The 57,671-nt window shown below is 36.9% G+C and carries 50 protein-coding genes, 3 pseudogenes and 1 riboswitch (1 of these 54 running past the window's edge); of the genes and pseudogenes, 4 read left to right on the forward strand and 49 right to left on the reverse strand.

Features of this window, described 5'->3' with window-relative positions:
* Positions 1-537: SDR family oxidoreductase (locus GSM_RS03365; RefSeq protein ID WP_010077811.1), on the forward strand; the 537-nt coding region annotated here is incomplete at its 5' end.
* A gap of 154 nt (positions 538-691) precedes the next feature.
* On the opposite strand, the gene GSM_RS03370 is transcribed toward GSM_RS03365, so the two are convergent.
* The 7 genes and pseudogenes from GSM_RS03370 to parE form a co-directional block, all read right to left on the reverse strand.
* Positions 692-1,411, reverse strand: coding sequence for an ABC transporter ATP-binding protein (locus GSM_RS03370; RefSeq protein WP_003690333.1), 720 nt, complete (start codon positions 1,409-1,411; stop codon positions 692-694).
* On the reverse strand, positions 1,383-2,213 hold the full coding sequence (locus tag GSM_RS03375) for an ABC transporter permease subunit (protein ID WP_003690332.1): 831 nt from the start codon (positions 2,211-2,213) through the stop codon (positions 1,383-1,385). Before GSM_RS03375 ends, GSM_RS03370 begins: the two co-directional genes overlap by 29 nt.
* An 18-nt stretch (positions 2,214-2,231) precedes the next feature.
* Positions 2,232-3,203, reverse strand: a complete 972-nt coding sequence (locus tag GSM_RS03380) for an aliphatic sulfonate ABC transporter substrate-binding protein (RefSeq protein WP_010077812.1) — start codon at positions 3,201-3,203, stop codon at positions 2,232-2,234.
* A 1-nt stretch (position 3,204) separates the two neighbouring features.
* On the reverse strand, positions 3,205-4,725 hold the full coding sequence (locus tag GSM_RS03385; protein ID WP_010077813.1) for an AMP-binding protein: 1,521 nt from the start codon (positions 4,723-4,725) through the stop codon (positions 3,205-3,207).
* Positions 4,725-5,870 (reverse strand): acyltransferase, encoded by a 1,146-nt coding sequence (locus tag GSM_RS03390; protein WP_003690302.1) that lies wholly within the window; start codon positions 5,868-5,870, stop codon positions 4,725-4,727. Before GSM_RS03390 ends, GSM_RS03385 begins: the two co-directional genes overlap by 1 nt.
* A gap of 246 nt (positions 5,871-6,116) precedes the next feature.
* Positions 6,117-8,573 (reverse strand): DNA topoisomerase IV subunit A, encoded by a 2,457-nt coding sequence (parC, locus tag GSM_RS03395; protein WP_003690300.1) that lies wholly within the window; start codon positions 8,571-8,573, stop codon positions 6,117-6,119.
* A pseudogene (gene parE, locus GSM_RS13945) lies at positions 8,573-10,557 on the reverse strand (DNA topoisomerase IV subunit B). The gene parC and the pseudogene parE overlap by 1 nt, the downstream one beginning before the upstream one ends.
* A 215-nt stretch (positions 10,558-10,772) precedes the next feature.
* Between parE and plsY the strand changes: the two are divergent.
* A complete protein-coding gene (plsY, locus tag GSM_RS03405) occupies positions 10,773-11,387 on the forward strand; it encodes a glycerol-3-phosphate 1-O-acyltransferase PlsY (RefSeq protein ID WP_003690296.1) in 615 nt (204 codons plus the stop codon).
* A 142-nt stretch (positions 11,388-11,529) separates the two neighbouring features.
* Here plsY and GSM_RS13950 read toward each other — a convergent pair whose 3' ends face one another.
* The 19 genes and pseudogenes from GSM_RS13950 to dapB all read right to left on the reverse strand — a co-directional run bounded on the left by GSM_RS13950 (position 11,530) and on the right by dapB (position 30,083).
* Positions 11,530-12,261, reverse strand: a complete 732-nt coding sequence (locus GSM_RS13950) for an aldose 1-epimerase family protein (RefSeq protein ID WP_235720338.1) — start codon at positions 12,259-12,261, stop codon at positions 11,530-11,532.
* Positions 12,237-12,404, reverse strand: a complete 168-nt coding sequence (locus tag GSM_RS15365) for a hypothetical protein (protein ID WP_235720337.1) — start codon at positions 12,402-12,404, stop codon at positions 12,237-12,239. Before GSM_RS15365 ends, GSM_RS13950 begins: the two co-directional genes overlap by 25 nt.
* 26 nt (positions 12,405-12,430) lie before the next feature.
* Positions 12,431-13,846 (reverse strand): ATP-dependent protease ATPase subunit HslU, encoded by a 1,416-nt coding sequence (hslU, locus tag GSM_RS03415; RefSeq protein WP_003690293.1) that lies wholly within the window; start codon positions 13,844-13,846, stop codon positions 12,431-12,433.
* Between the two features lie 20 nt (positions 13,847-13,866).
* Positions 13,867-14,412, reverse strand: coding sequence for an ATP-dependent protease subunit HslV (gene hslV, locus GSM_RS03420; protein WP_010077815.1), 546 nt, complete (start codon positions 14,410-14,412; stop codon positions 13,867-13,869).
* 22 nt (positions 14,413-14,434) lie between these two features.
* The gene (gene xerC, locus GSM_RS03425) at positions 14,435-15,334 is read right to left on the reverse strand and encodes a tyrosine recombinase XerC (RefSeq protein ID WP_003690281.1); all 900 of its coding nucleotides are present in this window, start codon (positions 15,332-15,334) and stop codon (positions 14,435-14,437) included.
* 90 nt (positions 15,335-15,424) lie between these two features.
* Positions 15,425-17,527 (reverse strand): type I DNA topoisomerase, encoded by a 2,103-nt coding sequence (topA, locus tag GSM_RS03430; RefSeq protein WP_003690280.1) that lies wholly within the window; start codon positions 17,525-17,527, stop codon positions 15,425-15,427.
* A 78-nt stretch (positions 17,528-17,605) separates the two neighbouring features.
* Positions 17,606-18,475 carry a DNA-processing protein DprA gene (gene dprA, locus GSM_RS03435; protein ID WP_003690278.1) on the reverse strand — a complete coding sequence of 290 codons (870 nt, stop codon included), beginning with the start codon at positions 18,473-18,475 and terminating at the stop codon, positions 17,606-17,608.
* A 43-nt stretch (positions 18,476-18,518) separates the two neighbouring features.
* Positions 18,519-19,286, reverse strand: a complete 768-nt coding sequence (rnhB, locus tag GSM_RS03440; RefSeq protein ID WP_003690276.1) for a ribonuclease HII — start codon at positions 19,284-19,286, stop codon at positions 18,519-18,521.
* On the reverse strand, positions 19,276-20,136 hold the full coding sequence (gene ylqF, locus GSM_RS03445) for a ribosome biogenesis GTPase YlqF (RefSeq protein ID WP_003690274.1): 861 nt from the start codon (positions 20,134-20,136) through the stop codon (positions 19,276-19,278). The genes rnhB and ylqF overlap by 11 nt, the downstream gene beginning before the upstream one ends.
* Before the next feature lie 26 nt (positions 20,137-20,162).
* Entirely contained in the window at positions 20,163-20,708 is a 546-nt protein-coding gene (gene lepB / locus GSM_RS03450; RefSeq protein WP_003690272.1) for a signal peptidase I, read from the reverse strand.
* Positions 20,709-21,006: 298 nt separating this feature from the next.
* Positions 21,007-22,501: pseudogene (locus GSM_RS13955) on the reverse strand (S41 family peptidase).
* Positions 22,502-22,527: 26 nt separating this feature from the next.
* Positions 22,528-22,752: a YozE family protein gene (locus GSM_RS03460; protein ID WP_003690268.1), complete on the reverse strand. Its 225-nt coding sequence runs from the start codon at positions 22,750-22,752 to the stop codon at positions 22,528-22,530.
* Positions 22,753-22,763: 11 nt separating this feature from the next.
* On the reverse strand, positions 22,764-23,390 hold the full coding sequence (locus GSM_RS03465) for a YpmS family protein (RefSeq protein WP_003690266.1): 627 nt from the start codon (positions 23,388-23,390) through the stop codon (positions 22,764-22,766).
* Positions 23,390-24,337 (reverse strand): SGNH/GDSL hydrolase family protein, encoded by a 948-nt coding sequence (locus tag GSM_RS03470; RefSeq protein ID WP_003690265.1) that lies wholly within the window; start codon positions 24,335-24,337, stop codon positions 23,390-23,392. The genes GSM_RS03465 and GSM_RS03470 overlap by 1 nt, the downstream gene beginning before the upstream one ends.
* Before the next feature lie 330 nt (positions 24,338-24,667).
* A complete protein-coding gene (locus GSM_RS03475; protein ID WP_003690263.1) occupies positions 24,668-25,171 on the reverse strand; it encodes a dihydrofolate reductase in 504 nt (167 codons plus the stop codon).
* A 22-nt stretch (positions 25,172-25,193) separates the two neighbouring features.
* Entirely contained in the window at positions 25,194-26,150 is a 957-nt protein-coding gene (locus GSM_RS03480; RefSeq protein WP_003690261.1) for a thymidylate synthase, read from the reverse strand.
* Positions 26,151-26,172: 22 nt separating this feature from the next.
* Complete coding sequence (locus GSM_RS03485; RefSeq protein ID WP_010077816.1) at positions 26,173-28,071, reverse strand: ABC-F family ATP-binding cassette domain-containing protein; 1,899 nt, start codon at positions 28,069-28,071, stop codon at positions 26,173-26,175.
* 15 nt (positions 28,072-28,086) lie between these two features.
* On the reverse strand, positions 28,087-29,298 hold the full coding sequence (locus GSM_RS03490; RefSeq protein WP_004563425.1) for a CCA tRNA nucleotidyltransferase: 1,212 nt from the start codon (positions 29,296-29,298) through the stop codon (positions 28,087-28,089).
* Positions 29,295-30,083 carry a 4-hydroxy-tetrahydrodipicolinate reductase gene (gene dapB / locus GSM_RS03495; protein ID WP_004563424.1) on the reverse strand — a complete coding sequence of 263 codons (789 nt, stop codon included), beginning with the start codon at positions 30,081-30,083 and terminating at the stop codon, positions 29,295-29,297. Before dapB ends, GSM_RS03490 begins: the two co-directional genes overlap by 4 nt.
* Before the next feature lie 170 nt (positions 30,084-30,253).
* Here dapB and GSM_RS03500 point away from each other — a divergent pair, with 170 nt between their 5' ends.
* Positions 30,254-31,141: a YitT family protein gene (locus tag GSM_RS03500; protein WP_004563423.1), complete on the forward strand. Its 888-nt coding sequence runs from the start codon at positions 30,254-30,256 to the stop codon at positions 31,139-31,141.
* A 482-nt stretch (positions 31,142-31,623) separates the two neighbouring features.
* On the opposite strand, the gene GSM_RS03505 is transcribed toward GSM_RS03500, so the two are convergent.
* The 20 genes from GSM_RS03505 to dnaE form a co-directional block, all read right to left on the reverse strand.
* The gene (locus GSM_RS03505; RefSeq protein WP_004563422.1) at positions 31,624-32,889 is read right to left on the reverse strand and encodes a tetratricopeptide repeat protein; all 1,266 of its coding nucleotides are present in this window, start codon (positions 32,887-32,889) and stop codon (positions 31,624-31,626) included.
* 197 nt (positions 32,890-33,086) lie between these two features.
* Positions 33,087-33,362, reverse strand: coding sequence for a non-specific DNA-binding protein Hbs (hbs, locus tag GSM_RS03510; protein ID WP_004563421.1), 276 nt, complete (start codon positions 33,360-33,362; stop codon positions 33,087-33,089).
* Between the two features lie 237 nt (positions 33,363-33,599).
* Positions 33,600-34,910, reverse strand: a complete 1,311-nt coding sequence (gene der / locus GSM_RS03515; protein WP_004563420.1) for a ribosome biogenesis GTPase Der — start codon at positions 34,908-34,910, stop codon at positions 33,600-33,602.
* 141 nt (positions 34,911-35,051) lie between these two features.
* The gene (gene rpsA, locus GSM_RS03520) at positions 35,052-36,260 is read right to left on the reverse strand and encodes a 30S ribosomal protein S1 (RefSeq protein WP_004563419.1); all 1,209 of its coding nucleotides are present in this window, start codon (positions 36,258-36,260) and stop codon (positions 35,052-35,054) included.
* A 91-nt stretch (positions 36,261-36,351) separates the two neighbouring features.
* Positions 36,352-37,023, reverse strand: coding sequence for a (d)CMP kinase (gene cmk, locus GSM_RS03525; protein WP_004563418.1), 672 nt, complete (start codon positions 37,021-37,023; stop codon positions 36,352-36,354).
* Between the two features lie 64 nt (positions 37,024-37,087).
* A complete protein-coding gene (locus GSM_RS03530) occupies positions 37,088-37,708 on the reverse strand; it encodes a LysM peptidoglycan-binding domain-containing protein (protein WP_004563417.1) in 621 nt (206 codons plus the stop codon).
* A 90-nt stretch (positions 37,709-37,798) separates the two neighbouring features.
* Positions 37,799-39,232, reverse strand: a complete 1,434-nt coding sequence (locus GSM_RS03535; RefSeq protein ID WP_004563416.1) for a RecQ family ATP-dependent DNA helicase — start codon at positions 39,230-39,232, stop codon at positions 37,799-37,801.
* Positions 39,225-40,250 (reverse strand): helix-turn-helix domain-containing protein, encoded by a 1,026-nt coding sequence (locus GSM_RS03540; RefSeq protein WP_010077817.1) that lies wholly within the window; start codon positions 40,248-40,250, stop codon positions 39,225-39,227. Before GSM_RS03540 ends, GSM_RS03535 begins: the two co-directional genes overlap by 8 nt.
* A 232-nt stretch (positions 40,251-40,482) precedes the next feature.
* Positions 40,483-41,061, reverse strand: a complete 579-nt coding sequence (locus GSM_RS03545) for an ECF transporter S component (protein WP_010077818.1) — start codon at positions 41,059-41,061, stop codon at positions 40,483-40,485.
* A gap of 107 nt (positions 41,062-41,168) precedes the next feature.
* Positions 41,169-41,289: riboswitch (FMN riboswitch) on the reverse strand.
* Positions 41,290-41,348: 59 nt separating this feature from the next.
* Complete coding sequence (locus tag GSM_RS03550; protein WP_003690251.1) at positions 41,349-42,098, reverse strand: pseudouridine synthase; 750 nt, start codon at positions 42,096-42,098, stop codon at positions 41,349-41,351.
* Positions 42,088-42,681 carry an SMC-Scp complex subunit ScpB gene (gene scpB, locus GSM_RS03555; RefSeq protein ID WP_003690250.1) on the reverse strand — a complete coding sequence of 198 codons (594 nt, stop codon included), beginning with the start codon at positions 42,679-42,681 and terminating at the stop codon, positions 42,088-42,090. Before scpB ends, GSM_RS03550 begins: the two co-directional genes overlap by 11 nt.
* A complete protein-coding gene (locus GSM_RS03560; RefSeq protein ID WP_003690249.1) occupies positions 42,653-43,423 on the reverse strand; it encodes a segregation and condensation protein A in 771 nt (256 codons plus the stop codon). Before GSM_RS03560 ends, scpB begins: the two co-directional genes overlap by 29 nt.
* Positions 43,413-43,775, reverse strand: coding sequence for an N-acetyltransferase (locus GSM_RS03565; protein ID WP_003690248.1), 363 nt, complete (start codon positions 43,773-43,775; stop codon positions 43,413-43,415). Before GSM_RS03565 ends, GSM_RS03560 begins: the two co-directional genes overlap by 11 nt.
* An 84-nt stretch (positions 43,776-43,859) precedes the next feature.
* Complete coding sequence (gene xerD / locus GSM_RS03570) at positions 43,860-44,747, reverse strand: site-specific tyrosine recombinase XerD (protein ID WP_029327357.1); 888 nt, start codon at positions 44,745-44,747, stop codon at positions 43,860-43,862.
* A 33-nt stretch (positions 44,748-44,780) separates the two neighbouring features.
* Entirely contained in the window at positions 44,781-45,236 is a 456-nt protein-coding gene (fur, locus tag GSM_RS03575; RefSeq protein ID WP_003690246.1) for a ferric iron uptake transcriptional regulator, read from the reverse strand.
* Between the two features lie 32 nt (positions 45,237-45,268).
* On the reverse strand, positions 45,269-46,135 hold the full coding sequence (locus tag GSM_RS03580) for a CvfB family protein (RefSeq protein ID WP_003690244.1): 867 nt from the start codon (positions 46,133-46,135) through the stop codon (positions 45,269-45,271).
* A gap of 12 nt (positions 46,136-46,147) precedes the next feature.
* Positions 46,148-46,606: a DUF441 domain-containing protein gene (locus tag GSM_RS03585; RefSeq protein ID WP_003690243.1), complete on the reverse strand. Its 459-nt coding sequence runs from the start codon at positions 46,604-46,606 to the stop codon at positions 46,148-46,150.
* A 293-nt stretch (positions 46,607-46,899) separates the two neighbouring features.
* Positions 46,900-48,660 carry a pyruvate kinase gene (gene pyk, locus GSM_RS03590; protein ID WP_003690242.1) on the reverse strand — a complete coding sequence of 587 codons (1,761 nt, stop codon included), beginning with the start codon at positions 48,658-48,660 and terminating at the stop codon, positions 46,900-46,902.
* A 72-nt stretch (positions 48,661-48,732) separates the two neighbouring features.
* Positions 48,733-49,695 carry a 6-phosphofructokinase gene (pfkA, locus tag GSM_RS03595; protein ID WP_010077819.1) on the reverse strand — a complete coding sequence of 321 codons (963 nt, stop codon included), beginning with the start codon at positions 49,693-49,695 and terminating at the stop codon, positions 48,733-48,735.
* Positions 49,696-49,813: 118 nt separating this feature from the next.
* Entirely contained in the window at positions 49,814-53,161 is a 3,348-nt protein-coding gene (gene dnaE / locus GSM_RS03600; RefSeq protein WP_003690239.1) for a DNA polymerase III subunit alpha, read from the reverse strand.
* A gap of 130 nt (positions 53,162-53,291) precedes the next feature.
* Between dnaE and GSM_RS03605 the strand changes: the two genes are divergently transcribed.
* Positions 53,292-53,471, forward strand: a complete 180-nt coding sequence (locus tag GSM_RS03605) for a YjzD family protein (protein ID WP_003690238.1) — start codon at positions 53,292-53,294, stop codon at positions 53,469-53,471.
* Between the two features lie 83 nt (positions 53,472-53,554).
* Here GSM_RS03605 and clpB read toward each other — a convergent pair.
* The 3 genes and pseudogenes from clpB to GSM_RS03620 all read right to left on the reverse strand — a co-directional run.
* Positions 53,555-56,151, reverse strand: a pseudogene (clpB, locus tag GSM_RS13960) (ATP-dependent chaperone ClpB).
* Positions 56,152-56,289: 138 nt separating this feature from the next.
* Positions 56,290-57,537 carry a peptidase T gene (pepT, locus tag GSM_RS03615; RefSeq protein ID WP_003690235.1) on the reverse strand — a complete coding sequence of 416 codons (1,248 nt, stop codon included), beginning with the start codon at positions 57,535-57,537 and terminating at the stop codon, positions 56,290-56,292.
* A gap of 15 nt (positions 57,538-57,552) precedes the next feature.
* On the reverse strand, positions 57,553-57,671 hold the end of the coding sequence (locus GSM_RS03620; protein ID WP_003690234.1) for a Nif3-like dinuclear metal center hexameric protein. It continues 997 nt past the right edge of the window; the window shows 119 of its 1,116 coding nt (coding positions 998-1,116); the start codon falls outside the window, past its right edge; it ends in the stop codon at positions 57,553-57,555.

Below are 57,671 nucleotides of genomic sequence, written 5' to 3' on the forward strand. Positions count from 1 at the left end.
ACTGATCAAAAACAATTAGCTGATTTTTTTGCAAATCACAAATCATTTGATCACATTGTTTCAACTCTCGGAGGTGCAATGGGTGGCGGTTTTTTAGACAACTCACTGACAAAAATTCGAAAAGTAATAGAAGGTAAGTTCTTTGACAATCTGCAACTTGCGCAATTGGCTGTGTCACACCTAAATAAAGGCGGATCGCTAACTTTCACTTCGGGAACGGGCGGTCACCCAAGTACAGCATCAGGTGCAATCGTTGGTAATCATGCTATTAATTTGTTGGTTAAAGGGTTATCTATTGAAGTAGCATCCCAACACAAGCGTGTTAATGCGGTTGCTCCGACCTGGACAGCAACTGGATTGTGGCGTGATCTCTCACCCACACAACTGCAACAACAAAAACAATCAATTGCAGCAGGCATCCCCTTGAAGCGCACTGCAAAAGTCACTGAAGTTGCTTCGGCATATCTTTATTTAATAACGAACGACTTTATGACTGGTCAAATAATTAATGTTGACGGTGGTGTTAGTGCTCTATAACAAGACAAATAAAAAAAGCTTGATTTCCGGTTAAATCCGTTGAAATCAAGCCTTTTTATAATTAATTACTAAAATCTCTATTCAAATCAAAACTGAGATACCTAATCACTTTGCCATAATTCAAAAAATAATTAGTTTAGACCATCTTGCTCACTTAATCTAAAATTTCGGCAAGAATCTCTTCAGAAATTTCAACTTCTTTCTCTTTGTCACCAAGGCTTTCTTTACCACGATATGGATTCTCAACAATTCGCCAAATTGTTCCATTCTTGATTACTGCAATGCGATCAGCCATTCTTACAGCCTCATTAATATCATGTGTTACCAGAAAAGTTGTAATTGCCTTATCCTGACAAACTTTTCTAATCAAGTCTTGCATCTTGGTTCTCGTTAATGCATCTAGTGCTCCCAATGGTTCATCCAAAAGAAGAAGACGCGGATGTGACATCAGGGCACGTGCTAAAGCAACACGCTGTCTCTGCCCACCTGATAATTGAGAAGGAAGCTGCTCAACATACTGTCCTAAGCCTACTTGTGTAAGTAGCTCAGTAGCCTCACTAACTGATTGTTTGCCCCTTTTATCCAGCAAAACATTATCCATAACATTCATCCATGGAAGCAAACGATCTTCTTGGAACATTACACGAGCTTCTTTATTTAACCCCTGAATCTTATTACCATCTTGAATAATGGATCCAGCGGAAGTCTCTTCTAGACCAGCCAGCATTCGTAATAGCGTACTTTTACCGCCACCACTCATACCGACTAATGCAATAAATTCACCTTCATTAATAACCAGATTAGCATCACTTAAAATAACACTTTTACCGTATGATTTACCAACTTTATTTATTTCTAGAAGTTTCTGAGGCATCTGTATTCCTCCTTTCAACTGCACGCCATTCTAGGAAAATATCCTCTAAATTTTTAGCAATAAAATCAGATAACTTTCCTAACAAAGCATAGATTAAAATACATAAAACAATCGTCTTCATATCCATGAACTGTTCAGCGTTAGTTGACATATAACCTATACCTGAACTTGCCGAAATTGTTTCAGCAACAATCAAAGTCGTCCACATTACGCCAAGTGCATACCTAACACCCATCAAAATAGTTGGAAGGGCTCCAGGAAAGATAACCTTGATAAACAAATCCTTTTTACTCAACTCATAAGACTTGCCCATTTCAATTAACTTAGGATCAACAGATGTAATTCCATGGTAAGTATTAATATACATCGGGAAGAGGCAACCTAACGCAACCAATGAGATTTTGGCAGATTCACCAATCCCAAGCCATAAAATAATCAGTGGAATCAATGCTAAATGTGGGATATTGCGCAACATTTGAATAGTACTGTCAAACAATAACCTTGCCTTACGTGAAACACCATTGATGAAACCTAAAACAAAACCCAGTCCGCCGCCAATTAGAAGGCCAGCAGTTGCACGGTAAAGACTGATACTCATATTTTCTTGAAGTTCACCGTTCTTAAAGAGCTTAATACCATTTGTTACAACATCAATTGGAGATGGTAACAAAGTTTCATTGACCCACGAGAGATTGCAAGCAACTTGCCAAAAAACTATCAAGAAAACAGGAATCAACCAAGGTAATGAATTTTTAAACTTAAACGAAAAATGATATTTTTCATTCGTTTCAATATTTTCCATAATCTTTCTCCTTATTAGTTATTTAAGATACTGAACATGCTTTGAAACATCAATTTTCTTTGTAAGAATGTTGTTGTCGTAAAATACATTAGCAATTTCTTGTTCCTCTTTTACGACACTCTTTGACATTGCATGCATTGAGAATGTTCTACGGATAACAGATCTACGAACAACCTTCTTGGAAAGTTTTAAGTCTGCACTCATTTTTTTAATCAGTTTAGAGTGATTTTTGTTAGCCCATTTCATATCCTGCTCAGTATATTTAATAATTAATTTGCTCAATGTTTTGTTTTTACTTGCATAAGTTGTTGGTGAAACAATGAAACTTCGGTTGAGTGCCTTTGTAGTTGTACCATCAACAAGTAACTTTGAATTCTCGGTTATCTCAACTTGTGCTACACTAGGATCCCAGTTAGCCCAAGCATCAACCTTACCTTTAGAATATGCAACACTCGCAGCATCCGAATCTAGATTGACCCAAGTTATGTCATCATTACTCAATCCAGCTACTTTAAGTGCCCTTAGCAACATGTATTGTGAACTTGTACCCTTAGTGTATGCAACTTTTTTACCTTTTAAATCTGCCAATGTTTTGATTGAAGAATTTTTGCGAATCAAAATTCCACTACCCTTTGCTTTTGTTCCACCAGCCGCCACATAAGTTAATTTAGTACCCGCTGCCAAGGCTGATACGGGTGGTGTATCACCTACACGCGCATAATCGACATTACCTGAAGCAAGTGCTTGCAGCATTGCCGCACCATTTTGGAATTCCTTGAACTTAACGTTGTATCCCTTCGCTTTCATCTTTTTAACGAACTGACCTCTGATTTTAGAGATATAGAATTCATCTCCAGCTTGATATCCCAGTACAACATTCTTCAAGCTGGAGCTTCCAGCATCTTCTCTTGTCAGATGCCAGCCATAAATAGCAACTCCACACCAAAATAATAAAAGAATTGCGATAAAACTTTTTTTAAGATTCTTCATACTATTTCACAGTCCTCTTTTCTTGTAGTATCTCTGCCAATTTTGGTCTTAATATCTTGCGAGTTGGATTTAATGGAAATTTATCTAAAAAGAAGATTTCAGTTGGTCTTCGATACTTAGCAAGATGTGTTGCTGCATAATCAATAATTCGTTGACGGTGTTTTGCCAGAGTCTCAGAATCTTTGGTATCATCAATTACGGCAGCCGCTACAATTTCGCCATATAGTTCATCAGGCAATCCCACGACCGCAACTTGTTTAATGAAGTCCAAGTTTCCAAGAACATCTTCGACAACTGATGGACTGACTTTTTCACCACCATGATTAATAACATCTTTACTACGACCTTCCAACCACAGATAACCCTCTTCATCAAAATATCCTAAATCACCTGTTAAGAACCAACCGTCTTTAAAGGAGTCGGGATGTGGATCAAGATAGCTCGTAATTACGTGATCACCGCGAATTGCAATCTCTCCATGAATTCCTGGTGCATCAGTAAAGTCATCCCCATCTATAATTGTTACATCAGTATGGTATGGTTTACCGACTGAACCAATTTTTATATTGTCTAATGGATTCAGAGTACATTGACTACAAGATTCTGTCATACCATATCCTTCAAGCAATGGAACACCAAATTTTTTTACAAATTTCTTATGACGGCTAACTGGAAGCATCGCAGAAGCACACCTAACAAAGCGAAGTTTGTGATTTGGGTCAAATTGGGCTAAGGCCTTCTCATTTTTCAATAAGATAGAAACAATTGTAGGAACCACTGAGGACCATGTAACATCATTCTTCATTACCTGCTGCCAGAAACGGCTTGCACTGAACTTAGGTGCGATCACTAATCTCCCATCCGATAGAAGTGTAGAAACAACGATTAATTCCTGTGCATTAATATGAAACATTGGCATTATAATCAAAACAGTATCAGCTGCACTTAAACGATGGCTCTCCAAGTCATAGTGTGCTGCTTTTAACATAATCTCATGAGTCAGGCCAACCTTCTTAGGCTTTCCAGTAGTTCCAGATGTATTCAGTATCCAACCATATGACTGCTCATTTGGCTTAGCTTCCTTGTCACCTATGTTCAAATCATTTCTTGTTAGGATGACCAAATCTTCAAATGTATGCAACTGAACTGTCTGTTTATCCAGTTCAGTGAAATTACTGAAAACTTCGGCACGGCTGGCATTAAAGATAATTGCTGCATAATGATTCTCGCGAAAGTCTTTGACAAGTTCTACATCAGAGGTACTTTCCGAGACTGGATGAGCAGTAACACCTAATCGCCACAAGGCTTGGTTGATTGGAACATATGCAGCCGAATTTTCAAGACACATAAATGCAATGTCTCCACTGCCCATGTGGGCGTTCAAAAAAATTTTTTGAAGTTTTGTTATATCTTCCTCCACGTCTTTTCCAGTAAACCATTTGTTCATTCGTTCATCTTTTAAAAATTCACGATTAACATTCTTTTTTAAATGCATTGCAAGTTCTGTAGTTAATTTTGTCATTATTTACTCCTCCTAATCTTTTGTGGGCGTCCAATCAATATTCCAAATGGAGGAACTTTGTAAAGAATGAATGATACTAGCCATGAGATTCCTAAAACAACTAAGTATCCTACTGGTAATAGCAGGAATAATACCCATTCATTCAAATAACCCTTAATATTCGATAAAATATACGCTAAAAATGTCAGCCCAATAGTTTGAGTCAGATAGACACCAAAGGATAACTTTGAAGATAAGGAAACAAATCTTGCAAATTTCTCCCATTTTGGTTGCGTTCTATGACTCGAATATGAAAGACTAAGACACCAAACAGTACAAATCATGAGTGAAGCATAAATCATCAAGTAAGGCTGATGTACTAACTCAGTGTAATGCTGACCTAACTTGAGGACATACCAGTTAATATAAAACAGACCAAACGTTCCTAATCCTAATAAAGCAGTGAGTGTATAGACAATTTTCCGATACTTTATGATGAATGCCTTGGCTTCATCATAGTGAATTGAAACAAATCCACCTGCAATAAAGTAGAACTGGTATGATAAAACAAAGTTACCGTAATACTTCAGTAAGTATGGCCAGTTATCATGATTCATCTCTGGATATATATATTTTGTCCAGATTAAGAAAAATAATTGGATTAACGCGCTGATTGAGAATATCAATAAATGATAACCATTCAACTTCTTAAACAATTTAAGTAATAATGGAAAAATCAGATAAAGCTGAAATGTCACCAGAATGTAGTACATATAGAATTGATCCCCATGAATCAAAGCTGAATACCAGTCTGTTAACCAACTACGAAAATTCAAATTATCACCCACTGCAATAGCAGCAAATATTAAGAAAAATCCATTCCAAAATAAGTAGGGAACTCCACCACCCTTGTAACGTTTGTACCAAAAGGCCAGATAATTTACCTGATCTTTTTTATAATATTGTAAAAACAGTACTAATCCCGTGACGAACATGAATCCCATTCTTGTGAAATGCAGCAATAAATGCGTCATTAACAATACTAACTGCGGAACTGAATCGGTTGATAAACTAGCAATAAATGATGATGTTACATGATTTGCTAGTACCCCAAAAATGAAAATACATCTCATTAAATCAACTTCATATAAATACTTTTTCTTCATCCAAAGACCCCTATACCATAATTTATAATAAAGTCGTTATTTTCCCCACTCCCAAAATAAGCAGAAATAAACTCTTTATTACCCATATAATAATTTAAAATATTGATTTGACTGCTGTATGTCTAATGTATGAATTATTTGTGAAAAAAAGATAGTAAAGTAAAATAAATAACATTAATTGTGAATTATTAAAAAAAGTCCTGCTAAAAATCAGCTTTTGCTAACTTCTAACAGGACCATTAATTATTATTCTTCTTTTTTCTCTCTTGTTACTATAAATCTTATTGGATTACCTTGAGTAGCCGTGTCAACTACAAACGAACCATTTGAATAACGGTCACCTGTGGGGTGTTCAAATGGATTGATAATTACTGTTTCTTGTTTGTCAGTGATTATCGCCAAATCCTGAGGTTCTTCTTTCGATAATAAGGAAACAAATTCAATACGATGAGGATTTCTTTTTAGTTCCCGTAAAACTTGGACACCACGTCTTGCCCTAGTTGTAGGGGACACCTCAGCTACTGACATTCGCTTGAATGCACCTCTTTGTGTAAGAATTCCAACCTGTTCAGAACCTGTTACCAACAAGACTGAAGCAATAAAGTCATCTCGCAAATCCATTGCCTTAACACCTGCAGCTTTAGCACCTGATACTGGGACCTCGGATAACAAGTATCTTAGCCCATATCCACCATGTGTGATTGCCAAAACATACATATCATCGATCTGCTCAGACTGTACGAAATTAACCAAGATCAACTTATCCGTATCAGATTTTAACTTCATACCTTGACTCGCTCTAGATTTATAAGTTCTACCCGGTTTTAAATCAACAAAAGCAGTTTGCTTAATATTACCTTCTTTTGTAGCAAGTACAAAATTACCAGCTTGTTCCAGATCTTTAAAGGCAAATGCAGCCAGAATCTTCTCATCTGGTTTGAGTCCTATTGATTGGGAAAGATGTAAACCCGTGTCTTTCCACTTATAATCGGGAATTTCGTGCACAGGACGATATATCACGTTTCCACTATCTGTGAAGATAAAGAAATGGTCAAGCGTATTTATGGTTTTCTGATACACAACCGAGTCCTCAGGCTTCAAACCATTTTCTGTAACATCAGATGCTTTGAATGAGCGCAGAGAACTCCTCTTAAGGTAACCATCCCTACTTACCATAACAACAACATCCTCGGGAGCAACAAGAACTTCTGTTTCAATCTTCAGCTGTTCAACTTTGTTTTGAATAACTGTTTTTCGCTCAGATGTATATTTCTTGTCAATTGCCAAGATTTCCTTCTTAATAACTTTATCCAATTCTTTTGGATTTGCCAGAATAAGTTCAAACTTCCTGATCTTATCAGTCAATTCTTTTGCTTCCGCCCGAAGAGCAGTTACATCAGTATTTGTTAAACGATAGAGTTGCAGTGACACAATAGCCTCAGCTTGCGCTTCAGTGAAGCTGTACTTAACAACCAAATTGTCTTTTGCGTCCTTTTTATTGTTGCTTGCCCGAATCGTTTTGATTACATCATCTAAAATTGATAATGCCTTGATTAACCCAGCAACAATGTGTTCACGTTCACGAGCCTTTTCAAGTTCAAATTGGGTTCTTCTTGTTGTTACAACTCTTTGATGTTCAAGGTAAGCAGTCAATATTTGTTTCAACCCTACATTTTCAGGCCGCATATTATTAATTGCAACCATGTTGAAATTATATGATATCTGCAAATCAGTATTCTTGAACAAATAATTTAAGATACCTTCTTGATTGGCATTTCGTTTTAGTTCGATCACGACACGTAAACCTTCACGGTCACTCTCATCACGAACTTCAGCAATACCTTCAACTTTCTTTAACAAGCGGATTTCATCTATTTTCTTCACAAGAATCGCTTTGTTCACTTCATAAGGTATCTCAGTTATGACAATTTGCTCTTTATTACCCTTTAAGGATTCGACTTTTGTTTTCGCACGTAGCATAACGCGTCCGCGCCCAGTAGTATAAGCCTTAGTAATACCATCTATTCCTTGCAGAATTCCTCCCGTTGGGAAATCCGGACCTTTCACAAATTCCATCAGATCATCAAGTGTAGCTTTAGGATGGCTCATCAAATAAAGTAGTGCCTGAATTGTTTCATGGAGGTTATGAGGCGGAATTTCAGTGGCATATCCTGCAGATATCCCAGTTGCACCATTTACAAGCAGATTGGGGAAACGCGCTGGTAAAACAGTTGGTTCCATATCTGTATCATCAAAATTGGGAACAAAGTCAACTGTGCTTTTATCAATATCGCGAAGCAGCTCACCTGATATTTGACTTAAACGTGCTTCTGTATAACGCATAGCCGCAGGTGGATCACCATCCATCGATCCATTATTTCCATGCATCTCAATAAGCGGCTCACGTAGCTTCCACGATTGGCTCAAACGAACCATTGCTTCATAAATCGAACTATCACCGTGAGGATGAAAATTACCCATCACATTACCTACAGATTTAGCAGATTTTCTAAATGCTTTCTCGTAAGTATTACCATCCTGATTCATCGCGTATAAGATACGGCGCTGAACAGGTTTTAAACCGTCTCTAATATCAGGTAGAGCACGTTCTTGAATAATATACTTCGAGTAACGTCCAAAACGTTCACCCATAACGGCCTCAAGTGAGAGTTCTTGAATTTTACTGCCTTGGTTTTCAACCATTATTCAACACCCCCTTCTGGCTTTCCGTCAATATGGTGTGCCCCTGCAACAACAGTGTTGTCCAATAAACTGCCATCTTCTTCCAGTGTAAACTGAACATTTTTCTCAATCCATTTGCGTCGTGGTTCTACCTTATCACCCATTAGAGTCGTAACACGTTTCTCGGCCAGAGTGTCATCTTCAATCTTAACCCGAACCAGTGTCCTTGTTTCTGGATTCATTGTTGTTTCCCAGAGTTGATCAGCATTCATTTCTCCCAGACCTTTGAACCTTTGCAGTGTGTAACCCTTTTTCATTTCTTTAGTTGCATAATGCAATTCATCATCAGTCCAAGCATACTTGATTACATTCTTATTTTTAACCTTCTTTTGGATCTTGTATAAAGGAGGTAGTGCTATATATATTCTTCCGGCATTTATCATTGGTCTCATATACTTATAAAAGAATGTTAACAGCAATGTTTGAATATGAGCACCATCTGTATCGGCATCAGTCATGATGATGATTTTGTCATAGTTGGCATCATCTACTGTAAAATCTGTACCGACACCAGCACCAATTGTATAAATCATCGTATTAATTTCTTCATTTTTGAGAATTTCAGATAACTTGGCTTTCTCGGTGTTCAACACTTTTCCACGTAATGGTAAGATTGCTTGAAATTTCCGATCTCGTCCTTGCTTAGCCGAACCACCAGCAGAATCACCTTCGACCAAGAATAACTCATTTCTTTTAGCATTTTTAGATTGGGCAGGTGTTAGCTTGCCAGATAACAATCGTTCTTTTTTCTTTTTCTTGCCTGTTCTGCTCTCATCTCTTGCTTTCCGTGCGGCTTCTCTTGCTTCTCTTGCTTTCAAAGATTTTCTAACCAGATCCTGCGCAAATTCACCATTTTCCATTAAGTAAAAGCCAAGCTGTTCAGAGATAACGCTATCAACTATTGAACGTGCCTCTGGTGTTCCAAGCTTTCCTTTTGTCTGTCCTTCGAACTGCAATAGTTCTTCTGGAACACGAATCGAAATAACCGCAGTAAGTCCTTCACGAACATCACTGCCTTCCAAGTTTTTATCTTTTTCTTTCAGCAAAGAAACCTGGCGAGCATAATCATTGAATGCTTTTGTCCAAGCTGATTTCATGCCAGCTTCGTGTGTACCACCATCCTTAGTCCTAACATTATTTACGAACGACAAGATACTCTCAGAATAACCATCATTGTATTGAGCAGCGACCTCAACTTCAATGCCGCCTTTAATGCCGTCAAAATACATTACATTGCCCAATGTATCCTTATCTTCATTGAGATAAGCAACAAATTCCTTAATTCCATCTTCAAAATAAAAAATATCTTCTTGTTCGGTTCGTTCATCAGTAATTGTAATTTTGACACCTTTTAATAAAAAGGCCGATTCACGTAGCCGCTCAGCTAGTGTGTCATAGTTATACTTAGTGGTTGTAAAGATGGTTTCATCAGGTTTGAAAGTTACTGTGGTACCATTTGTTTTTTAGTTTTTCCAATCTTACGCAGTGTGCCAATAGGATTCCCGCCATCTTTAAAGTCTTCTTCATACTCAATCCCATCTCTAATGGTATTAACAGTCAACTTTGAAGAAAGAGCATTGACAACACTGGCACCAACTCCGTGTAAACCACCAGAGGTCTTGTAGCCTCCTTGGCCGAATTTTCCACCAGCATGAAGAACTGTAAATATGACCTCAACAGTCGGAATTCCTAAGGAATGCATTCCAACGGGCAAGCCACGTCCATGATCTACAACTGAAATACTATTATCTTTATGCAAAATCACATTTATTTCCTTACCATATCCAGATAGCGCTTCATCAACGGCGTTATCAACTATTTCATATACCAGATGATGCAATCCACGACTATCAGTTGACCCAATGTACATCCCTGGTCTTTTTCTGACAGCCTCTAATCCTTTTAACACTTGAATTGAATCATCATTATAATTTGTTTTTTCCATATATTATATTAAACCCCTTCTACTTCATGGAGTATTGAATTAATGCTCGTTCTTACGTTCCAACTTGAATATCATACCTTATGAAATTGCAAATTGTAAAGTAATCACTTATTTTAGCGGTTAGTAAATTCGTAATACAAATAAAATTAGATTTGTAGATAATGCCGAAAAAATGATAGAATAGGTCGTATTAAGCTAAAGGAGGTCAATCTGTAATGGATTCGACTATTGTATTAATGTTAATAATAGGGTACCTTCTTGGATCAATTCCATCAGGTATTTGGATTGGTAAAATATTCTATAATAAGGATATTCGCCAATTTGGCAGTGGCAACATGGGAACAACAAATACTTTCAGAGTACTTGGGAAAAAAGCAGGAGTAATTGTTTTATTAATTGATATGCTAAAAGGGACACTTGCTGCATGTCAACCTTATTTCTTCGATGTTCATATCAATGTTTTAATAATAGGATGCGCTGCGGTTATCGGTCATGTTTTTCCAATTTTTGCGAAATTTAAAGGCGGTAAAGCGGTTGCAACTAGTGCCGGTATTTTACTCGCATATAGTCCGTTATTCTTTGTTGTTGCATGGCTTATATTCCTGACCACCTTATATCTTTCAAGCATGGTCAGTATTGCAAGTATGGTGGGAATGACGTTGATTACAATCTTATCGTTATTCTTCCATGATCCGATTTTGACAGTTATTGCACTCATTCTAACAGTTTTCGTTTTCTATCGCCACAAGGGGAATTTATCACGAATCAAAAATGGTAATGAGAACTTAGTACCCTTTGGTTTGGTTTACAGGAAGAAAAACAAGAAGTAAAACACATAGTCTAAGTATATTACAACAATTTATATTCTGTTAAATAAAGGAGCGGGGTCCAAAAGTTGAATTTTGGCCTGGCTCCTTTATTATTCTGCATAAATAGTACTTCCCCTACCTTATAGCCACTTTTATAGCCTTTTTAAAAAACTTGAACCTTATAAAAACCGCTAAAACTTTCATTGGCCTTTAGTACATGCACACCAACCTTTTCAGTTAGCTCGCCACTGGCACTTACATCATCAGCCAAGCCCCACCACGGCTCAATACACACAAAAGGAGCTTCTTCTGGGTATTTCGACCAGACTCCAACATACTGAGCATTGCCTGTATTAAAACGAATACCATTTTTTCTTTGGGCCGTTGTTAGCGTTAACTCAGTACTCTTCTCCTCCAGCTTCAAAATAACTGCATCATTTTTAAATGTTTCCCTCGTAACATCAATGGTTCCAGCAGTAAAATCAAGCGGATGTCTAGAATCACTGTAATTTCCTTGGAGTTGAATTTGCTGATAAATTCTATTAGGAGCAACTGCTACATGATAGTCAGAAAATGTTTCTGTGGATGACAAAGGAACATTAAATGCTGGATGGCCACCAACAGAAAACAACAACTGGTTTTTACTTGGATTGTCAACTAAATAACTAACCTTTAATGTATCGCTCATAAGCTCGTACTTGATACATAATACAAATTCAAAGGGATATTTTTGCATAGTTTTCTCGTTCGATTTCAAACGGAAAACTACAAGTTTATCAGTTTTTGTTTCAATTTCAAAATCCATATCTCGGGCAAATCCATGTTGTGTCATCCGATATTTATGTTCTTCATAGCTATATTCATCATTTTTTAGTCTACCAACGATTGGAAACAGGACTGGTGCATGACGGCCCCAATACTTAGGATTAGCCTGCCAAAGATATTCAAGTTTATTTTTTTGTTAAATAAGCTCGTCAGTTCACCGCCATGTTCATCAAAAGAAACCTTCAAGAATGTATTTTCTAAGCTAATTGTCATCTTATTTTCCCTTCATTCAATGATTATTACAGAATATACTGACTTAAATCCTTGTCTGCCGCAATATTACCAATCTTATTTTGTACATATGCTTCAGTAATTGTGATGTCACCCATCTGCATATCTGGTCCCTCAAACAACAAATCTTCCAGTAGTTTTTCAAGAATCGTATGCAATCTACGTGCCCCTATATTTTCATTTTCATGATTAACACGATATGCTATCTCGGAAATTTTTTGGATTGCTTCAATTGTAAATGTAACTTTAACATTATCTGTACCGATCAGTGCAATATACTGTTTTACCAATGCATTGTTTGGCTCTGTCAATATTCTAACGAAGTCTTCAGCCTTCAATTCATCAAGTTCAACTCTGATAGGGAAGCGACCCTGCAATTCGGCAATTAAATCGCTAGGTTTGCTTTCGTGGAAAGCTCCTGAAGCAATAAATAAAATGTGATCTGTATTAATTAAACCGTACTTTGTTTGAATTTGCGAGCCTTCAACAATAGGCAAGATATCCCTTTGAACACCTTCACGTGATACCTCTCCACTATTTCTTTGTGATTTGGACGTAATCTTATCAATTTCATCGATAAAAATAATTCCCGTATTTTCTGCACGTTTAATCGAAAGGTCAGCAACATCTGCAGTATTAATAAGTTTTTTAGCTTCCTCATGAGTAAGATATTCACGTGCTTCTGCCACAGTCATGGTTCGCTTAACTCTTTTTGTTGGAGTCAAAGAACTTAAAGCATCTCCCAAATCAATTCCTACCTGGCTTAACAATCCTGAAGATTCCTTCGTTTTTCGCGAAGTATCATCAACTTCTATAGTAATCTCTTGCTTCTCAAGCAAACCCCTATTTAGCTTTTCTTTTACAGATAGACGCTCATTTTTAATCTTCTCTGTGACTACCTCTTTTTGAACAGGTTCAAGGCTAGGGGTCTGTCCTCTTTGGATTTCTTGAAACATTTGTGTGATATTTAGTTCCTCCACCCCTTCTTTCTTATTTTTTTTAATAGCTGGTACAAGTATTTTTACTAAACGTTTATTGGCATTTCCTCGAGCTTCTGAGCGTACCTTGTCAAACTGGAGCTCAGCTTCCATTTTGTATGAAACTTCTACCAAGTCACGAACCATTGACTCAACATCTCGACCAACATATCCGACTTCAGTAAACTTAGTTGCCTCAACTTTTATAAAAGGAGCTTGAACAATTTTAGCCAGCCTTCTTGCAATTTCAGTTTTACCAACACCAGTCGGACCAATCATCAAAACATTCTTAGGTGTGATCTCCTCTTGCATTTCTCCCGAAAGCTGCATCCTACGATAACGGTTACGTAATGCCACTGCAATTGCCTTTTTGGCTTTATCTTGGCCAATTACATAAGCATTGAGTTCCTTAACAATTTGTTTTGGGGTTTTTTCAATAGGGTTCATTTAAAAGATCCTCTCTCTTCTTAAAGTTCTTCTGCAATTACATTATGATTGGTAAAGATATCAATGTCACCAGCTATATTAATCGCTGCTTTAGCAATTTCGCCCGCAGACATCGTTGAAGCACGCTCCTTCATTGCCTTAGCAGCTGCTAAGGCAAAATTACCACCAGAGCCGATTGCTAAGATATCATCATCTGGTGCAATTACTTCACCACTCCCAGACACCATTAATAATTCTTCTTTATTCATAACAATTAACAGTGCTTCTAATTTTTGCAAAGCCTGGTCACTACGCCATTCTTGGGCTAATTCAACAGCTGCTCGCTGCAGATTACCACTATATTCATCTAATTTTCTTTCAAAACGTTCTTCTAAATTAAAAGCATCCGCAACACTTCCGGCAAAGCCAACAACGACTTGATTGTTGTAGATTCTTCTGACCTTGCGTGCAGTACCCTTCATTATAACTTTTTCACCCATTGTGACCTGTCCGTCACCAGCCATTGCAGTATGTCCATTATGGCGAACTGCACAAATTGTTGTTGCGTGAAATGATACACCAGTCATTTTATATTCCTCCTAAATTTTATCATGCTCGCGGAAAGAACTTGCGATAGTCCCGTTGCAAGTGTTCTTTTGTAACATGTGTGTAAATTTGCGTAGTGGATAAGCTGCTATGTCCTAGAAGCTCTTGGACTGCCCGCAAGTCAGCACCATTATTCATCATATGTGTTGCAAAAGTATGACGTAGCTCATGGGGATGTATCTGTGTGGTCAAACTGCTACGGCTAACAATCTTCTTTAGAATATACGTAACACCAGCAGCAGTTAATGGATCTCCATAATGATTTACAAATACAAAATTATGCTCTTTTTTATATTTCGCCATCAATGGTGTTCGAACCTTAACATAGTAATTTTCTAGAGCTTTTTGACAATATGTACCAAAGGGAACATAGCGGTCTTTATTACCTTTACCATGCAATAACATTGCCCGCATCTCCATATCAACCGCTTGCAAAGTTAGTCCTGTACACTCGCTGACACGCATTCCAGTCGCATAAAGAGCTTCTAGTAACGCCTTATCCCTGATTAAAATTGGCTCATCCCCATCAGTTGCTTCAAAAAGAGCCGTCATTTCTTTTTCATAGAAAAAGCGTGGCAAGGCACGCGGATGTCTCTTTAATTGAACATAGGCAAAGGGATTACTCTTAACATAGCTGTTTTTTTCCGCAAATCTGTAAAAAGAGCGCAAACTTGAAATAATTCTAGCAATTGATGATGGTTGATAATGCTTATCATACAAAAAACTCATAAAAACATGTACATCAAAGCGATTTACTTGTGAAAAAGATGAAGAACCACCATTCTTAATGAGAAAATCATTGAAGAGCTTTAAATCATCAGTATAAGCTTTGACAGTATCATCAGAATATCTTCTTTCTATTGCCAAATATTGTTTAAATTCTTTTACCCATTCCTGTTCCATAAAAAAACCTCCACCTTATGCTATAACTTTAGCATAAAAAATGGAGGTGTGCCCTATGAGTTATTCAAAAATTACGAATTACTAATATTATTATTTTTGAATTTCCTCTTGATAATCGCAATTGCTACATTTAACCTGCATTCCTTTTTTGGTCTTTTTCTCAACCAAGTAATGCTGGCATTTAGGGCAATCACGACCAACTGGCTTATCCCATGAAACAAACTCACAATCGGGATAACGGTCACATCCATAGAAAATACGATTCTTTTTTGATTTGCGCTCGATAATCTGCCCCTTATGACATTCTGGACAAACTACTCCGATTTCCTTTGTAATAGGTTTTGTGTTACGACAATCAGGGAAACGACTGCATGCATAAAATTTACCATAACGACCAAGTTTAATTACTAAGGGCGCACCACAAACATCACAGTTGATACCTGCAGGTTCATCTTTAATTTTAACTTTAGCCATTTTCTCTTCAGCAGCATCAACCTCTTTTGCAAAGGGGTGATAGAAACTATCGATGACTTTAACCCATTCCTGCTTTCCTTCTTCAATCTCATCCAACTGACCTTCTAATTGGGCAGTAAAATCAACATTCAAGATATCCGGGAAACACTTAACAATCATATTATTTACTATTTCGCCCAACTCAGTAGACTCAAATTTACGTGCAACGAGTTTTACATAATAGCGCTTTTGAATAGTATTTAGCGTAGGTGCATAGGTTGAAGGACGACCAACACCATTTTCTTCAAGTGTTTTAATCAATGTAGCTTCAGTATATCTTGCAGGCGGTAAAGTAAAATGCTGATTAGGTTGATTGGTTACTAGTTTAACTTCTTGACCAACTTCTAGATCTGGCAAAATGTTGTCTTTACGCTTGCTCTCACTATAAACCTTCGTAAAACCAAGGAACTTCATCTTTGATCCTTTTGCCCGATACATCACAGAATTCTGCTCAATATCAACACTCATTGTATCAACAATTGCCGGAGTCATCTGGCTTGCTACAAAGCGCGACCAAACCAATGAATACAGCTTCATTTGATCCTTGTTCAAATATGCTGAAAGTGACTCCGGTGTCCGTAAAACTGATGAAGGACGGATAGCCTCATGAGCGTCCTGTGCACCTTCAGCGAGTTTGCCTTTGCGTGGTTTAACTGCAGCATATTCTGCACCATAAGTTTCATGGATAAAAGCAGAAGCTTCGTGCTTGGCAATATCAGAAATTCTGGTTGAATCCGTACGCATATAGGTAATTAGTCCCACTGCGCCGCCTTTTCCAATATTAATTCCTTCATAAAGCTGTTGCGCAACCATCATCGTTTTTTGAGTTCTAAAGTTAAGCGTATTATTGGCTGTCTGCTGCATTGTACTTGTTGTAAAAGGAAGTGCTGGGAATCGCTTGCGCTCTTTAGGGACAACCCGTGTCACATTAAACGGGTTGTTCTTATCAATCTTTTGCATAATTTCTTGAACTTCATCGTTGTTATGCAATTCCTTTTTCTTACCGTTTACTCCGTAATAATCAGCATTGAACTTAGTCCTGCTAGCTTGAAATTGAGCATCAATCGACCAGTACTCTTCAGGTATAAACTCACGGATTTCTTGCTCTCTTTTAATAATCAGGTTCAAAGCAATTGACTGCACACGACCTGCACTCAATCCTTTTTTTATTTTTGCCCAAAGTATTGGGCTGATAGAATAACCTACTAGGCGGTCAAGAACACGTCTTGCTTGCTGCGCATCCACAAGATTCATATCAATTGCACGTGGATTTTTGAATGAATTCTTTACTGCATCTTTAGTGATTTCATTAAAAACAACTCGATTCTTATCTTCAGGATTTAGCCCTAATAGATAAGAAAGATGCCACGCAATTGCTTCTCCCTCTCGATCAGGATCGGCTGCAAGATAAACATGTGCAGCTTTCTTAGCCTCTTTGCGCAATTCTTTGATAACATCGCCTTTACCACGTATCGAAATATAATGGGGTTCATAATCGTGTTCAACATCGACCCCCATCGTACTTCTCGGTAAGTCTCTGATGTGGCCTAAACTGGCCATAACCTTGTATCGAGATCCTAAATACTTTTCAATCGTTTTAGCTTTTGATGGAGACTCAACAATTACAAGGTTTTTCTTTACTTTTCTTTTTGTTGTTGTTTTCTTCTGGGTCTTAGGCATCTACCAGACTCCTTTTTTAATATCTTTTTTTAATGTATAAAAATCGCTAATAATTTTAGGTCATAACCGTAGTCTTTGTCAAGTATTTCGAAATTCTTCAATAATATCTTGAGCATCTAACACAGGTTTAGCACCAGCCTTAATCAGCTCGTTTGTACCAACAGATAATAGCGAGTTGATTGGTCCAGGAACCGCAAGTACATTGCGATTTTCTTGCAAGGCAAGATTCGCAGAGATTAGACTGCCACTATGATGTCTTGCCTCGACAACTAATAGGGTTTGAACTAGTCCCGCAATAATTCGATTTCTTGCAGGAAAATGAAATTTTCTTGGACCAGTGCCAAGTCCATATTCACTAAGTAACAACCCTTCACATGCAATTTTTTGCTGAAGAACACGATTTTGGCTAGGATAAAAAATATCTAACCCAGTGCCGATAACCGCGACTGTTTTGCCGCAATCCGCAAATGTCTGCAGATGTACAAGGCTATCAACCCCTTGAGCTAAACCACTCACAGTTACAATCTTATCCGCAACAACAGCAGGCAACAGTTTTGCAAGAACGATCGATGAGTATGTACTATTCTGACGGGCACCCACAATTCCTAACAAATTCCGATCATTTGTAATCAAAGATAAATCTCCACGATAGAACAGTACATTTGGCGGATTGTAGCTTTCCAATAAGCATTGCGGATATACAGAATCAATTATTGTAATAGCCTTACTATGATATAAATTGCGATCAACTGCAAGTTCTAATTCAATCGAATTGAACTTTTTCCAAAAAAAACTACGCTCAGAATCTGTAATTTCAGCTAATTCTTCCAATTTCTTAATATCAGGAATAGCCTGATTTGCCTTCACCCAAGTACAAATTTTTCTTACTTTGGGTGCACTAATGAGATTACTCAAGTGCAATTTTATTATAAATTCTTTTATCTTCATAGAATCACCCTCTAAAGTGTTTTCTATAAAAATACGCAATTAATTAAAATTTGGACTTGATTGGTTCAAAACTTCTACGATGAAGCGGTGTTATACCATATACATTCAGCGCATCAAGGTGTTTTTTCGTCCCATAACCGTCATTTGACTTGAAATCATATTCTGGATACAAATTATCATAAAAACTCATTAAGTGATCACGCCAGACTTTTGCAACAATACTCGCAGCAGCGACACTAACACTTTTTGAATCTGCCTTAATCAGCTTTAATTGTTCAATTGAAGAATCAATGTTCATTGCATCAATAATTAGTTGTTGTGGTTTACGTGAAAGTCCATTAACTGCCTTTAGCATTGCAATCCGTGCAGCCTGATAAATGTTGACAGTATCTATCTCATAATTATCACAAAGTCCAATAGAAACGCCAAGCGCCTGCTCAATAATCTGACTATATAGTCTTTCTCTTGTTTTTTTCGTTAATTGCTTCGAATCATTAACCTCAACAAGCCCAAAATCATGTGGCAAAATAACAGCCGCTGCTACAACAGGCCCAGCTAGTGGTCCACGTCCAACTTCATCAATCCCACAAACTAACTGCTTTCCTTCTTGCCAAAAAGCTCGTTCATAGCTAAAACGTTTCTTGAATGCCTCTAGCGCTGCTTGTTTATTGAGTTCATGCTTCCTATATTGTGCTAATAAATTTTGCACACCTTTGCGATCATCACTGGCTAATTCTCGCAACAATTCTTGATTGGGATCAACAGTGATTAACCTCTTTATTTCATTAATTGATTTTCTCTTATCCATCATATCTTTGAGTACTTTCTGGTACTGTATCAAGTGTGTATCTACCCAACTTGCCCTTACGACACTCCAATATCATTCTTTCACTTGCCCTATCATAATCATCTTTAAAACCAATCTTTTTAGTTATCAATAGTAACAAATCTACTGTCGATAGTGATAGATCACTATCTGTCAATTTATAGTATTCTTTAAGATTTGCAGGGGCAAACTGACAAAAATGTTCAAGCAGATACAGTGCGATATCATCCTTAGCATACAAAGTTTCTTTGATTGCACCAGTTAATGCCAACTTTTTACCAATCATTGGATCCTCGAATTTTGGCCATAAAATTCCTGGAGTATCCAACAACAACATGTCTTTTCCAGCTTTGAGCCATTGCTGTGACTTTGTGACACCAGGGCGATTACCAACTTGAGCTACATTTTTCTTAACCAAATGATTAAGTAATGTTGATTTACCAACATTTGGAATACCAATACACATTACCTTAATACGCTTATGCAATATTCCTTTCTGTGCCTGCAACGCTATTTTATCAGCAAGAACTTGTTTTATTTTTTCTTCAATAATTTTTAAACTGCCTGTTGTGCTATTAACAGCAATTGCTGGTTGCTTTTGTGATTCATAATATCTAACCCAACCAGCAGTAGTCTGCGAATCTGCTAAATCTTTTTTTGTTAACACCAAAATACTTGGTTTATTTTGAAGAATCTGGGCTAATTGTGGATTGCGCGACGACTCTGGTAATCGTGCGTCAACAAGTTCAAGCACAATATCAACTTGTTTTATATTTTCTTTTACTTGACGCAAGGCCTTAGCCATGTGTCCTGGAAACCATTGTATTGTTGCCATAATTAATTTAGTCCTTTCAATATCAACTAATGTCCGATCCACTGAATCCTATTCAGCGGCCAATAAACGATGATTGCTCGCCCTTTGATCCAACTGTCTTTGACTGGACCAAAAGTACGTGAATCTTTGCTTATTCGCCGATTATCACCGAGTACAAAATATTCATTCTTAGGTATTTTCGATTCCCCAGTTAGTTCCTTCAAGGTAAAATCAGATGTATACGGTTGATGTTTGGTAGCGAGTATCTTCTTTAAGAAATTCTCTTTGACTGGTCTACCGTTTATACGCAGCACATCATTTTTATATGATAAACGATCCCCTGGCATTCCGATGACTCTTTTGATATATGTCTCACCGTTAGGCATTCTGATAATGACTACATCAAAGCGATGTATCTTCCCGAGGTTCATCACAAGAGCTTCTTCTTTTGATTGAAGTGTTGGTTCCATTGAGTTACCATCAATTTGAAGTGGCGTGATTAGGAATGATCTGATAAAAAGCGCAACAAGAACTGCAATTGATGTAAGTAAAATCCAATAGCTCCAATGAAATCTTTTTATAAAGCGTCTCAAAACTTTCCCTCCAACAATTTAGCTGTTCTTCTACTTGCATTTAGTTAACTACATTTCTATCGGGATCTTATCTTTCTTAACTTTAACAAAAAAAATGAGATTGCGCGAGTATTGTTTAGAAAACTATCTAAAAAATGTGGTTAAAATTAAAAGGTTCTTAGTAATAAATAATAGGGTCGTTACTACCTATTTATTACAAAACGAAAACAACGACCCATCCCAATGAGATAAGTCGCTGTCGTTTAAAACATTAATAGAATATCAAAATGCCAATTCGTCATAGTTATTAATCTTAAAATTAATTACCACTAAGTTGAGAAATAGCTGCTTTAAGCGCATTGTCACTATCAGAAACTTTTTCAGCCGCTAATTCTTCAAGTTTGTTGATAGTTTCTTTATCCATATTACCATTAACAGTCAGCTTGTTGTCTGTCTGAAATTTCTTCACAGCGGCAACTGTTGAATCGCCATAATAACCATTTGCTGAACCCACACTATAATTCAAAGCATTTAAAAGAACTTGTGCTTTCTTGATTTGACCAGAAACCTCGCCCTGCTTATATGTCTTCTTCGTATTAATAGCTGTTTGATAGGCATAACTTGGATAATCAGCCTTAATAGTAGGTTGCAATCCTTTGTGATTGATCCAAGAACCATTTGGTGTCAACCATTTTGCAATAGTCATCTTGAGCTCTGTTTTATCAGTAAAAGGCAGAGTTGTTTGAACAGTACCTTTACCATATGACTTAGTACCAATCAATTTAATATTAGCCGATTGATTCAAGGCAGCAGAGAAAATCTCAGCAGCACTAGCACTACCACTATTGATTAGGACAACTGTCTTTTCATTGACTTTGAAGCCTTTGTCATACTTCTTGCCAGCTTTATACACTTGTGCCTCTTGACCACGTTGTTGAACTTGTAGAATTGTCTTACCATTTTTTACAAACATCGAAGACATCTTAAGTGCTTGATCCATCAAACCACCAGGATTATCACGCATATCAATCACGAAGGATTTGGCCCCTTGCTTACGCAAACTCTTAATTTCAGCTTTGAATTCAGAAGCTGTTTTTTCAGAGAAAGTCGAAACCTGAATATATCCAATTGTCTTATTATTCTTAAGAAGGTGACCTGTCACCGTTTCAACCGGAATTGTCGCTCTAGTTAATTTCTTGGTAAAGGTTGAATCACCACGTTTGATAGTTAATGTGACACTTGTTCCTTTTTTACCTCTGATTAATGAAATTGCTTTACTCAATGAGTAGCCCTTAATTGACTTGCCGTCAATCTTCAAGATAATATCATCGGCTTGCAAACCAGCTTTTTTTAGCAGGAGTACCCTTGATTGGGGCGATTATCTGAACGTAATCCCCCTTCTTTTGGACCTCAGCACCAATTCCTGTAAAACTACTTGAAATGGTATTATTCAATGACTCAGTTTCATCTTTAGACATATAGTCTGTAAATGGGTCACCAAGTGCATTTACCATCCCCGTTAGTGCACCATTTTCAAGTTTTTGCTTACTAACAGACTTGTAGTAACCACTGTAAAGCGATGAAAAAACTGTTTCAATCTTACTCATTGCTTGACTGGTTTCAGTTGCAGCTACTAATTTTTGATTCATGTAATAAAAAACAACTCCGCCACCAATTAACAATGTTACCAAACTAGTTAGAATCAAAGTTAATAGGCTGTATTTGCGTCTGTTTTTCCTTGGTTTTTGCTGTTGTTTTTGCTGTTGTTTTTGCTGTTGTTTTTGCTGTTTTTTTGAATTTTCTTCCTTTTCCACTTCTATTACCTCAGCTTTACATTTATTTAGTTCATCTTATCAAGATACAATCCCCATGCTTCATCAAAAACAGTCATTGATGGCAGATAACTACCATTCAATTCAAGATACTGTGATAATTCATCATAAATCTGCGACTGCTTCGGAAAAGATTGATCGTAAAAAGCGTTATTTGCGAATTGTGCAACTTCCTTATGACTATTTGGATCTCTTTCAGTCATCAAATATTGGTAGAAACTCAAGCGATGCATAAAAGACCTCCTTATTTTAAAGGTATTGAGAGCGTAAAATGAAAATCGTTATTCTTCAGATTAATTGTTTTAGCTTTGATACTAATTCCCCTTGCTGTTGCAAACTTATTAAGATTAAGGCCAATCTTATCATGTTTAGCATCAATTGTAATTCCCTTGTTAAGCTTATAATGCTTTTTCACATAATTAAGTATAAATGAAGGAGGAGCATTTAAAGAACCGATCCCTACGCCCTTTGCAAGCAACACAATGTTACCGTCCTTTGTGACTTTTGGGGTCGTATAAAGTGAAAATGAAACATTTTGTCCTAATATTTGCGTTGTTCCTACCATGATAGCGGCCGAATCACTGACATAAAAACGATACTTAATATTATTTTTCTGTTGCTGTTTCTTCAAATAATAGTTAATCGTTCCATTCAGTTGCTTTCTATTCATTTCCACATTAATCGTGGTATATTTACCGGTCTTGGCAGTTTTTGCAGTAACCTCTTTTTGCTCTACAGATTGTGTAGTTACTTGTTTATAGACAAATAATGCAGTTCCCAGAACAAGCGCAGCTAGCACAACGAAAGCCCATTTCCAATAATTTATCTTGGCCTTCTTTTTTATTTTCTTTGGTCGCTTCAACTCACTCACTACTTATTCACCTCATTCAGCCAAGTTTTCTTATGCCTCATCATTACAGCATACAGTCGCCCTGTCATATAATTATACCCCTTTAAATTCGGATGAAAATGGTCATCAGACGATAAATAATTATTTTTCTCCTTTTTATTAGATGCAACTTGTGTAAGTTCATTTTCACTGAGTTTATCTAAATCAGTGACAGTAGTGGTCTTGAGTTGTGCCGTTTTGCCTAAATACTGCCCCTCTGACAGTTGTTTATTAATTTGAACCATATACATGTCATGCTTCTTGGCAACTACGCTGAGAGTCTCTGTATTCCACTCATTAGTATACTTTTGTAACTGTGACAGTCTTGGAAAATAAACATAGAAAGGATTATAGACACCATAAATAAATACCGGTGCTTCTGAATTGTATGTTCTTACCGACTTTAACAGTTTATTCAACTTATTAGTATAAACCTTTTCTGCACTTGCCATAACATTAGCAAAATTATCAGAGGACAGTGATGTAAAATTTTTCTGCAATGTCTGCATCAAATCATTTCCGCCGACTGTTAATACAATTACATCAGCACTCCTTAACTGCTTTTGCATGTCCTCATTCTTTTTAAGCCGTGCTAATATCTGGTCACTACGATCCCCAGCCTTACCAAAATTTTCAGTCGAGACATTTAATTTGTTTTTCTTCTTTAGTTTTTCTTGGATCAGGTGGACATAGCCGCCTTTATTAGTGGAATCTCCTACTCCTTGTGTTAATGAATCTCCCAATGCAACTAACTTGATATTCTTCTTTTGTTTAGTCTGCTTTCTTACTACTTGTTTCGAACTTGAGTCGGCAGTCTTATTAACTTTCATATTATTTGAGCCAAAAGAAAAGGAGAGTATTAAATAAAAAATAAGTCCTAAGATACAGCAAACAATAACGGGAACAAGATTTTTTATAATTTTATTCAAAAAAGCATCCTTTCTAACAATTAAAGAAATTTAAATGAGACAATTATAACAAAGTTCTTTCAATATTTCATAAAATCATTTTGTGTTTAATATATTTTTACTATTTTTTGCTAAAATTCATTATGGTTATTTCAGTTCAATAAAAGCAGCACATTATTCCCCTAATATTTGATTAAAAAATAAAGGAATTAGTCAAAAATTAAATTCTGGCCTAATCCCTTTATTTTACATGTTTTAAATGCTTGTCATAAGTCAAAAATTTCGTCTAAATTTGAGCTATCTATAGCGCATGACACCGTACTTCTCATGTCCCATTTTCGAGCCGCTTTTCTATGCTTTTCTTTGGTAAACTTCAAAAACATGAGGAAACTTATTCCGTTCATCAACCGTTCCAGACACTTTTTTGATTAATTCAAAATCATCCATCTGAAGTTCAGGCATAGTTGTATCTCCTGGAAACTTTCCTTTAATACGCGTCACATATAAGAGATCAACTGTATCCGCAAATTCAGCAAAAAGGGATGCACCCCCAATGATGAAAACATCACTATCTTCTTGTTTAAGTATCTTTTTTAAATTTTCGATATTGTTTACAACGGTTATTCGACTATCATCCTTGTATTTATCACCAAAAACAGCCGATCTGGTTAAAACATAATGATGTCTTTTTGGCAAGAATCCAGGAAAACTATCAAATGTTCTGCGTCCCATAACAATCGGATGATTTTTTGTTACAACCTTGAAATATGCTAAATCAGCAGGTAATGACCATGGTAAGTGACCATCTATCCCAATATGGTGCTGCTCATCTTCTGCCCAAATATATGCTAACATTTTATCCACCTCAGATAATTAATTACACTGCAACTGGTGCTTTGATTGCTGGTGCAGGATCGTAACCTTCCACCTTGATATCAGACATCTCAAAATCAAAGATGCTATTCTTATCAGGATTCAGCCAGAGAGTTGGTGAATCTTTGGGTGTACGTGCTAACTGCTCTTTAATCTGTCCAACATGATTATTGTAAATATGTGCATCTCCCAAAGTATGCACAAATTCACCAACCTCAAGCCCAGTCTCATGGGCAATCAAATACGTTAATAATGCATAACTTGCAATGTTGAATGGAACTCCTAAAAAGACATCCGCACTACGTTGATAAAGCTGACAACTCAATTTTCCATCAACAACGTAGAATTGGAACAGGGTATGACACGGTGGGAGTGCGCTATTCGGTACATCTTCTGGATTCCAAGCAGATACAATTAATCTTCGTGAATCTGGCGTGTTTCTAATGCCATCAATTACGTTCTGAATCTGATCAATAACTTGACCACCTCTTGTCTTCCAGTGACGCCACTGAGCTCCATAAACATCGCCTAAATTACCGTATTTTGCAGAAAATTCGTCATCGGCTAGAATACGATCACAGAAAATCTTTTTCTGTTCCTTGTAAGCTGCTGCAAAATCAGCATCAATAAGTGCTCTTCTACCAAAATCTGTCATGTCTGGTCCTGAATATTCATCACTTTCAATCCATTTCTTGAATGCCCATTCATCCCAGATATGATTCTTATGCTGCAATAAGAAACGTATATTGGTATCACCACGTAAAAACCATAATAATTCACTTTTTATGAGACCAAATGCCACCTTCTTAGTTGTTAAAAGAGGAAAGCCACGGCTTAGATCGAAGCGCATCTGATATCCGAAAAGACTCTTGGTACCTGTACCAGTCCGATCATCTTTTTGATGTCCCTTTTCTAGAATATCATTTATAAGTTGTAAGTATGGAGTTTCCAAGATTGCCATAAATATTCCTCCGTTATTCAAATTATTGCTCAAATTGACTTAGATATTCCCAACGTGCCATTTTTTCATCAATCAACTGATCATGTTCATCTATTTGCCGCTGTAAATCAGCTAATTCACCATAGTTGGTTCCATCCGTATTGTTCATTGTTTCAGTCAATTGTTCTTTTTCACTTTCTAAATTATCAATCAAATCTTCAATTTTTTCAAATTCAATTTTTTCAGCGTATGTTAATTTTTTCTTTTCTTTTTTAGCAGGGACAGCATTCTTTTCATCAAGTTGAACTTGTTCTTTGCGATTCGTGTTCTGCTGCTTCTCAAAGTCACTATGCTGACTTAGATAGTCTGTAAACTCACCCGTAAAACGCTCAATCACTCCGCTGCCTTTAAAAATTAATAGGTTTGTAGCAACTTTATCAAGGAAATACCGGTCATGAGAAACAGTAATCACAGTCCCATTAAAATTGCTTACATAGTCTTCCAAAACCGTCAATGTAGCGATATCCAAATCATTTGTTGGTTCATCTAATATCAAGACATTTGGTTCGCTCATCAATAGTTTCAGCAAATACAGTCTGCGTTTTTCACCGCCTGAAAGCTTTCGAATCAGTGTTCCGTGCATAAATCTTGGAAATAAAAACTGTTCTAGAAGCTGCGTTGTGCTTAATTGTACACCATGCTTATCAGTTACACTCTGGGCAACTTCGTTGAGATAACTAATCAACCGCTTATCCTCAGGAATCGGCTCAGTCTGCTGCCGATAATAAGCAATTCTAACTGTTTCCCCAATTTCTAGGAGACCTGCATCAAGTGGTAGATCTCCTGCTAATGCATTTAGAAAGCTTGATTTTCCTGCACCATTAGCCCCTGTAATTCCAATTCGATCTCCAGCTTGGACCAACAAACTAAAGTCTCGCATAATTACATGATTGGCAATCGACAATGATGCATTTTTCAATTCAATGACCTTCTTGCCAAGTCGCTGCTGTCCTAAGGAAATATCGACAGCGCCATCGTCTTTAGTTACTTTCAGATTTTCCTCAAGTTCATTGAAGCTATTAATTCGGGCTTGTTGCTTAGTTGTTCGGGCTCTTGCACCAGTTCTCATCCAAGCCAGTTCTTTTTTATATAATTGCTGCTGTTTATGTTCAGAGTCAGCTTCTCTTTGAACTCGCTGCGCTTTTTGTTCAACATAGTCTTGATAATTGCCCTTATATGGATAAAGACTTCCAAAGGACAATTCCAAAATCTGTGTGGCAATCTGATCCAAAAAATAACGATCATGCGTAACTACAAGTAGTGCTCCTTTGTAGCTCACTAGGTAATCTTGCAGCCAGTTAATCGAGTCAAAATCAAGGTGGTTGGTCGGTTCATCCAGCACGAGCAAATCAGGTGCTTGAATCAAAACCTGTGCTAGCCCAACACGTTTTTTCTGCCCGCCAGAAAGAGTTTTAATTGCAACGTCAAGTTGATTCAAATGAAGCTGACTAAGAATTGTTTTCACATCACTCTCAGCACTCCATGCATCTTCGCGATTCATAGCTGCCTCGGCATTATCATATCGCCGCTGGGCTTTAGAATCATTCGGATTCTGACCATAAACAGTCACAGCATCTTCATAGTCACGAATAGTTTTAAAAATCGGAGCAGCTCCTTCAAAGATCGCGTCCATCACCGTTGCATTTTCATCTAATTCGGGAATTTGTTTCAAATAACTAATTCGATAATTATTCGGTGCGATCAATTCTCCGCTGTCCGCACCGTCTTCTCCCGTTAAAACATTTAAAAGTGATGTTTTCCCAGAACCATTAGTCCCGATCAGCCCTATTCTGTCATGTTCATTGATTAAGAAATTAAGGTTTTCAAAAAGTGTTTTTTCACCGTAAGTTTTACTCAAATTTTCAACACGTAATGTCTGCATTTTCCCACTCTTTCGCTATTGATTATTCTTGATTTTTAGTGCTGCTTTTTCTAATGAAGCCAACTCATTTTTTAGTTTGCCACACACTACTTGTTTTTCAATCTCTGCTAAAACCTTGCCTAGCAACGGTCCCGGGGTAAACTGCAGATCCTTGATCAAGTTCCCACCGTTAACAGCTAATTCTTTTTTATTTTTAATTGGCAAAGATTCATAATTACTCTGAATAGCTGCAATATCTCTTGCAAATCCTAGCATATTTGCAACCAAATTAGCCGTCTCAAATGCTGGCAATCCAAGTGTATACAAATTCCATGCATTAAATTGGTTAGTTTTGAGTAGTTCAAGCGCTGAAAAACAGCTTTGAACATTTGCTATCAACTCATTAGAACATTTCCATGCTTTTAATAGCTTTCTTATCTGCTTATGGTCATTCAGTGCCAGATAACAGAAAAGCGTCCAGGCCGCAACATCATCACTAAAATGTAATTGCTCAAGTGAAAGCATAGTCTTGAGTACTTGTTCCATTGTATTAAATAGTGGACAGTAAACAAAAAGTTTTGTATCAAGGAATCCAACTATACCCTTTTTAGGATTCTTACCCAAAAGTAGCTTTATCCATTCAACGTTAATTCTCTCAACTGCAATTTTCTCAAGTAAGTGTGCATTATTGGTAACTGCTTCCAATGTAGTTGTTTCAATTTCAAAATCAAGCTGACTCGCAAAGCGAACGGTTCGCATCATTCGCAAAGCATCTTCATGATACCTTTCATTAGGATTTCCAACAGCCTTTATTAGGCCTTTCTTCAAGTCCTCAAGCCCACCAAATAAGTCAATAATCTCGCCATTAAGGCTGAGCGCCAAAGCATTGATAGTTAAATCCCTGCGCTTAAGATCATCCTTAAGTGAACGAACAAATTGAACACTATCAGGTCTTCTGTAATCTTGATAGGTCGACTCAGTTCTGAAAGTAGTCACTTCATAGTCATCGCCGTGGTCAAGGACTGTCACAGTTCCGTGTTCAATACCAGTATCCACCGTTTTTCTAAATATTTGCTTAATCTCAGCTGGATAGGCACTTGTAGCAATATCAACATCATGCAATGGCAAACCTAATAAAGTATCACGAACACTGCCCCCCACAAAATAAGCTTCAAATCCAGCATTGTGAATCTTTTCAAGAATAATTCGAGCCTTTTGAAATTCAAGGGGTAACTTAATTAATTTCATAGGAGATTCTCAAGTCCTACAAGCAATTCATCATAGTCTCCTATCTTCTTCGCAGCTACTGCAACACCCGACATGAATGAGATACGATCAAATGAATCTTGTCTTATTGTTAAGGCCTCACCTTGTCCGCCAAATAATACCTGTTCGTGTGCAACATAACCTGGCAAACGAACACTATGAATACGCATTCCTTCATAATCAGCTCCGCGTGCCCCAATCAGGCTCTCTTTTTCTTCAGGATTACCTTGGATTTTTTGCTTACGAACTTCAGAAATTAATTTCGCAGTATTTAATGCTGTACCACTTGGTGCGTCCAGCTTCTTGTCATGATGCATCTCAATTATTTCTACATCTGGAAAGTACTTAGCAGCTTGTTGTGCAAATTGCATCAAAAGAACGGCAGAGATTCCAAAATTTGGCGCAATCAATCCACCAACCTTATTTTTCTTTGCAATTTCTTTTAGTTCAGCAACTTGATCATCGGCCAGACCAGTTGTACCGATAACTGGCGAGATATCGTGTAAGAGAGCAAATTTAGCATTTTCATACACTGAAGCTGGAGATGTGAAATCTATCCAAACATCAATTGAGTTCACATCAATATCCGCTAATTTAGTATAAGCTGGTACATCTTCATTTTTAAAATCAGATAATTCATTGAGATTTTTTTCAGATGCGTTTGGATCATATACACCAGTCAATTCAAAATCTGCATTCTCTAAAACCATTTTTGTAGTTGTGTTGCCCATACGTCCTTTAAATCCAGCTACTAAAATCTTAACCATATTTATCATCCTCTTCAATTTTGTTTATTCCTATTTATTCTAACAGATTGTTGCTTTGCCTGCATCTGCAAGAATAATGAAATTCTGCTTAACAAGTGCTCAGTGAAGAGCTATTTTGACAAAAATTATGTTATGCTCTTAAAAGATACTAAGTTCTTGGAGGGAAAAAGATGTATTCAACTGATTCAAAAGTTCGCTTGGTTGACTTTATTATGATTGCTTTTGGCTGCGGGATGTATGCTTTTGGTTTCGTGATGATTAACATAAGTAATAACCTGGCCGAAGGCGGTGTAACAGGTATTTCACTCATTACCCGCTACTGGCTGCATATTGATCCTGCTTTTTCAACACTTGCAATTAATATACCTTTAGTAGTCATCGGCTACAAATACCTAGGGAAAAAAGCACTTATTTATACTGTTTATGGCACTCTTTCACTTTCAGTCTTTATCTGGCTATGGCAAAGACTACCATTTTCAATTAACATCCACCATGATTTGTTTATTGCCGGAATACTGGCCGGTGTGCTTGGAGGAATTGGCTCGGGAATTGTCTATCGATTTGGTGGCACAACGGGTGGTGCAGATATTGTTGCACGAATTTTGGAGAAAAAACAAGGTGTTGCGATGGGTCGAACTTTATTAATACTTGACTGCATTGTTCTGACCGCTTCGTTAAGTTACGTTGATATCAGGAGAATGATGTACACCCTGCTGGCATCTTATGTCTTCTCAAAGATTGTCAACTTCACTCTTGAGGGTGCATATACCGCACGCGGGGTCATTATAATGAGTAATCAATATGAAAAGATTACGAAAGATATTATGGATGTTTTGGAACGTGGTGTGAGCCACTTACAGGCAACAGGTGCATATTCAAATGAGACAAGACAGGCAATTTATTGTGTTGTCAGTCCAAGTGAATTGATGACTTTAAAACATATTGTCGCTAAATATGATGAAAAAGCATTTGTTTCTGTTCTAACAGTAAACGAAGTTTTCGGCGAAGGTTTCAGCTACTCTGTGCCGAAAAAAAGAATTTTTAAATTAAAAAAATAAGAACCTGATCATTATCAATTAGCTCTTGAAATTAATGACATAAGAAATATTTTAAGGCTGGATCAAAAGCAAAATTTTGATTTGGCTTTTGATTTACACAAACATGGTTTACAAGTCAAAGTTTTCGCCTGACTTGTAAACCATTCTTTTCTTAATTACAAATTATCTATATCTATTGCTCACAACAAAAAATGACATCTTAGCCAAGAATATAAAAGGATGTGATAGCTGTTGATACCGCAAAAAACTACATTCAAAGTAAATTTTTTTGAGAAACTACCAACTTTGAACAAACATATCACTTTTTTTATTAGATTTGCCGGTATTTGTGACAGTTAGACTTAAAGAATATGCGCTATTGGAAATTAAAATCAATATACTTTTGTATAAAAAAACATAATATTATTAGTTATCTTCTTGCTATATAAAAATAACTATGAATAATTTAGACTTTTTTGTAGTAATAATTAATACTTTTAATACTAAAAATCTTCAAGTAATTCATCTTCAAAATTCTGCATTTCCAAATCATCAGGTACAAGCTTAAGATAAAGAGCAACATTTTGACGAGCCTCTTCAAGATTTCCAACACGTCTATTTAAAATAGCAAATTCTCTGAGAAATGTTGGATTATCGTCATATACTCGACTTGCAGCTTGATAGTATTTGAGTGCTAATTCATCATTATCTAATGCACCGTATGACTTACCTAAATTCCAATAAATTTGAGGATCTATCTCGTCATTTTGAACAAATGAACTTAAAAAATCAATTGTTTCTTGATACTTTTGACGGCTAACTAGTAAATTGCTGAGTTCAATTACTAATGTCAAGCTGTCTGGTTCCAGCTCAAGAGCTTTTTCTAGATATTCTTGTGCTTCTTCAGGCTGCTGCAATTTCAAAGAAACCGAGCTGGCCTTCTCATATAATTTAACGTTATATTGATCCACCCGCAACCCCTCTTGAAGTGTCTCAAGTGCATCTTGCAAAAATCCCATTTGTTCATATGCAGTCGCTAAAAATGGATACAGTGTTGTGTAATCTTTATTATCCTTTTTTAGTTTTTTGAAATTCTCAATGGCATCTTCGTAATTTTTGACTTGAAGCTGCGTAAATGCGATCTGAAAACGTGTATCAGGACTAATCTGTTCGTCCTCTAATTGTTCGAAGTATCCTAGTGCCTGCTCAAACTTACCGACCTCTGCATATGCCTGCCCAAGTCGCTGGACCATTGAAACACCTGCCAACTGAGTAAATCCCAACCTGACCAATGTAAGATACAATTCAATCGCTTTGCCAAATTTCTTGGTATTAAAGTAAAACTCAGCTAGCCCAAAAATAACTGCCTCTTCATTCGGAGCAATCTTCAATGCCTCGAGAAGTTTATTTTCACTGACTTCTAGCAATCCTTGCGTCTGATACAAATCTGCTGCAACCAAAAGTGAATTTACATATGCATCAGAATCTGGCTTAACTGCGGATAAATATTCAAGTGCCTCATCATCATGACCATCACTGACTGCAAGGTCTGCCAGTTGTACACGCAAAATATCTTCATCTGGAAACTTGATCAAAAGAGACTTATAGGCCTTTTCTGCAAAATCAGAAAACCCCAGCATATATAATTCCTCTGCTAGGCTATAAATGTCGTCCGGATCTGCTTCTTTGAGGACCTGTCCAAAAACTTGGGTCGCTTTTTCAATATTTCCATCTTCAATTAAACTAATTACATCTTCATAACGATTCATAAATTCCCCTTTTTTTATCTATTCATTTAATAAATCCAGTGTAGAAAACTATAAAATAAGACTGTGAAGACACGGCAATTAAACAAAGCTTTATACTACATACACAAGATTGGTTGCTATATTTTAACAAAAAAAGAACTGTAACAAAACATTAGTTTTGATACAGCTCCTGACAAATAAGTATTAATGCTTAATGCTTATTTAACAGCATCTTTTAAAGCTTTACCTGGTTTAAATGCAGGTACTTTGCTTGCAGGAATTTGAATTTCCTTACCAGTTTGTGGGTTACGACCCTTACGAGCTGCACGTTCACGCACTTCGAAGTTACCAAATCCGATCAATTGAACCTTTTCGCCTTCTGCCAATGTAGCTTGAATTGTTTCAAAAACTGCGTCAACAGCAGTAGTTGCATCTTTTTTTGTTAAACCTGTCTTTGTTGCAACTGTTTCGATTAATTGTGCTTTGTTTGCCATGTGTTTCACCTCCTCATACGAAGAAATAGGCACAGATAATTAAATATCCGTTGGCGTAATTTCGCCCTTGTCGTAATGACGAAACAATGACTAACAAATCATTATCTCTTTAAATAAGATAGCATATAAAGCCTAATATAACAAGGTTTTTCACCTTTTTTTAAAAATTTAACCTTTCTGATACCTGCTAAATATTAATAAAATATTAAGTTTAACATATTGACCAATTAATTAAAACTATTTACGCTTGCGTTCAATTAAATGAACAGGTGTACCAGTAAAATCAAATGAATCACGTATCTGATTCTCTAGGAATCTTTGATACGAAAAATGCATTAGCTCAGGATCGTTAACAAAGACAACAAATGTAGGCGGTTTAACCGCAACTTGTGTCGTGTAAAAGACTCTAAGACGCTTGCCATGATCAGTTGGTGTAGGATTACGAGCAATTGCATCCATGATCACATCGTTCAGTACAGCAGAAGGAATCCTTCGTTGATGGTTCTCATTGATTTGCTTAATCAAAGCAGGTAACTTATCTAACCTTTGCTTCGTCACGGCTGAAACAAAAATTATTGGCGCGTAGCTAAGATACTGAAATTCCTGACGAATTTTTTCCTCAAACTCTATCATTGTACGATTATTCTTCTTTAGTGTATCCCATTTATTAACAAGAATAATAATACCACGCCCTGCTTCGTGAGCATAACCTGCAACTTTTTTATCTTGTTCTCGAATTCCTTCTTCAGCATTTAATACTACCAAAACGACATCTGAACGATCGATTGCCCTCATGGCTCTTAAAACAGAATACTTTTCAGTATTTTCGTAAACCTTCCCACGTTTTCTGATTCCCGCCGTATCAATAACTGTGAATTCATCACCTTGACTTGAAATAAAAGGTGTATCAATTGCATCCCTGGTTGTCCCTTCAATGTTTGAAACAATTACACGGTTTTCACCTAAAATAGCATTTACAAGTGATGACTTTCCCACATTAGGGCGACCAATCAAACTAAATCTAATTGTTTTATCTTCTTCTTCGACTTGATTCTCTGGAAAAGAATGGCAGATTTTGTCAAGTAAATCACCAACACCAATTCCGTGTGTACTGGAAACAGCTAGTGGTTCGCCAAAACCAAGTGAATAAAAATCAAAAATATCTCCCCTTAATTCAGGATTATCAACTTTATTAACCGCCAAAATAACTGGTTTATCAGATTTATAAAGAATTCGCGCGACTTTTTCATCAGCATCGGTTATTCCTTCACGAACACTGACAACAAAAACAATTACATCAGCCTCATCAATTGCAATTTCAGCTTGTTCTGTAATCTGGGTCAGAAATGGTTCGTCACCAATATCAATTCCCCCAGTATCAATTAAATTAAACTTCTGTCCGAGCCACTCACTATGGGCGTAAATTCTATCCCGCGTGACTCCAGGAACATCTTCAACAATAGAAATTCTTTCTCCCGCAATTCTATTAAAAACGGTTGATTTACCAACATTAGGTCGACCAACAATTGCTACAACTGGATTTGCCATTTTTGCATCCCTCTTTTCTATTTAAATTTAAAATACACTCATATCAGCAAAAAAACGATAGATTTGTTCAACAATCTACCGTTTCTGTGCTAAAGAATAACTACTAGATTTATCATACTAAAAAAACATACAATCAAGTGACTAATCTTGATGATCCTCATCCTTCAAATCACCAACAAGATCACCAAGTGTAAAGCCTGTACTTTCATCTGGAAGATCAACTTTTCCTTCTGGAGCTTTTTCTTTCTTAGCTTCACCAGCAGCACTTGGCTTTTCCTCAAGTGCTTTAACTGAAAGTGCCAGTCTATGCTCATCAGCATGCACATTTAAGACCTTCACTTTAATTGTTTCGCCAGAAGTCAAAACTTCATTTGGTGTAGCAATATGTTTGTGTGAAATTTGAGAAATATGCACAAGACCTTCAACACCAGGGAATACTTCTACAAATGCACCAAAGCTTGTAAGACGCTTAACTGTTCCTTCAAGTACATCACCTTCAGCAACTTTTTCTGTAATATTATCCCATGGTTGTGGTAATGTCTGTTTGATTGAAAGTGAAATACGATCTCTTTCAGTATCAATTGAAAGCACCTTAACCTTAACAGTTTCACCAACCTTAAGTACATCAGAAGGCTTGTTAACACGTTCGTATGAGATTTCTGAAACATGAACTAATCCATCCACGCCACCTAAATCAACAAATGCACCGAAGCTTGTTAGTCGTGCAACTTTCCCTTCGACAACATCACCCACAACTAAGTTTGCTAATGTCTCTGCTTTCTTAGCTTCACGGGCTGCCTTAACGATTTCCTTATGAGAAAGAATCAAACGATTCTCACTTGGTTCAATTTCAATAATCTTGAGCTCAAGTTCTTGATTCTTGTATTGATTCAAGTCTTCAACAAAACGATCATCAACCATTGACGCTGGAATAAATCCACGAACACCAGCATCAACTACTAGGCCTCCTTTAACCACTTGTGTTACAGGAGCTGTAATCGTCTCACCAGCTTCAAACTTCTTCTCAATATCATCCCAAATTTTACGTGCTTCAAGACGACGTTGTGATAATAAGTAGCTACCGCCTTCTTTGTCGGAACCAATACGAGAAATGACTACTAAGTCAATTACATCACCTATAGTCACGTCATCTGACACTTCTTGATCAGGCTTCAAGCTAAGTTCCTTAAATGGAACCACACCTTCAACACCTGCTCCTTCAATTCCAACAATCACTTGTTTAGCATCATCAATGGCTAAAACTTCACCCTTAACGACATCACCTATTTTTACTTCATTTACGCTATTTAAAGCTTCTAATAAATCCTTGTTTTCATCTGATTCACTCATGGACCATGTCCTCCTTAACGACTCAACTCTAATCTCTATTCTAGCTGAATTCAATCAAAAATTCCAGTTAAAATACACTTTTAGTGAGATTTCAAGCTTTTTTTTCAATTATTTTCATTATTTTGTCAACAACTTGCTCAATTGTTAGGCTTGTTGTGTCTAATTGAGCAGCATCATCAGCTTTTACAAGCGGCGAAATTATTCTGGTAGAATCCTTACGGTCGCGCTCTTCTATTTCTCGCTCCAGAACCCCAAGTGGTGTCTGTATGCCCTTTTCAATATTTTCCTTATATCTCCTCAACGCTCTTTCCTTCACACTTGCTACCATAAAAATTTTAACTTCAGCATTGGGCAAGACAGTTGTTCCGATATCTCTGCCATCCATTACGATTCCACCATCACGTGCGATCTTTTGCTGTAAATCTGTGAGATACTTGCGGACCGAAACCTGAGCAGCAACTGTAGAAACATTATTACTGATTTCAGGCATTCTAATTTCTTCTGTCACTTCTTTTTCATTCACAAAAACTCTTTGTCCATCAGCTGATGGCACAAACTTAATATCGATATTGTCCAAAATTGTCCCTAATGACTCTTCGTCATCAAGTTGAACCCTATCATGAATTGCCGCCCAAGTGACAGCACGATACATTGCACCGGTATCACAGTATATGTAATTTAATTTATGTGCGACAAGTTTTGCAACTGTACTTTTCCCAGCCGAAGCTGGTCCATCAATTGCAACTTGTAATAACTTCCCCATCTTGACTAAACCTCTCCATGAAAATATTATTTTCTATCTCTATTATGTGTTTATTAAGACCACACTATTTGATACGAACTGACTCACCAGGAGTAAGTGTTGAACCTGAACTCAGTGTTGGGTTCAGCTCAAGCAGCTCTTGAACGGTCAATCCATTATTGACAGCAACACGATAGATTCCCTGTCCAGCAACAACTGTTACATATTGAGCACTGGTTGACGAAGAGCTCGATATTGTACTGTATGAACTGGACGAATCTGCAGTCTCGCTCGAACTCGATGCAGTTGTCGCTACTTCACTCGAACTGCTTGAAGTTTCTGCTTCGGTATACTCTTTAGTAGACTCAGAAGATGATGATTCAGCGACTGAACTTGATGAGCTCTTTTTAGATGATGATTCTTTTTTTGAACTACTACTGCTCTTCTTGCTAGAGCTTGATTCAACTACACCTACATTGTCACTACCTCCAGAAGAAGACTGTGAAGTTTTCTGCGAAATAAAATAAAGCGCAACTGTTCCTAAAATAATTGCAATGAAAACAACTAATAATGATGTGGTTAACACGCTATTTGCTCGGTTACTCTTTCGACTAGCTGTTCGTGAATAGTTGCCACTATTGTCACGAGCATCATCAAAAGATTTATCCCAAGGTTGTTGTTTTTGGTCCGGAGTTTTACGACTCATAAAAATTTCCCCCTCAAATAATCATTTATTATTCTACCATACGTTACCACAGCAAGTCATAGTTCTTTACTCAAGAATTACATTTAATCACTAAGTCTTAAAAAAAGATTCAAGAATTACCTTGTAGTTCACAAGTGAATCCTCTTTATATTTCTTTTTTTCAAACTTAAACTCATTTAACTTCAATTCTTCTCCCCTTAATTGACAACATTTTTCGTTATGCTCAGGTATCACACTTTCCCTAAAATATTTTAGTAAATATTTTCTTCTGCATCCATCATTTGTAATATATCGCAACAGTACATTTAATTTCTCTAATTTTTCCTTACGTCTCTTAGAGAAAATTGCTTTAATTTTGTCAGTCTTTATATTTTGGTCAAAATAATACTGCAAGACTCTATCCGTACTGGATGGATCATCAAGTTCACTAGCAGTATTAAAATTATCAATATCAAAATCATCAGGCAAACTGTCTATGCTGAGCTGTTGCTGTAATCCAATATCTGTTTTTGAATACAATAAGACTGCAATACTTCTTTTTCCATCCCTACCCGCTCTCCCAATTTCTTGCACATAGCTACTCAAGTCACTCGGTAGATGGTAATGTATGACGTAGCGCACATCCTGCTTGTTTATCCCCATTCCAAAAGCGCTGGTAGCACAGACAATGTCTAACTGATTTTCCATAAACTGATGCTGTATCGTATATCGATTCATTACACTTAAATCTGCGTGATATGACGCCGCGCGCAAATTAGTTTTTATTCTGATCATCTCACTAATTCTATCAGCCTGTTTCTTACTCGAGAAATAAATTAAACCTGGCCCATTAAGCTGAGAAATTAATTCTATCAAGTACATATTTTTTTCTGTAGAAGATGGTGACTCGTGTACGGCCAAAAAAATATTAGGACGATCAACAGAATACCGGATTACATGCGAAGTCTCGCTGCTATCAAATAAATTAACCTGTATATCATGAGCAACTTCACTTGTTGCTGTCGCAGTCAGAGCCAGCGTAAGCGGGCAATGTAACAATTTACGGAAGTTTTTAATGCGCAAATAATCTGGTCTAAAATCGGGTCCCCATTGTGAAATGCAATGAGCCTCATCAACGACTAGGAGTCCAATATCTATTTTTGATAATTGAAGTGCAACTTTATCATTTTTTAACATTTCCGGTGATACATAAATGAATGAATAAGATGCTATGTTATTCAAAATAAAGTCTTTCTCGTTATATGATAATTCAGACGTCAATGCCACAACTTTTTTCTCACCGCTATATTTTAATTGTTCTACCTGATCATTCATCAAAGACAAAAGTGGAGATATTATCAATACTGGTTTCCTAATAATCTTGCCAGTTAACTGATAACACAAAGATTTACCTGTTCCCGTTGGTAGAATACCTAATGTTGAATTATTTGCAAGCAGGCTTTTGATGATCTCAATCTGTCCCTTTTTAAACTCAGAATATCCAAAATATTGCTTTAAAAGTTGCTTTAATTGCAAATTATTCAATCCTTTTGCTCCTTTCAATCTGGAATAATCTAAATTTGAAAAACTCAATGTGGTCGTCTAACTGCTTATAATCCCAGTCAATCGTCTCTCCTATGAAAGTACTCGTCATAATGCTGTAATCATCTGTAGTTATAAGCCTGTGGTATACAAAATCATCACGTAAAATTGCACTTTCCAACAAATGCTCCTTAATTGTACTCACCCTTAATCTACGCTTTTCTGCGATTTGTTCTATGCTAAGATTGTCATTGAACAGTTGATAAGTGATTAACGCACTTTTGGATAGTTTTTCCTTGGTACTTAGCGGAACGACTAACCGTCTAAAATTAGAGTCTCCCTCTAGAAGAAAAAATGCAAATTGCATGCTTAAATCCCTCCATAATGAGACAACATCTTCATGTGAGAACTTTGGAAGCATGGTTGCAACTTGTTCAGTTGTCTTTCCGATAGTTTCATGTCCACTGAAAAGTGCCATAAAAATATTGGATTGTTCTTGGGGAAGATGCTCCAAAAAAAGTTTAAGCAACTGTTTTAAACTACTAGCAAGATCATTCTTATTCGCAATATTTTGATACCAGTTTTTAAAGAAAAGCTGAGCTCTAATTGAGGAACCAACCACGTAATAACGGTGATTATGATACGATAGCTCAGATATTACTTGAATCAATAGCGGCAGGAGTTCAAGCCATTGTTTCTCATCTATATGCTGAAAAAGCGATGGTTCAGTTATTATATAGCTCTTTTTTTGATAATCCTTTTTCTGGATAATTCCAGCCGCTGATAATATAAGACCTTTCGAAGTTGCAGCAAGATACCCTTTTTCACACAGATTATCTATTTGTAAATCAAATTGCTTTTCATCTAATTCAGGTTCAACATTCAGCCAATCCAAAATGTGATACTGCATTCCCCAATACAGACTTGAAACAGTCCTTTTATTACTTAGCACTTGCCTGATCACTGCATGCCTTCTTGGTTGAGTATCTGAAAAGAAAAGTAGCCACTTATCATCGTTCAAGAATTAACCTCCCTTATACATCCTATAGTTATTCTACATTATTAATACATATTTAGTCAGTATCATTAATATTATCTGCAAAAAGATTAATAAAAAAAGCAAATAGAAGCCTGACTATTTATTTCAATGATTAACATTCGCATAATATTATACCTAATCTTTGCTCACAATTAAAAAGGCAGAACTAGAAGTTTTTTACTTCTAATCCTGCACAGAAATTTATCTAATAAGACTATTTCAGAACGATTGATTGCTTAACAAGCCATTCTTTCATCTTAGCAAACAAGATCCAAAATGCTGCTCCAACCAAAATTCCCTTAATTAAATTGAAAGGAACGATGCCAATTAAAACAAGTTTTGCTAGTGGCATGGATAACTTCATACCTAACACACTCATATATAAAGGCATAATTACAAAATAATTGGCTAACGATAAGATTACAGTTAGGCTTAGTGTTCCCAAGAAAATAGAACGGACAATGTTCCAGATACTTGCATCATAGCGTTTACGCAATGCGTAAAAAATTGGTAGTGCAAATGTCATCGAAGCAATAAAATTAGTTGCCACCCCAATCAGTCTATCGATTGATGGACCAGAAATTAGAAAATAGAGGATCGAACGAATCAAAGCAATTTCAATTCCTCCAAGCGGTCCAAGGATAAACATACCAAAAAGAATTGGTAAATCCGAAAAATCGACTTTCATGTAAGGGACCAGTGGAACTACCACAAAAGACAAGAACATCAATAAGTACGAAATACCCGCTAAACTAGCAGAAATAACATAACGACGTGTAGCTGTATAGACCATCAAAAAAACCTCCTGATGTTCATCTTCACGGGTCCTATTTGAAAATACAAAAAAACCTGCTGATCAGAGACCAACAGGGTTCAATTGACTTTTTATAATCAAACAAGCCCTATCTTCTTTATCCAGACTTTACTGTCGGTTTTGGACTTACACCAAATCAACTGCACGAATGCAGGTCGCGGACTATCACCGCCGGTCGGGAGTTTCACCCTGCCCCTGAAGATAAACCATATTATTTTATTACTCTTGAATTTTAGCATTATCTACACAATAATGCAACTATTTATTTACTTACTTTTAAGGCGTAAAACCTCATCGTGCGTTAATTCTCTATAATCTCCCGAGGTTAAACCATCCAATGTTAAGAAACCATATGTTTCACGCTTTAACTTCTCCACTGGGTGACCGATTGCATCAAACATTTTTTTCACTTGATGATAACGTCCTTCATGGATTACCAAAGAAACAAGAGCCTTTTTCTTTTTCTGATCTGCTGATAACAGTCTTGCTTTTGCAGGTGCAGTCTTTTTACCCTCAATCATCACACCTAAACGCAATTTTTTAAAATCTTCATTCTCTGGTATACCCGAAACTTTAGCAACATAGGTTTTATCAACCTTATTTTTTGGATGCATTAACTTGTTGGCCAAATCACCATCATTAGTCATCAAGAGCAATCCGGAAGTATCATAATCAAGTCTGCCCACCGGATAAATTCGTTGCTCAATGTTCTTAAAATAATCGGTTACGACTTTTCGTCCCTTATCGTCACTTACTGCGGTAATAACTCCGCGTGGTTTGTAGAAGAGAAAATATACCTTTTTTTCTGTATCTAGAGTTTTTCCAGCAACTACAACTATATCGTTACTTGATACCTTTGTGCCAAGTTCCTTAATTACCTTGCCATTCACAGATACTTTTCCATCCAAAATCATCTTCTCAGATGCTCTCCTGGAAGCTACGCCCGCATTTGCCATAACCTTTTGTAAACGTTCATTTGATTCCATATTTGTTTCTCCTATTTTTTCATTCGCCATCTTCGAGGGTCTCATTAAATAAGTCTAGTAAATTTTGTTCTCCATTATTCAGCATACCCTCTTCTTCAGATATCTCTGGTAAGGGTGGTAATTCAGCTAACGAATGCAGACCAAAATAATTCAAAAAGTTCTCTGTTGTTTTATACAAAATTGGACGGCCTGGTGCATCAAGCCTCCCTGCTTCTTCAATCAATTCAAACGCCAGTAACTTTTGAATTGATCCATTTGACTTAACACCACGAATTTCGTCAATACGTACACGTGTAACAGGCTGCTGATACGCAATAATTGCAAGTGCTTCTAATGCTGCACGCGAAAGAGCCGACATATTAGGAGCCTCAAAATAATCCCGTAAAAGATCTGCAAACTTGCTCTTAGTGGCTAAGCGATAAAACTCATTAGTTGTAATTATTTCAAGACAACAGCCTTGATCTTCCGCATATTTTTTATTTAAAAGGCCCATTTGCTCCATCACAGCCGGCTTCAGCAATCCAGTCAATTGCGAAAGCTGAGTCAAGGATATCCCCTCATTTCCCGCAACAAAAAGAAGAGCTTCAATCTCCGCTTGAATTGTTGATTGCATTAACTACACTCCTCAAAATAATGGTATCTAAACTTTGTTTTTGAATTATCTCAATTGTTCCTCTTTTTACTAGTTCTAGCATTGCTAGGAAACAAGTTACAATTTTCTCAACTTGTACTTCTTGTTCAATAATTAAAGAATCAAAGGAGATAGAACCGTTCTTCAATAAACGGTAAAGAATATTTGTCATTTCACCCTCTATTGTAAAGTGTTCTTTTCTAATGCTTCCCTTTTTTGCAATGACCGTTTTTTTGCTGGCCAGTAGTCGTACAAAAGTCTGTTTTAAGAGCACTGCAGGCTGACTGCCGCTCAGCAACACTTTACGCGTGTCACATGGCTCATCAGCTTGCTCTCTAGTGTAATGTAATGCCCTTGATTCAAAAAGCTCATCCAGGTTCTCAGCTGCCATTTGATAACACTGATGTTCCAAAAGTTGTTGCACAAGTTCAAGTCTTGGATCATCAATTGTCTCAGCATCTTCCAACTCATCGTGATTGGGCAAGAGCATCTTACTTTTTATATTTAATAATGTGGAAGCCATCACCAAATACTCCCCAGCTATATCAAGTTCCATCGTCTGCATTTGATGCAACTTTTCAATATACTGTGAAGTTATTTCTGTCATTGGAATATCATAAATGTCCATTTGATTCTGTTTTATAAGATGCAATAACAAGTCCAAAGGACCTTCAAAACTTTTTATTTTGAAAGTCAACTTCTGGTTCTCAAAACTAGTTACCATTATTACGGTGCTCCCACTTTGTAATTAGCCCAGCTGTTTCGAGGCTCCCCATCATCTTTCTTCCTGGATATAACTCGCATAATCCACTAAGCATATCAAAGCTGACACCCTCATTTCTCTCTGCAGGTGTTATTGCAATATGACGTACCATCAAGATATCATCCGAAATCTCAACACCAATAACCCCGATAAAGTCGCCATTATCATTTTTCCAAAGATAAAGGCAACGTTCATCAGCACCACTGTACCAATTCAATTCAGTTTTTAAATGCGAGTACTCTTTTAAATCTGGGATAAATGAAAGTAACCCCATCGTAATTTTCTCATAATCATTTTTATACTTATAAAGCATGATGACCTCCTGTGGTCTCAAAAAGGTATTAATAAGTAAAGTTGCACCAACTTTATCATAATTCTATTCTTTAAACAATTTATTCTAAGCACGTGGATGATATTTTCCGTAAATTTCCGCTAATCTTCTCTTTGACAAATGTGTATAGATCTGAGTCGTTGAGATATCTGAGTGTCCTAAAAGCTCCTGAACGATTCTTAAATCTGCACCATTTTCCAAGATATGAGTCGCAAATGAATGCCTAAGCGTATGCGGAGTAACATTTTTCTCAATCCCTGCCCTTAAAACATCTGCTTTCAAGTTTTTCCATATACCTTGTCTTGTCAACTTTCTCCCATGATGATTTAGAAACAAAAAATTACTTTGCTGTTTCTTCAATAACCTAGGACGAATGTTATTCAAGTATTTCTCAACCCACGAAATAGCTTTATCTCCAATTGGGACTATTCTTTCTTTTTGGCCCTTCCCAATCGTCTGAATCAATCCCAAACTCAGATGTAAATCTGCAAGCTGAATATTAATAACTTCACTGACACGCAATCCAGTAGCATACATCAACTCTAAAATGGCACGATTTCTGATGCCAAGAGGCTTTGAAGTATCAGGCGAATTCAAGAGTTTTTCAACTTCAGATGTTGAGAGTACCTCTGGAAGATGCTCACTCTTTTTGGGAGCATCAATTAATTCCATTGGATCATTTTGAATAATACCCTCTTCAACCAAATATTGAAAGAACTTTCTTAAACTAGTCACAGAGCGTACTATCGAACTTGTAGCTTTTTGCTGATTAGATTCTAATTCTAGAAAATCAACAATAATCTGTCTCGTAATAACTGTGAATTTATCAATTTTTCGTGTTTCAAGAAAGGCTATAAATTGCACCAAATCATTTTGATAGCTGCTAACCGTATTTTCAGAAAGTCCACGCTCTACTTTTAAATAATGTATATAATCTAAAATAGTATCTTTGATAAACTCACCCTCGTTACTGCTGCTCTACCGATCCTATTTCTTCTTTGCCAAGCAATCTGCACAGATACCGTGAAAAATCAAACGATGATCTGTTACCTCAAAACCAAATTTATTTTTAACTTCCTCTTCAACATCTAAAAGTAAATCCTCATGAACCTCTTGAACCTTACCACATACATTGCAAAGTAAATGGTGATGAAAATGCCCCTGATCAGATAATCTTAAATCGTAGCGCGACATGCCATCTTCAAAATTAATCTTGTTCACTATCCCAAGTTCAAACAAAATTTCAAGTGTTCGATAAACGGTAGCTAAGCCGATATCTGTCTCTTTTTTACGTATAAGAGTAAATAATTCTTCGGCGGAGAGATGCTTTTCACAATTATGTAAAAGAGTGCTGACAGTAGCACGTCTTTGCGGTGTTAACTTCAAACCAGCCTGATGAAGTTGGGATTCAATGTCAGTTATTTGTGTCTCCAAAAATTCCATTACATTAATTCCTTCTTTCTCACATCAAATGGTTATTTTTCGTTAAGATACATTTTCCCATCAGTTTGTTTTACCAATCCAGCTTTCATCAGATGCCCGACTGCACGCTTGAATTGACCCTTGCTGATTCCAAAATAATCTTTAATATCTGCTGGTGTAGATTTATCAGTGTAGCTTAGAACACCCTCAGAATGCTGTAATGCTGCTAAAATCATCTGTGCATCATCACTGATTGCTTCATACGCTCTTCTGCGCAATGAAAGATTCAGTGTTCCATCTGGTCTGATTCCAATCACTCGCGCATTGAGATGTTCTCCCAAACGTGGTTCACGGTCTCGTTCGCTTGGATGAATAAAACCTAATTCAAAATCTGAAGTTATGACATGAGTACCTGCCAACTTTAAGCGATAAGCAATCGCTTCAACATTTTTATTTTTCATACTATCATCCGCTTTGCCAGAAATTCCTTTAAAAATTTCTTCACTTGCAATTGTTCCCCAAAGGCGTCCTTTTGCGTCAACTCTAAGAGCAATCATTAAACTATCGCCCTTTTTGGGCCAAAGGTTTGTCAACTCAGGAAGTTCATCAAGTGAAACTGCAACATCCTTATTTGGTAACCCAATATCAACAAACACACCCAAGTCGCGCCGACTGGAAACAACTTCTCCAAATGCATAGCGGCCAATTTGACTAGTCGGAATTTTCTTTGTTATCTGCAGTTCATGATCCTCATTTTCATATGCAAATCCAGAAATCAAACTTCCGTTAACTAGTTCCGACTCAGACTCTTCTTTAGCCAATCTAAAAGTTGTTCCTTCACACTGTAAGAAATAAAAATCATCATTCTGATCAGTTACACGGGCTTCTATAATGTGGCCAATCATTTTATCTTTTTCCATTATTTTCCTCCATTAGTTAAGACTCACATGTAACAAACTCATTATACAATAAGCAATTCCTGAAGCAATTACAGGACCAGCAGCAACTCCTCGCAAGAAGACGACACCAATTATTGTACCAATCACCAAAGCAACTGTCACTTGAGGAGAACCTGCCAGCAAAGAAATCCCTTGACGAGACAAAACTGCTACCAAGATACCACAGGCAACTGAAATAAGTCCTACAGGTGTTTTGAAAATTTGTATCAAGTCATTAAAAGTTATTTGTCCAGTAGCGATTGGGATGAGAATAGCAACTGAAATAACTGTTACACCCCAATTGATACCCTTTGTTTGTATTACAGGCATCCAATTATTTGTAAGTGGGATTGCCTTCAATACCAAAACAACTGCCGCAGCAATTGTAAGTGAATTATTCTTTGCAAAAAAAGCCACTAAAAAAATAATTCCCAAAAAAATCCAACTTTCCATTCTTCCACCCCAATGTATATATTCGTTACCTATTTTACCCGAAACCAATATAAATTGCTAATTAATATCTGATCTTACTTAGTAAAAAAGGGAAAGCAACCAGTTATTTTCACAAAAAATATCATTTATGAAATATTCTATCTGATGTCTGTACATTTTTAATATTCCGACAAAACAAAAAAGTTGTACCATCAATTTCCTTGGTACAACTTTTCCATTGAGAAGTGCAACAAATTTAGAAAAACTAACTTTTATAGCACTTATTCTCTTTATTTAAAATTAATCTCAGAATCTTAAAGTGCGCTTGAAGCACCACGATAGACGATTCCACGACGTGAATCAACTGTTACAACTTCATCATTTGAAATCAATGATGTTGCACCTTCTGCACCAACAATCACAGGAATTCCCATAGAAATACCTACAACAGCAGCATGTGATGTCAATCCACCATTTTCAACGATTAAAGCACTCGACTTTTCAATAGCAGGCAAGTATTCCTTGTCAGTTGTTTTTGTAACCAAGATTCCGCCTTCAACAGCATTTTTATTAGCTTCTGCAGCTGAACCAGCTACAACGGCTTTTCCAATAACTGTTTCATCACCAACACCTTGACCAGAAACAAGCTTTGAACCGATTAATTGAATCTTCATAACATTTGTTGTTCCCTTTTCACCAACTGGGACACCAGCAGTAATTAAGATCAAATCGCCTTCCTTAGCAAATCCAGCTTCTTTAGCCTTTTCTGTTGCCAAAGCAAACATATCATCAGTTGAAGCAGGTGTTTCTGCAAGGACAGGATGAACACCCCAGTTGATTGATAAACCACGACGAGTACGTTCGTCGAATGTTACAGCTAAGATATCAGCATCTGGACGGTATTTTGAAATCATACGTGCTGTATGACCAGACTTTGTAGCAGCAACAATTGTTTTAATTCCAAGATTGTTAGCTGCTTCAGCAACGGCACGACCAACAGCTTCCGTTACATCTGTCTTATCAAAGTCATTGATTGAAAATGTATGATGTTCGCGTAATGTGTTTTCAGCCTTAATATCGATACGTGCCATTGTTGCAACTGCTTCAACTGGGTAATCACCATTAGCACTTTCACCAGAAAGCATTGTTGCATCTGTTCCATCAAATACAGCATTGGCAACATCTGAAGCTTCAGCACGTGTAGGACGTGGGTTTTCTTGCATTGAATCAAGCATTTGAGTTGCAGTAATAACTGGCTTGCCAAGAGCATTACATTTCTTAATCAATGTCTTTTGAACCAACGGAACATTTTCTACAGGAATCTCAACACCCATATCACCACGAGCAACCATCAAACCATCTGAAACTTTGATGATTTCGTCAAAGTTGTCGATACCTTCTTGTGATTCAATCTTAGGGAAGATTTGTACGTGTTCCATATGTTTTTCTTCAAGTAATTCACGAATATCTAAAACATCTGCTGGCTTACGAACGAAACTTGCTGCAATAAAGTTAATTTCGTTATCCAAACCAAAACGAATATCGTCTGAATCTTTTTCAGTAATACCTGGTAAGTTGATAGAAACACCAGGAGCATTAACACCCTTACGTGAGCCTAACACACCAGCATTCAAAACTTTACATACTAATTCTTTTTTGTCTTGATCGATTTCTTCGATCTGCATGTCAATCAAACCATCATCAAATAATACGTGACCACCTACGTGGACATCATCAATCAATCCAGGATAAGTAACTGCGATCTTCTCACGAGTTCCTTCGATAGAACTATCCATTGAAATACGAACTACATCGCCGATTTCGTAATGAATTTTGCCTTCTTTTTGAACAGTTGTCCGAATCTCGGCACCCTTGGTATCAAGCATGATACCAACCATTTTTCCTGTAATTTTCTCTGCTTCATGAACAAGCTTAATACGTCCTAAATGTTCTTCATGATCACCGTGAGAAAAGTTAAAGCGGAATACGTTGGCACCTGCTTCGATTAACTTAACGATTGTTTCCAAACTATTACTAGCTGGACCAAGTGTACTTACGATCTTGGTTTTCTTCATGAGTAAAATCTCCCCTTTGAATAATTTTTAAAGACGACTTTAATGTCAATTCTTTACAAAGTTATTGGTGCATTAGAAACGAAGACGATCATTCAAATCAAGCAATGATACATCTGTAATATGCTTATGGTTCTCTAAGGTATCGATGATATCAGTCGCAACTAACTTGTTGTCTCTGATACCAATTGCTAAACCGCCCTTGCCCTCAAGTAGGAGTCGGACAGCATAATCGCCAAACATGCTTGCAAGAACGCGATCTTTTGCAGTTGGGCGTCCACCACGTTGAACATGACCCAATGTGATCGCACGACTATCAAAATCACCATACTGATCAAGTTGCTCTTTAAAATCAGCTGCAGACATGACACCTTCAGCCAAAACAATCAGACCATGCTCCTTGCCGTTCTCATAGTTGCGTTTAAGATGTTCCGCAATTTCCTTAACATCATACTCACGCTCAGGAATAACAATTGCATCAGCATCAGCACCAATTCCTGCCCATAATGCAATATCACCGGCGCCACGGCCCATGACTTCGACAACGAAAGTTCTCTGATGAGAAGTAGCCGTATCATTAATTCTGTCAAGCGCATCAAGCGCAACATTAACAGCTGTATCGAAACCAACTGTAAAATCAGTACCAGGAATATCATTATCAATAGTCCCTGGCACACCAATTGAATTAAAACCATGCTGTGTAAGACGCTCGGCACCATGATAAGATCCATCTCCACCGATCACAACTAAAGCATCAATCCCAAATTTCTTAAGCTGTTCAATTCCCTTAAGCTGCGTTTTTTCTTCCGCAAATTCAGGGAAACGAGCTGAATATAAAATTGTACCACCACGATCAATGATACCATCCATATCCTTTGACTCTAACCTACGAATATTTCCAGCAACCAAACCTGCAAAACCATAATTAATGCCATAAGCTTCTAGACCCGCTGAAATAGCTGAACGAGCAATCGAACGGACTGCAGCATTCATCCCAGAAGCATCTCCACCACTTGTTAAAATACCTATGCGTTTCATTTTTTTCACCTCAAGTAAATATAATGGAACAACACATTCTCCAAGGGTTATAGTATCACTTTTAGGAGGAAATGTCTTGTAAAATTACAAATTAAATTCAATTTATCACATGATATTTTCATTTGTTTTCATTTTGAAAGACAACGTTGTTTTTACCAATCAACTTTATTAACTGTTCTTCTAATTCTGGCGACCTGTTTACCCAGTACTTTTCATCTAAAACCCATTTCACGGCTTTTTTCTCCTCATACAAGACAACTGGAACTTTTCCAGCATGTAACTGTAATGTTTTCAAAAGTTGTTTGTTTATACTGCTTGAATCATTTTCAGTTAGTCTTAAAAATAATCTTCCTTTCATTTCTGTTTTCAAACTTTCAGCTGAAACCATCGTTGAAACGATAATTTGTATCTTTTGATTGCGTTTTTCACTCTTTCCAGAAACAAGATAAACTTGATTTGTTTTCAAATCATCATCAACCTTTTCAAAAATACCTGGAAAAAGCGTCAATTCGATTTCGCCTGTTTGATCCTCTACCGTTAAAAAAGCCATTTGTTGACCAGTTTTTGTTCTAATTACTTTTATCTTCTTAACCAAACACAAAATTTGCTGCTTCTCATTTTCGTGAACATTTGCTATCATCTTTGCGTTATGCAGCTGTGCAACCTCCGCAAACTGCTCTACTGGATGAGCCGAAAGGAAAATTCCAAGATACTTCTGCTCTCCGGCTAAAATCTCTTCCAAGGGAAGTTCTGTATATTTTTCCTGCTTGGGTGCTAGTAATGATAACAACTCACTGCTCTCTCCACTCAACTCAACATTGCTCATCTTTTTACTAAGATTGCCCAATAAAGTTGCACGATTTTCAGAAAACGAGTCAAAAGTGCCAGAATATATCAAAGCCTTAAGTGGCTCCTCTTTTAAAAACTTGTGATTAATTCTTCTTATAAAGTCATCAAACGAACTATAACGACCTGTATTCTTACGTTCTTCAATGATTTCTTTGATAAAATCTCTGCGCAAGGTCTTGATATTGCCCAAACCAATAATCAAGTTCTTTTTCCCAGAGAAAGTATAATAATTGCTCCTGTTTATATTTGGAGTCTCAATCTGCAATTGATGCTGCTTTGCTTCAACTATAAAATCTCTTGTCTTTATTCTGTCACCGATAACAGAATTCAAAATTGCTGCAAAAAAAGGCGCAGCATAGTGAACTTTTAAATAGGCAAGCTGAAATGCTATTTTAGAATATGCAATGGCATGCGAACGGTTAAATCCATAATTAGCAAAACGTTCAATATAATCGTAGACTCGTTCTGCGTTTTTTTGAGAATATCCCAACTTTACAGCGCCATCGACAAACTTGGACTTCAATTCTTCAATTACACTAGCCTTCTTTTTACTCATTGCTCTTCGCAATATATCGGCTTGCCCTAAAGTAAATCCACCCATTATAGAAGCAACTTGCATAACTTGCTCCTGATAAACCAAAATCCCATACGTATTCTTCAGGATCGGAATTAGCGAATTATCTGGATAAACAATCTTCTCCTTACCATGTTTACGAGCTATAAAGTGTGTGATATTCTCCATAGGACCAGGTCTAAACAATGCATTTACAGCAGCAATATCCTCAAAAGAAGTTGGGTAAAGATTACGCAAAACATTGCGAATACCGGATGATTCAAACTGAAATACACCGCTAGTATCGGCCCTTTGAAAAAGACTAAGCGTCTCTTCATCATTCAATGAAATTTTATTTATATCAACGGTTTGGCCAAAATTTTTCTTTATCCCAGACAATGTACTATTTAAAATCGTTAGGTTTCTTAAACCTAAAAAATCAATTTTCAGCAATCCTACACGTTCAACATCATCTTTGGTATATTGCGTCAGCAAAACATCATCGTTACCCATTTGCAATGGCACTACTTTTCTCAGATCTGCATCACTTAGAATCACTCCTGCAGCATGAACTGAATAATGTCTAGGTAGGCCTTCCAGTAGCAGCGCAGTTTTAAATAAAAGTTGATTGCGCTCATTTTCGTTGATTAAATTCCGCAACTGAATAGATTTCTTCTCAGCATCTGCCAGTGTAATTCCCAATTGACTGGGAATTACACGACTCCAATTATTACTTTCTACTTGCGAAAAACCCATTACTCTTGCAACATCGCGCAAAGCCTGTTTTGCACCAAATGTCCCAAAAGTGATTATCTGTGCCACGTGGTTTTCACCATATTTTCTATTAACGTATTCAATTATTTCCTGTCGTCGATTATCTGGAATATCCAAGTCAATATCGGGCATTTGTGCACGTTCTTCATTCAAAAAACGTTCAAAAAGCAAATTGTATTTGATTGGGTCAACATCTGTAATTCCTAGGAGATACGAAACCAGCGAACCCGCTGCAGAGCCACGGCCAGGACCAACCAAAATTCCATGTTCATGAGCATAATTTGTGACATCCCAAACAATTAAGAAATAGTCTGCAAATCCCATTTTCTTAATGATATTTAATTCCTTGTCCATCCTTTGCAGATATTTTTCAATTATACTCTGCGGCTGATCTCGCATTCTTGCCTGCATTCCTCTGCTGCAAAGCTGTTTCAAGTAAATGTTGGCATTAATGCCCTGCGGTGTTTGAAATTTTGGAAGTATTACTCTTTTTGGCGAAAAAGCGAAATCAACTCGTTTAGTTAAAGAAATCATATTTTCAAATGCTTCAAAACGATTTTTTTCTAAATAGTTTTGCTTTATGTCATTTAGCGGTTTTAGCCATGCAGAACCATTCAGATTATTTGCATACTGCAAATCTTTACTGTCTAGCTGTTTATTCTGCTTAATTGCATTCATGACCTTACAAACAAACAAATCATTCTTTTCTAAATACTTGATAGATTCAACAGCAACGGTCTTAATATTCATTTTATTTGCATATTGCAATACTTTATCATACAGTGCCTCTGATGTTGCTGTACTTATCCCAATATACAAATTTTCTTGCAATAAATTTCTACTTTGTTTCAGATATTTACTTGCAAGTTCACTCTCTCCATTCAATAGCTTGTTGACAAAAAAACTATCCTCAGGTGGAATTATCGTAATTATATCTTCAAAAAGAGCGGCATTTTCCCTGATTATGAATTCTGCATCATTCTTTGCAAGTAACAATTGTTTTTGAGTCGAAATCTGAATCAAGTTGTGATAACCGTTCTCGTTTTTAGCAATTAAAATCAGTGTTTCTTTTTTGTCGGTGGATGTCTCTAGTGTCATCCCTATAAGTGGTTTAATGCCTTCAACTCGACATGCATCATAAAATGAAAGGACTCCGTACATAACATTGATATCTGTTAAAGCTAATGCTGTATATCCCTTTGCTTTAGCACTTTTAATGACATCTTTTAATCGAATTGAACTTTGCAGCAAACTATAACTGCTAATCACTTGAAGTGCTGCACCACCCATATTATTCACCCCTTACTCTTATCTAACATTATAGCAATACTCTTAAAAAAAAACATCCTGGACCTTTTTAAGGAGTGCCAAATTACAAAAAATGTGCTAAACTACAGTTATATTGTGAGGTGTTGCATAGATGGCTAAACAGTTAACGATTTTATTTTGGGGCTTCATCTATGGTGAAGTCATTGGCTATATCAGTGCCGCTCTTTCAGGTGGTACATTTTCACCACTATTTAGCGGGCTCTTTGCGATGGTAGTCGGATTATTGCTCGTAAATGGATTAAACTACTTTGTAAAGTCTCCAACTAAATAGCAAAAATAAAAGGACTGGATCAAAAACTAAATTTTGACTCAGTCCTTTTATTTATTTTATCTTTATTAAAAAAAATGGAGTTCCTATTCCTTAATTTCTGTTGACTCAAAAATCAAGTTATGTTCTTCACCTAACGTAATCGTAACTAACGAATGTGGCAAGATTTTACCTGCAATTATCTCTTTGGCAAGAGGTGTTTCAACTTTATTCGTGATAAATCTCTGAAGCGGTCTTGCCCCATAGGCTGGCTCATAACCTTCTTTAGCAATCCACTGTTTAGCCTCATCACTAATTTTAAGTTCAACCTCTTGTTCACTCAGTCTACTTGACAATAAGTCAATGAACTTAGCCACAATTTCTTCAATTGCAGCAAGGCTCAATGGCGTAAACATGATAATATCATCGATTCTGTTCAAAAATTCGGGCTTAAAGTGCTGCTGCGCCAACTTCATCACTAGTTGTTTGGTTTCAACAGTGATCTTACCATCACTTGCATTATCCAATAAAATACCTGACCCTAAATTTGAAGTCATGATTATGATGGTATTCTTGAAATCAACAGTTCTTCCCTGACCATCCGTCAAACGCCCATCATCAAATACCTGCAATAAGATATTAAATACATCTGGATGTGCTTTTTCAACCTCATCTAGTAAAACAATCGTATATGGATTTCGTCTAACAGCTTCAGTCAGTTGCCCACCTTCTTCGTAGCCAACATATCCAGGGGCGGCACCAACCAACCGTGACACTGATTGTTTCTCCATGTATTCACTCATATCAATTCTGACCATGTGCTTCTCGGAATCAAACAAATTCTCAGCCAAAGCCTTAGCCAGTTCCGTTTTACCAACTCCTGTTGGACCAAGAAACATGAATGTACCAAGTGGCTGATTAGGGTCCTGCAATCCAGCACGCGCACGAATAACTGCGTTAGCTACTGCATCCACAGCCTCATCTTGTCCAATTACACGTTTATGCAAGGCAGTTGGCAGATTTAAGAGTTTTTCTCTTTCTCCCTGAACTAACTTTGCAACAGGAATACCCGTCGTCCTGCTGACAACTTGGGCAATTTCATTCTCAGTTACCGATTCTTCAACTAACCAGTTATCAGGCCGTTCGACCTGTTCCAATTCCTTTAACTCTTTTTCAATTTGTGGAATCGTTGCATGCTGCAATTTGGCGGCTAACTCTAAATCATAATTATTTTCAGCCTCTTCAAGATCATGCCTTGCTTTATCCAATTCAGCCTTCTTGCTGCTGACTTTCTGGATATCTTCTTTCTCATTTTCCCAACGCATTTTCAATGTATTGGCTTTTTCACGTGTCTCCGCTAACTCGCTTTGTAATTCTGCCAGTCTTTTTTTAGATGCTGCATCTGATTCTTTCTTCAACGCAGCCTCTTCAACTTCCTGTCTCATCAACTGACGCGTCACTTGATCAAGCTCAGTTGGCATTGAATTCATTTCAACTCTAATTGTTGCACATGCTTCATCTACAAGATCAATCGCCTTATCAGGCAAATAACGATCTGTTACATAACGATTTGATAGTGTGGCGGCAGCCACGAGTGCATTATCATGGATTCTAACACCGTGATGAATCTCAAAACGTTCACGCAGCCCACGTAAAATTGAAATTGTATCTTCAACTGACGGTTCTTGCACCAAAACTTTTTGGAAACGACGTTCAAGTGCCTTATCTTTTTCCATATATTCTCGGTATTCATCTAAAGTAGTTGCACCAATTAAATGCAGCTCACCTCGTGCAAGCATAGGTTTTAATAGGTTACCAGCATCCATACTTCCTTCGGTCTTACCTGCACCAACAATGTTATGAATCTCATCAATAAAGAGAATAATCTGGCCTTCACTCTTAGTAACTTCTTTCAGAACAGACTTAAGACGTTCTTCAAATTCACCACGATATTTTGCTCCAGCGATCAATGCTCCCATGTCTAAAGAAAAAATCTTCTTGTCTTTTAAGTTGTCTGGGATATCCTTGCGTACAATTCTTTGTGCCAAGCCTTCAATAATCGCTGTCTTACCGACACCAGGTTCACCAATCAACACAGGATTATTCTTTGTTTTGCGTGATAAGATTCTAACAACATCTCGAATTTCCTCATCACGTCCGATGACTGGATCCTGTTTGCCACTTCTAACTTGTTTTACAAGATCAATACCATATTTTTCTAAAGCCTTATAATTTTCTTCTTGATTTTTTGATGTCACTCTTTCTCCTCCCCGCAAGTCATCGATCGTTTCTTTTAATTTTTTTCCGTCAAACCTTGCTTTTCAAGATAAATCTTTAATGGGTGATTTTTAAGTTTCATAAGCGCTAAAATCACTGTATCTAAAGCAATATACTCATCGCCTTGCTTTTGCCTTAGCTGTTCCGCCTCTTGTATTAATCTAGCTAAATTCTGACTAAAGTTTTGCCCATACGAAACTTGTCCCTCAACAACTGAAACTCTATCCAGTTGCTCATCAATCTCTTTTTCAAACAAACCCACGTTAATTCCAGTTCGCTGAAAAAGATCAGCTCCAAACTCACCAGGTTGTATAATCACTTTGAAAAATTCTGGAATATCAATTTCTTGATGATGTCTAGTTATAGCTACTTGTTGTGCCTCAGCAATCGCTGACTGAACAGCACTTGTTAATCGATCTTCTGGCATAAACTTCACTCCATTTCATCTTTTTTATTCACAAAATAAAACCGATTGAATAGGGACTTCAATCGGCGTTTGTTTCTTTGGGTGTTCATAAAACACGCCTTTGTTCTACTATCATTATAATACGAACATAGGTTTGTGTTAACTGTTTTGCTCACTAGTTAATTTAATAATTTCGAGAATTACATCCGTTGCTTTTTCCATAACTTGAACTGAGACATACTCGAAGCGCGAGTGCATATTCTCACCTCCGGCAAATAAATTCGGTGTCGGTAATCCCATAAACGAAATCTTAGAACCATCCGTCCCACCACGCACGGGATAAATTACAGGTGTGATATCTAAATTATTCATTGCTAATTTAGCAAGCTCAACTACAGTCATATCTTTTTCAATCACTTCACGCATATTATAGTATTGATCATTTAAATCTAAAATAAGTCTTGGCTCTGAAAATTGTGCATTCATTTTGTTAATTATTTCTTTAAATAGTTCTTTTCTAGCCTCAAACTTTGCGCGATCATGATCTCTTATTATATATGCCATTTGCGCTTCATCAACTGTCCCATCCAACTGCAATAAATGGAAAAAGCCTTGACGTCCCTCAGTTTTTTCAGGAACTTCATCTTGTGGCAATTGATTATGAAAGTCAATTGCAAGTTGCAATGCATTGATCATTACATTCTTAGCCGTAGCTGGATGAACGTTTTTACCAATGACCTTTATCTTTGCAGCAGCAGCATTGAATGTTTCATATTCAAGTTCGCCCAATGGACCACCATCGACAGTATAGGCAATATCAGCACCAAAACCTGCAACATCAAAATGGTCAGCCCCTGTTCCAATTTCCTCATCAGGCCCTATTCCAACTTCAATTTCACCATGTTTGATCTCTGAATGATTAACTAAATATTCAACCGCTGTAATGATCTCGGCAACTCCTGCTTTATCATCAGCACCTAACAATGTGCTTCCGTCAGTTGTAATCAAATCATGACCCTTATATTTTTTCAAATTTGGAAAATTTTTGGGATCAAGTGTTAATGTGCCAGCTTTATCTAACTTAATTACGGACTCCCCATCATAGTTTTTTTGAAGTTGCGGAGAAACATCCTTTGCATTGAAATCCGCAGTATCCATATGGGCAATAAATCCAAGCTTTTTGACATCTTTATTTTTTATATTAGCTGGTAAAGTAGCAAACACATATCCATCTTTAGCAGAGATTCTAACATTTTCTAACCCTATCTTTTTTAGCTCTTTTGCAATGTCCTTTGCAAATTCCACCTGTGTTGGGGTTGATGGAACAGTTGTTGAGTTCTCATCAGAACGAGTTTCTTTTTTAACATATTCTATAAATCTTGGAACCAACTTTTCGTACTTTGCCATTAATAACTTCTCCTTTTATATAAACATGAATGGATCCGTATTTATCTCAGATTGCATTACTTCAATCTGCCATCCATATTCGTTATTCCATTGTTTGAATAAGCGCTGCAACTGTGGTTTGCAGACTTGTTCAA

It is taken from the genome of Liquorilactobacillus mali KCTC 3596 = DSM 20444, from assembly GCF_000260415.1.
GTDB classification, from domain to species: Bacteria; Bacillota; Bacilli; order Lactobacillales; family Lactobacillaceae; genus Liquorilactobacillus; species Liquorilactobacillus mali.

Excerpts from the sequence above, each read along its gene's own strand:
- dprA (WP_003690278.1), bottom strand. The coding sequence starts at position 18,475 with ATGAAGATAAAAGAATTTATAATAAAATTGCACTTGAGTAATCTCATT.
- dnaE (WP_003690239.1), bottom strand. The coding sequence starts at position 53,161 with ATGGGTGGTGCAGCACTTCAAGTGATTAGCAGTTATAGTTTGCTGCAA.
- GSM_RS03500 (WP_004563423.1), top strand. The coding sequence starts at position 30,254 with ATGTATTCAACTGATTCAAAAGTTCGCTTGGTTGACTTTATTATGATT.
- GSM_RS03385 (WP_010077813.1), bottom strand. The coding sequence starts at position 4,725 with ATGACAAAATTAACTACAGAACTTGCAATGCATTTAAAAAAGAATGTT.
- GSM_RS15365 (WP_235720337.1), bottom strand. The coding sequence starts at position 12,404 with ATGACAATTAGCTTAGAAAATACATTCTTGAAGGTTTCTTTTGATGAA.
- GSM_RS03475 (WP_003690263.1), bottom strand. The coding sequence starts at position 25,171 with ATGTTAGCATATATTTGGGCAGAAGATGAGCAGCACCATATTGGGATA.
- GSM_RS03585 (WP_003690243.1), bottom strand. The coding sequence starts at position 46,606 with ATGGAAAGTTGGATTTTTTTGGGAATTATTTTTTTAGTGGCTTTTTTT.
- pfkA (WP_010077819.1), bottom strand. The coding sequence starts at position 49,695 with ATGAAACGCATAGGTATTTTAACAAGTGGTGGAGATGCTTCTGGGATG.
- plsY (WP_003690296.1), top strand. The coding sequence starts at position 10,773 with ATGGATTCGACTATTGTATTAATGTTAATAATAGGGTACCTTCTTGGA.
- GSM_RS03530 (WP_004563417.1), bottom strand. The coding sequence starts at position 37,708 with ATGAGTCGTAAAACTCCGGACCAAAAACAACAACCTTGGGATAAATCT.
- fur (WP_003690246.1), bottom strand. The coding sequence starts at position 45,236 with ATGGAATTTTTGGAGACACAAATAACTGACATTGAATCCCAACTTCAT.
- GSM_RS03565 (WP_003690248.1), bottom strand. The coding sequence starts at position 43,775 with ATGCTTTATAAGTATAAAAATGATTATGAGAAAATTACGATGGGGTTA.
- parC (WP_003690300.1), bottom strand. The coding sequence starts at position 8,573 with ATGGTTGAAAACCAAGGCAGTAAAATTCAAGAACTCTCACTTGAGGCC.
- hslV (WP_010077815.1), bottom strand. The coding sequence starts at position 14,412 with ATGACTGGTGTATCATTTCACGCAACAACAATTTGTGCAGTTCGCCAT.
- pepT (WP_003690235.1), bottom strand. The coding sequence starts at position 57,537 with ATGGCAAAGTACGAAAAGTTGGTTCCAAGATTTATAGAATATGTTAAA.
- der (WP_004563420.1), bottom strand. The coding sequence starts at position 34,910 with ATGGCAAATCCAGTTGTAGCAATTGTTGGTCGACCTAATGTTGGTAAA.
- GSM_RS03480 (WP_003690261.1), bottom strand. The coding sequence starts at position 26,150 with ATGGCAATCTTGGAAACTCCATACTTACAACTTATAAATGATATTCTA.
- scpB (WP_003690250.1), bottom strand. The coding sequence starts at position 42,681 with ATGCAATCAACAATTCAAGCGGAGATTGAAGCTCTTCTTTTTGTTGCG.
- GSM_RS03490 (WP_004563425.1), bottom strand. The coding sequence starts at position 29,298 with ATGAAATTAATTAAGTTACCCCTTGAATTTCAAAAGGCTCGAATTATT.
- GSM_RS03580 (WP_003690244.1), bottom strand. The coding sequence starts at position 46,135 with ATGGAAAAAGATAAAATGATTGGCCACATTATAGAAGCCCGTGTAACT.
- GSM_RS03380 (WP_010077812.1), bottom strand. The coding sequence starts at position 3,203 with ATGAAGAATCTTAAAAAAAGTTTTATCGCAATTCTTTTATTATTTTGG.
- topA (WP_003690280.1), bottom strand. The coding sequence starts at position 17,527 with ATGCCTAAGACCCAGAAGAAAACAACAACAAAAAGAAAAGTAAAGAAA.
- ylqF (WP_003690274.1), bottom strand. The coding sequence starts at position 20,136 with ATGGCAACAATACAATGGTTTCCAGGACACATGGCTAAGGCCTTGCGT.
- xerC (WP_003690281.1), bottom strand. The coding sequence starts at position 15,334 with ATGGAACAGGAATGGGTAAAAGAATTTAAACAATATTTGGCAATAGAA.
- dapB (WP_004563424.1), bottom strand. The coding sequence starts at position 30,083 with ATGGTTAAGATTTTAGTAGCTGGATTTAAAGGACGTATGGGCAACACA.
- GSM_RS03485 (WP_010077816.1), bottom strand. The coding sequence starts at position 28,071 with ATGCAGACATTACGTGTTGAAAATTTGAGTAAAACTTACGGTGAAAAA.
- GSM_RS03390 (WP_003690302.1), bottom strand. The coding sequence starts at position 5,870 with ATGAAGAAAAAGTATTTATATGAAGTTGATTTAATGAGATGTATTTTC.
- hslU (WP_003690293.1), bottom strand. The coding sequence starts at position 13,846 with ATGAACCCTATTGAAAAAACCCCAAAACAAATTGTTAAGGAACTCAAT.
- GSM_RS03550 (WP_003690251.1), bottom strand. The coding sequence starts at position 42,098 with ATGGCGAATGAAAAAATAGGAGAAACAAATATGGAATCAAATGAACGT.
- GSM_RS03505 (WP_004563422.1), bottom strand. The coding sequence starts at position 32,889 with ATGAATCGTTATGAAGATGTAATTAGTTTAATTGAAGATGGAAATATT.
- hbs (WP_004563421.1), bottom strand. The coding sequence starts at position 33,362 with ATGGCAAACAAAGCACAATTAATCGAAACAGTTGCAACAAAGACAGGT.
- GSM_RS03370 (WP_003690333.1), bottom strand. The coding sequence starts at position 1,411 with ATGCCTCAGAAACTTCTAGAAATAAATAAAGTTGGTAAATCATACGGT.
- GSM_RS03560 (WP_003690249.1), bottom strand. The coding sequence starts at position 43,423 with ATGGTAACTAGTTTTGAGAACCAGAAGTTGACTTTCAAAATAAAAAGT.
- GSM_RS03375 (WP_003690332.1), bottom strand. The coding sequence starts at position 2,213 with ATGGAAAATATTGAAACGAATGAAAAATATCATTTTTCGTTTAAGTTT.
- rpsA (WP_004563419.1), bottom strand. The coding sequence starts at position 36,260 with ATGAGTGAATCAGATGAAAACAAGGATTTATTAGAAGCTTTAAATAGC.
- GSM_RS03545 (WP_010077818.1), bottom strand. The coding sequence starts at position 41,061 with ATGGTCTATACAGCTACACGTCGTTATGTTATTTCTGCTAGTTTAGCG.
- cmk (WP_004563418.1), bottom strand. The coding sequence starts at position 37,023 with ATGGGGAAGTTATTACAAGTTGCAATTGATGGACCAGCTTCGGCTGGG.
- GSM_RS03460 (WP_003690268.1), bottom strand. The coding sequence starts at position 22,752 with ATGCATCGCTTGAGTTTCTACCAATATTTGATGACTGAAAGAGATCCA.
- rnhB (WP_003690276.1), bottom strand. The coding sequence starts at position 19,286 with ATGATGGATAAGAGAAAATCAATTAATGAAATAAAGAGGTTAATCACT.
- pyk (WP_003690242.1), bottom strand. The coding sequence starts at position 48,660 with ATGAAGAAAACCAAGATCGTAAGTACACTTGGTCCAGCTAGTAATAGT.
- GSM_RS03605 (WP_003690238.1), top strand. The coding sequence starts at position 53,292 with ATGGCTAAACAGTTAACGATTTTATTTTGGGGCTTCATCTATGGTGAA.